Annotated in this window: 52 protein-coding genes and 1 pseudogene; 24 read left to right on the top strand and 29 right to left on the bottom strand. The window is 69.5% G+C overall.

All coding sequences use genetic code 11. The annotated features are described in order from the left end of the window. Positions 1-195: 195 nt before the first annotated feature. Together VIG79_RS01945 and VIG79_RS01940 are read right to left on the bottom strand one after the other, a co-directional pair. Entirely contained in the window at positions 196-726 is a 531-nt protein-coding gene (locus VIG79_RS01945) for a hypothetical protein (protein WP_331881428.1), read from the bottom strand. Further along, complete coding sequence (locus VIG79_RS01940) at positions 723-1,043, bottom strand: STAS domain-containing protein (RefSeq protein ID WP_331881425.1); 321 nt, start codon at positions 1,041-1,043, stop codon at positions 723-725. The genes VIG79_RS01945 and VIG79_RS01940 overlap by 4 nt, the downstream gene beginning before the upstream one ends. Before the next feature lie 191 nt (positions 1,044-1,234). Between VIG79_RS01940 and VIG79_RS01935 the strand changes: the two genes are divergently transcribed. From VIG79_RS01935 to VIG79_RS01925, 3 genes are read left to right on the top strand one after another with little or no spacing between them, the layout of a single operon-like run. Next, complete coding sequence (locus tag VIG79_RS01935; protein WP_331881422.1) at positions 1,235-1,951, top strand: response regulator transcription factor; 717 nt, start codon at positions 1,235-1,237, stop codon at positions 1,949-1,951. Further along, positions 1,948-3,375, top strand: coding sequence for a HAMP domain-containing sensor histidine kinase (locus tag VIG79_RS01930; protein WP_331881420.1), 1,428 nt, complete (start codon positions 1,948-1,950; stop codon positions 3,373-3,375). Before VIG79_RS01935 ends, VIG79_RS01930 begins: the two co-directional genes overlap by 4 nt. 40 nt (positions 3,376-3,415) lie before the next feature. Next, the gene (locus VIG79_RS01925; RefSeq protein ID WP_331881418.1) at positions 3,416-4,114 is read left to right on the top strand and encodes a GerMN domain-containing protein; all 699 of its coding nucleotides are present in this window, start codon (positions 3,416-3,418) and stop codon (positions 4,112-4,114) included. A 39-nt stretch (positions 4,115-4,153) separates the two neighbouring features. Here the strand turns inward: VIG79_RS01925 and VIG79_RS01920 are convergent, their stop codons facing one another. After that, positions 4,154-6,538: a lysylphosphatidylglycerol synthase transmembrane domain-containing protein gene (locus VIG79_RS01920; protein ID WP_331881415.1), complete on the bottom strand. Its 2,385-nt coding sequence runs from the start codon at positions 6,536-6,538 to the stop codon at positions 4,154-4,156. Here VIG79_RS01920 and VIG79_RS01915 point away from each other — a divergent pair. Continuing rightward, the gene (locus tag VIG79_RS01915) at positions 6,513-7,526 is read left to right on the top strand and encodes a DUF1206 domain-containing protein (RefSeq protein ID WP_331881413.1); all 1,014 of its coding nucleotides are present in this window, start codon (positions 6,513-6,515) and stop codon (positions 7,524-7,526) included. The genes VIG79_RS01920 and VIG79_RS01915 overlap by 26 nt on opposite strands. A gap of 9 nt (positions 7,527-7,535) precedes the next feature. On the opposite strand, the gene VIG79_RS01910 is transcribed toward VIG79_RS01915, so the two are convergent. From VIG79_RS01910 to VIG79_RS01895, 4 genes are all read right to left on the bottom strand, one after another. Beyond that, positions 7,536-8,222, bottom strand: coding sequence for a phosphatase PAP2 family protein (locus VIG79_RS01910; protein WP_331881411.1), 687 nt, complete (start codon positions 8,220-8,222; stop codon positions 7,536-7,538). After that, positions 8,222-8,944, bottom strand: a complete 723-nt coding sequence (locus tag VIG79_RS01905; RefSeq protein ID WP_331881409.1) for a phosphatase PAP2 family protein — start codon at positions 8,942-8,944, stop codon at positions 8,222-8,224. The genes VIG79_RS01910 and VIG79_RS01905 overlap by 1 nt, the downstream gene beginning before the upstream one ends. A gap of 67 nt (positions 8,945-9,011) precedes the next feature. After that, complete coding sequence (locus VIG79_RS01900; protein ID WP_331881407.1) at positions 9,012-9,980, bottom strand: diacylglycerol/lipid kinase family protein; 969 nt, start codon at positions 9,978-9,980, stop codon at positions 9,012-9,014. Between the two features lie 73 nt (positions 9,981-10,053). Then, positions 10,054-11,433: an aspartate aminotransferase family protein gene (locus tag VIG79_RS01895; protein ID WP_331881405.1), complete on the bottom strand. Its 1,380-nt coding sequence runs from the start codon at positions 11,431-11,433 to the stop codon at positions 10,054-10,056. Between the two features lie 59 nt (positions 11,434-11,492). On the opposite strand from VIG79_RS01895, the gene VIG79_RS01890 reads away from it, so the two are divergent. Further along, positions 11,493-13,733: a heavy metal translocating P-type ATPase gene (locus VIG79_RS01890; RefSeq protein ID WP_331881403.1), complete on the top strand. Its 2,241-nt coding sequence runs from the start codon at positions 11,493-11,495 to the stop codon at positions 13,731-13,733. A gap of 152 nt (positions 13,734-13,885) precedes the next feature. Here the strand turns inward: VIG79_RS01890 and VIG79_RS01885 are convergent, their stop codons facing one another. Then, positions 13,886-14,755 carry a LysR substrate-binding domain-containing protein gene (locus VIG79_RS01885; protein ID WP_331881401.1) on the bottom strand — a complete coding sequence of 290 codons (870 nt, stop codon included), beginning with the start codon at positions 14,753-14,755 and terminating at the stop codon, positions 13,886-13,888. A gap of 136 nt (positions 14,756-14,891) precedes the next feature. On the opposite strand from VIG79_RS01885, the gene VIG79_RS01880 reads away from it, so the two are divergent. Further along, a complete protein-coding gene (locus tag VIG79_RS01880; RefSeq protein ID WP_331881398.1) occupies positions 14,892-16,226 on the top strand; it encodes an MFS transporter in 1,335 nt (444 codons plus the stop codon). Between the two features lie 7 nt (positions 16,227-16,233). Here VIG79_RS01880 and VIG79_RS01875 read toward each other — a convergent pair whose 3' ends face one another. Beyond that, positions 16,234-16,629, bottom strand: coding sequence for a VOC family protein (locus VIG79_RS01875; protein WP_331881396.1), 396 nt, complete (start codon positions 16,627-16,629; stop codon positions 16,234-16,236). Positions 16,630-16,726: 97 nt separating this feature from the next. After that, complete coding sequence (locus VIG79_RS01870; RefSeq protein WP_331881395.1) at positions 16,727-17,767, bottom strand: class I SAM-dependent methyltransferase; 1,041 nt, start codon at positions 17,765-17,767, stop codon at positions 16,727-16,729. On the opposite strand from VIG79_RS01870, the gene VIG79_RS01865 reads away from it, so the two are divergent. Further along, on the top strand, positions 17,766-18,989 hold the full coding sequence (locus VIG79_RS01865) for an acyl-CoA dehydrogenase family protein (protein ID WP_331881393.1): 1,224 nt from the start codon (positions 17,766-17,768) through the stop codon (positions 18,987-18,989). The two genes, VIG79_RS01870 and VIG79_RS01865, sit on opposite strands and share 2 nt — an antisense overlap. A 243-nt stretch (positions 18,990-19,232) precedes the next feature. On the opposite strand, the gene VIG79_RS01860 is transcribed toward VIG79_RS01865, so the two are convergent. Together VIG79_RS01860 and VIG79_RS01855 are read right to left on the bottom strand one after the other, a co-directional pair. Further along, positions 19,233-20,303: a serine hydrolase domain-containing protein gene (locus tag VIG79_RS01860; protein ID WP_331881392.1), complete on the bottom strand. Its 1,071-nt coding sequence runs from the start codon at positions 20,301-20,303 to the stop codon at positions 19,233-19,235. 37 nt (positions 20,304-20,340) lie between these two features. Further along, positions 20,341-21,423 carry an alcohol dehydrogenase catalytic domain-containing protein gene (locus tag VIG79_RS01855; protein ID WP_331881391.1) on the bottom strand — a complete coding sequence of 361 codons (1,083 nt, stop codon included), beginning with the start codon at positions 21,421-21,423 and terminating at the stop codon, positions 20,341-20,343. Here VIG79_RS01855 and VIG79_RS01850 point away from each other — a divergent pair. Together VIG79_RS01850 and VIG79_RS01845 are read left to right on the top strand one after the other, a co-directional pair. Then, the gene (locus tag VIG79_RS01850) at positions 21,413-22,606 is read left to right on the top strand and encodes an anhydro-N-acetylmuramic acid kinase (protein ID WP_331881389.1); all 1,194 of its coding nucleotides are present in this window, start codon (positions 21,413-21,415) and stop codon (positions 22,604-22,606) included. The genes VIG79_RS01855 and VIG79_RS01850 overlap by 11 nt on opposite strands. A gap of 112 nt (positions 22,607-22,718) precedes the next feature. Beyond that, positions 22,719-23,156 (top strand): OsmC family peroxiredoxin, encoded by a 438-nt coding sequence (locus VIG79_RS01845; RefSeq protein ID WP_331881388.1) that lies wholly within the window; start codon positions 22,719-22,721, stop codon positions 23,154-23,156. 8 nt (positions 23,157-23,164) lie between these two features. Here the strand turns inward: VIG79_RS01845 and VIG79_RS01840 are convergent, their stop codons facing one another. From VIG79_RS01840 to VIG79_RS01830, 3 genes are read right to left on the bottom strand one after another with little or no spacing between them, the layout of a single operon-like run. Next, entirely contained in the window at positions 23,165-25,849 is a 2,685-nt protein-coding gene (locus VIG79_RS01840; protein WP_331881386.1) for an ATP-binding protein, read from the bottom strand. A 32-nt stretch (positions 25,850-25,881) separates the two neighbouring features. Next, on the bottom strand, positions 25,882-26,928 hold the full coding sequence (locus VIG79_RS01835) for an effector-associated domain EAD1-containing protein (RefSeq protein ID WP_331881384.1): 1,047 nt from the start codon (positions 26,926-26,928) through the stop codon (positions 25,882-25,884). Between the two features lies 1 nt (position 26,929). Beyond that, positions 26,930-27,973, bottom strand: a complete 1,044-nt coding sequence (locus VIG79_RS01830) for a trypsin-like peptidase domain-containing protein (RefSeq protein ID WP_331881382.1) — start codon at positions 27,971-27,973, stop codon at positions 26,930-26,932. A 285-nt stretch (positions 27,974-28,258) separates the two neighbouring features. Here VIG79_RS01830 and zwf point away from each other — a divergent pair, with 285 nt between their 5' ends. Next, positions 28,259-29,683 (top strand): glucose-6-phosphate dehydrogenase, encoded by a 1,425-nt coding sequence (gene zwf, locus VIG79_RS01825; RefSeq protein ID WP_331881380.1) that lies wholly within the window; start codon positions 28,259-28,261, stop codon positions 29,681-29,683. A 3-nt stretch (positions 29,684-29,686) separates the two neighbouring features. On the opposite strand, the gene VIG79_RS01820 is transcribed toward zwf, so the two are convergent. Beyond that, on the bottom strand, positions 29,687-30,226 hold the full coding sequence (locus VIG79_RS01820; protein ID WP_331881378.1) for a DUF2599 domain-containing protein: 540 nt from the start codon (positions 30,224-30,226) through the stop codon (positions 29,687-29,689). Between the two features lie 139 nt (positions 30,227-30,365). Here VIG79_RS01820 and helR point away from each other — a divergent pair, with 139 nt between their 5' ends. Then, on the top strand, positions 30,366-32,516 hold the full coding sequence (gene helR, locus VIG79_RS01815) for an RNA polymerase recycling motor ATPase HelR (protein ID WP_331881376.1): 2,151 nt from the start codon (positions 30,366-30,368) through the stop codon (positions 32,514-32,516). A gap of 42 nt (positions 32,517-32,558) precedes the next feature. Here helR and VIG79_RS01810 read toward each other — a convergent pair whose 3' ends face one another. The 7 genes from VIG79_RS01810 to VIG79_RS01780 all read right to left on the bottom strand — a co-directional run bounded on the left by VIG79_RS01810 (position 32,559) and on the right by VIG79_RS01780 (position 36,949). Then, positions 32,559-33,410 (bottom strand): aldo/keto reductase, encoded by an 852-nt coding sequence (locus VIG79_RS01810; RefSeq protein WP_331881373.1) that lies wholly within the window; start codon positions 33,408-33,410, stop codon positions 32,559-32,561. A gap of 90 nt (positions 33,411-33,500) precedes the next feature. Then, on the bottom strand, positions 33,501-33,746 hold the full coding sequence (locus VIG79_RS01805) for a hypothetical protein (RefSeq protein WP_331881370.1): 246 nt from the start codon (positions 33,744-33,746) through the stop codon (positions 33,501-33,503). After that, positions 33,704-33,943: a hypothetical protein gene (locus VIG79_RS01800; protein ID WP_331881367.1), complete on the bottom strand. Its 240-nt coding sequence runs from the start codon at positions 33,941-33,943 to the stop codon at positions 33,704-33,706. The genes VIG79_RS01805 and VIG79_RS01800 overlap by 43 nt, the downstream gene beginning before the upstream one ends. 154 nt (positions 33,944-34,097) lie before the next feature. Next, positions 34,098-34,400: a hypothetical protein gene (locus tag VIG79_RS01795; protein ID WP_331881364.1), complete on the bottom strand. Its 303-nt coding sequence runs from the start codon at positions 34,398-34,400 to the stop codon at positions 34,098-34,100. Between the two features lie 109 nt (positions 34,401-34,509). Continuing rightward, positions 34,510-35,364: an amidohydrolase family protein gene (locus VIG79_RS01790; RefSeq protein ID WP_331881361.1), complete on the bottom strand. Its 855-nt coding sequence runs from the start codon at positions 35,362-35,364 to the stop codon at positions 34,510-34,512. Position 35,365: 1 nt separating this feature from the next. After that, positions 35,366-36,109 (bottom strand): GntR family transcriptional regulator, encoded by a 744-nt coding sequence (locus VIG79_RS01785; protein WP_331881358.1) that lies wholly within the window; start codon positions 36,107-36,109, stop codon positions 35,366-35,368. 81 nt (positions 36,110-36,190) lie between these two features. Next, positions 36,191-36,949 (bottom strand): SDR family NAD(P)-dependent oxidoreductase, encoded by a 759-nt coding sequence (locus VIG79_RS01780; protein WP_331881356.1) that lies wholly within the window; start codon positions 36,947-36,949, stop codon positions 36,191-36,193. Between the two features lie 113 nt (positions 36,950-37,062). Here VIG79_RS01780 and VIG79_RS01775 point away from each other — a divergent pair, with 113 nt between their 5' ends. From VIG79_RS01775 to VIG79_RS01740, 9 genes and pseudogenes are all read left to right on the top strand, one after another. Next, a complete protein-coding gene (locus VIG79_RS01775; protein WP_331881354.1) occupies positions 37,063-38,169 on the top strand; it encodes an ABC transporter permease in 1,107 nt (368 codons plus the stop codon). Then, entirely contained in the window at positions 38,166-38,948 is a 783-nt protein-coding gene (locus VIG79_RS01770) for an ATP-binding cassette domain-containing protein (RefSeq protein ID WP_331881352.1), read from the top strand. Before VIG79_RS01775 ends, VIG79_RS01770 begins: the two co-directional genes overlap by 4 nt. Positions 38,949-39,059: 111 nt before the next feature. Then, entirely contained in the window at positions 39,060-39,995 is a 936-nt protein-coding gene (locus VIG79_RS01765; RefSeq protein ID WP_331881350.1) for a sugar ABC transporter substrate-binding protein, read from the top strand. 111 nt (positions 39,996-40,106) lie between these two features. Next, positions 40,107-41,138 (top strand): alcohol dehydrogenase catalytic domain-containing protein, encoded by a 1,032-nt coding sequence (locus tag VIG79_RS01760; protein ID WP_331881348.1) that lies wholly within the window; start codon positions 40,107-40,109, stop codon positions 41,136-41,138. Then, complete coding sequence (locus VIG79_RS01755) at positions 41,138-41,464, top strand: UxaA family hydrolase (protein ID WP_331881345.1); 327 nt, start codon at positions 41,138-41,140, stop codon at positions 41,462-41,464. The genes VIG79_RS01760 and VIG79_RS01755 overlap by 1 nt, the downstream gene beginning before the upstream one ends. Continuing rightward, positions 41,433-42,635, top strand: coding sequence for a UxaA family hydrolase (locus tag VIG79_RS01750; RefSeq protein ID WP_331881342.1), 1,203 nt, complete (start codon positions 41,433-41,435; stop codon positions 42,633-42,635). The genes VIG79_RS01755 and VIG79_RS01750 overlap by 32 nt, the downstream gene beginning before the upstream one ends. Further along, on the top strand, positions 42,632-44,071 hold the full coding sequence (locus VIG79_RS01745; protein ID WP_331881340.1) for a mannitol dehydrogenase family protein: 1,440 nt from the start codon (positions 42,632-42,634) through the stop codon (positions 44,069-44,071). The genes VIG79_RS01750 and VIG79_RS01745 overlap by 4 nt, the downstream gene beginning before the upstream one ends. After that, a pseudogene (locus VIG79_RS19700) lies at positions 44,068-44,262 on the top strand (2-dehydro-3-deoxyphosphogluconate aldolase); the annotation flags it as partial. The gene VIG79_RS01745 and the pseudogene VIG79_RS19700, both read left to right, overlap by 4 nt. A 31-nt stretch (positions 44,263-44,293) precedes the next feature. After that, entirely contained in the window at positions 44,294-44,926 is a 633-nt protein-coding gene (locus VIG79_RS01740; RefSeq protein WP_414672563.1) for a PfkB family carbohydrate kinase, read from the top strand. Positions 44,927-45,074: 148 nt separating this feature from the next. Here the strand turns inward: VIG79_RS01740 and VIG79_RS01735 are convergent, their stop codons facing one another. The 4 genes from VIG79_RS01735 to VIG79_RS01720 all read right to left on the bottom strand — a co-directional run bounded on the left by VIG79_RS01735 (position 45,075) and on the right by VIG79_RS01720 (position 49,972). Continuing rightward, the gene (locus tag VIG79_RS01735; RefSeq protein WP_331881336.1) at positions 45,075-45,962 is read right to left on the bottom strand and encodes an ABC transporter permease; all 888 of its coding nucleotides are present in this window, start codon (positions 45,960-45,962) and stop codon (positions 45,075-45,077) included. Between the two features lie 170 nt (positions 45,963-46,132). Next, positions 46,133-47,185 (bottom strand): ABC transporter permease, encoded by a 1,053-nt coding sequence (locus tag VIG79_RS01730; RefSeq protein WP_331881334.1) that lies wholly within the window; start codon positions 47,183-47,185, stop codon positions 46,133-46,135. Next, on the bottom strand, positions 47,182-48,744 hold the full coding sequence (locus VIG79_RS01725) for a sugar ABC transporter ATP-binding protein (protein ID WP_331881332.1): 1,563 nt from the start codon (positions 48,742-48,744) through the stop codon (positions 47,182-47,184). The genes VIG79_RS01730 and VIG79_RS01725 overlap by 4 nt, the downstream gene beginning before the upstream one ends. Before the next feature lie 46 nt (positions 48,745-48,790). Then, entirely contained in the window at positions 48,791-49,972 is a 1,182-nt protein-coding gene (locus tag VIG79_RS01720; RefSeq protein WP_331881329.1) for a substrate-binding domain-containing protein, read from the bottom strand. A 385-nt stretch (positions 49,973-50,357) separates the two neighbouring features. On the opposite strand from VIG79_RS01720, the gene araA reads away from it, so the two are divergent. Together araA and VIG79_RS01710 are read left to right on the top strand one after the other, a co-directional pair. Next, positions 50,358-51,863 carry an L-arabinose isomerase gene (araA, locus tag VIG79_RS01715; RefSeq protein ID WP_331881326.1) on the top strand — a complete coding sequence of 502 codons (1,506 nt, stop codon included), beginning with the start codon at positions 50,358-50,360 and terminating at the stop codon, positions 51,861-51,863. A 13-nt stretch (positions 51,864-51,876) separates the two neighbouring features. Further along, positions 51,877-52,929, top strand: a complete 1,053-nt coding sequence (locus VIG79_RS01710; protein WP_331881323.1) for an aldose epimerase family protein — start codon at positions 51,877-51,879, stop codon at positions 52,927-52,929. Positions 52,930-52,940: 11 nt separating this feature from the next. Here the strand turns inward: VIG79_RS01710 and VIG79_RS01705 are convergent, their stop codons facing one another. Further along, positions 52,941-53,936 (bottom strand): LacI family DNA-binding transcriptional regulator, encoded by a 996-nt coding sequence (locus VIG79_RS01705; RefSeq protein WP_331881320.1) that lies wholly within the window; start codon positions 53,934-53,936, stop codon positions 52,941-52,943. Between the two features lie 548 nt (positions 53,937-54,484). Here VIG79_RS01705 and VIG79_RS01700 point away from each other — a divergent pair. Next, on the top strand, positions 54,485-55,234 hold the full coding sequence (locus VIG79_RS01700) for an L-ribulose-5-phosphate 4-epimerase (RefSeq protein WP_331881318.1): 750 nt from the start codon (positions 54,485-54,487) through the stop codon (positions 55,232-55,234). After that, a complete protein-coding gene (locus VIG79_RS01695) occupies positions 55,231-56,865 on the top strand; it encodes a xylulokinase (RefSeq protein WP_331881316.1) in 1,635 nt (544 codons plus the stop codon). The genes VIG79_RS01700 and VIG79_RS01695 overlap by 4 nt, the downstream gene beginning before the upstream one ends. Positions 56,866-56,975: 110 nt before the next feature. On the opposite strand, the gene VIG79_RS01690 is transcribed toward VIG79_RS01695, so the two are convergent. Further along, on the bottom strand, positions 56,976-57,331 hold a 356-nt coding region (locus VIG79_RS01690), incomplete at its 5' end, for an integrase core domain-containing protein (protein WP_331881314.1).

Raw genomic sequence — 57,331 nt, 5'->3', positions numbered from 1 at the left:
CGCAGGTTCGGCACGCCACGCGCAGGTTGCACCCTGCGCGCGACGTCAGCAACCTGCGCGCCGATCAACGCGACGGCGACACATGGTCCGTGCGCGGCACAGCGACGACCGGATGCGTGGAACGCCGCCCACGCCGCTGTGGGCGGTCACTCCACGCATCCGGCCGAGTCGAGCGGGGTAGTCCGCCTTCCGCGGTCACCCGAGCCGGGTGACCACCGCTCCCCCCGCCTCGGGGACGTCGCGGAACAACCCTTCGAGCAGGTCGTCCGCCTCGGCCGCGAGCAGTCGTGCGGGCTCCTCGTGGAGGAGTCGAACCATGCGCTCCGGCGCCGCCTCGTAGGCCGACGACGAGAGCACCAGCAACCGGTCACCCGGGGCCATCACGCATACCCCCGGGGTCCCCGGCGTCTCGGGAACCATGAGCACTCGGGCGCGCGACACCAGCAGCGCCGGGGGTGCCCACGCGGCCCGGACCTGGATCGCGCCGTCCGCGTGCCCCCACACCTGGCAGGACGACGACGGTCCCGCCACCGGCAGGTCGAAGGCCACCGGCGAACCGGCGGTCGACATCGCCCCGTCGGCCACGACGACGCATACCCGCTTCGCGCCGGGCACGACACGGGCCGCGCGGGCCGCCCCCTCGTGCAGGGCGATGTCGAAGCCGGCTCCGAGGACGTGGCGGGGTGCGGGGTAGGGGGAGATACGGACAGGAATCGTCGCCGTCATGACTCTCGACTCTCGATCTCGAAGACGGAGGCCAGCCCGGTACGCGTGAGCACCTCGAGGGTGCGCTCCGTGGGGTCCGCGAGGACCACCCGGACGCGACGGGACTGGCAGCTGCGCTTGACCCACAACAGGGTCGCCACGCAGGTGGAGGACAACCGGGCGACTCCCGAGACGTCGATGACGAGGGTGTTCGTCCCGCCGCCGAGCAGGGTGGGTAGATGCCAGCGCAGGTCGTTCAGACCCTGCGCCATGCGGTCGTCGCTCAACGCGACGCACACCCGCTGGTCAGCCCGGCTGAGGAGGCTGAGACCGGTCATCGGTAGGCGCCTCCTCTCGTTCCTGAACCCCCGGGTCGTGGTGGATCCGGGCAGTCCACCAACACTGCCCCGTGGACGGTGATGAACTGGTCATGGTTTGTTTGCAGTCTCGTGAAGACCTGTCGGCCACGTCGCACACGCCTCGCGGAACGCACAGAACACCCTTAGATCCCGCTGGCAGAATTGGCCCTGTGTCACTCAAGCTCTTGGTCCTCGAGGACGACGACGGCATCCGTACCGCCCTGAGCCTCGCCATGGAGGACGAGGGCTACGAGGTGACCGAGGCGCCCAGCGCCGAGGTCGCGCTGCAGCTCGTCCAGGGCAACCCACCGGACCTCATGCTGGTGGACCTCATGCTCGGGGGGATGGACGGCTTCTCGTTCATCCGCGAGGTCCGGCCGACCAGCCAGGCGCCGATCATCGTGCTCAGCGCGAAGACCGACACCCACGACATCGTCGCGGCGCTCGAGGCGGGTGCCGACGACTACGTGACCAAGCCGTTCCAGGTCAAGGAGATCGGCGCCCGGCTGCGCGCCCTGCGCCGTCGGGCCGGCGTCACCGTCAACCCTGGGGGTGCGTCGCCGGCCGAGCAGACGACCCTCGTCCTCGACTCCGACGGCGGCCCACTCGTGCTCGACGTCAACGCCGGCGTGGTCCGTCGCGGCGCCGACGAGGTGCACCTCACGCTCACCGAGTTCCGGCTCCTCTGCGAGCTGGCGTCGCCGGCCGGCCGGGTGCTGAGCCGGCGCGCCCTGCTCGAACGCGTCTGGGACCGCGGCTACTTCGGGGACGAACGCATCGTCGACGTCCACGTCCGCCGCCTGCGGACCAAGATCGAGTCGAACCCCAACGCCCCCCAGCTCGTCGTCACGGTCCGCGGCCAGGGGTACCGGCTGGACATCAGATGAGCGGTCCCTGGTCGAGGTGGGGCCTGCGCGGGACGGTCACCGCCTCGTTCGCGCTGGGCGCCCTCATCGTCTGCGCACTGCTGTCCGTCGGGACCTACCTCACCGCGCGCCACTACCTCATGGACCAGCGCCAAGCCACCGCGCTGCGGCAGTCGTATGCCGACGCCTCCTTCGTCGTCGACGGCCTCCTCGCGCGTGACGCCCGCATCCCCGAGGTGCTCAGCAACGTCAACGCTCCCGCCGACTCCGAGCTCCTCGTCCACAAGGACGACCGTTGGTACTCCTCCGCGCTCGCCCGGGGTCCACAGACCATCCCCACCGATGTCCGCGACGGCGTGGTCGGCGGCGCGGTGACGTTCGCGTGGACCACCGCCGACGACCAGCCCGCCCTCGTCGTCGGAATTCCCCTCCCGGCCGCCGACGCGGAGTTCTACGAGATCGTCTCGAGTGCCGAGCTGCGCGCCACGCTGACCACGCTCGCCGTGGTGCTCGCCGCCTTCGCGATCCTGGCCGCCATGGCGGGTGCCGCCCTCGGCCGGGTGGCCTCGCGGCGGCTGATGGCCCCTCTCGACGACGTCGCGACCGCCGCGGCGCGCATCGGCGCCGGCGGCCTGCAGACCCGGCTGCCCCCGACCGAGGACCCCGACCTCGCCACCATCGTCGGCTCGTTCAACAGCATGGTAGAAGCTCTCGACGAGCGGATCCAGCGCGACGCTCGGTTCGCGGCCGACCTGGGCCACGAGCTGCGCTCCCCGCTCACCGCTCTCGTCGCCAGCGTCCAGGTCATCGAGGGCCGCCGGGACGAGATGCCGCCACGCACCCAGCGCGCGCTCGACCTCGTCTCGATCGAGCTGGACCGGTTCCAGCAGACCCTCGAGGACCTCCTCGAGCTCGGCCGTCTCGACGCCGGTGTCCGCACCCAGGTCCTCACCCAGGTCGACGCCGCCGAGCTGGTCCGCGTCTCCCTCGAGCAGAGCCACCGCGACCCGTCGATGCTCCACGTCACCGGTACGGACCGAGGGCCGGCGGGACACTTCACCGTCCGCGTCGACAAGCAGCAGCTCGGCCGGGCCCTGGTCAACCTCTACGACAACGCCGACCGGCACGCCGGCGGGGTCCGGGCGGTCACCGTCCGGCGGATCCGAGACCGAGTTCGCATCGACGTCGACGACCGCGGGGACGGCGTGCCCGAGGGCGACCGGGACCGGATCTTCGAGCGGTTCGTCCGCGCCGGGTCTCGCGGTTCGCTGCCGGGAAGCGGGCTCGGCCTCAGCATCGTCGCCGAGACCGCGAGCAGCCTGGGCGGCCGGGTCTGGTGCGAGGACGCACCGGGCGGTGGCGCCCGGTTCAGCATGGAGGTGCCCATCGCACCGCGCCAGGCTCCTAGCCCGACACCGGTTGCCGACCACGTGGGGGCGTGGTGACATGAGAGTCGTCCGTAGGCGAGTGCGCCCGGCTGCGCCGGTGGCGCGTCCCCGACCTCGGCGGTTCTCGGTCACGGCGCTGCTCACGGTGCTGGTCGCTGCCGCCGCCCTGCTGGGGGCCTGTGGGCTGCCCCGCGGCAGCACACCGGTGCAGATCCCGCCGGACGATGTCCCCTACGGCCTCCTCGCGACCCCCACGACAGGGCCCACGCCGACGGCGCCGCCCGGCGTGCTGATGGTACCCGGGACGATCTACCTCGCCGACGCCCAGCAGAAGCTCGTCCCGGTGGGTGTCCAGGTGCCGGCGGCGTCGGCCGCCCCGCTGCTGCAGGGCCTGCTGAACCGGCTCGCGGTGGGCCCGAGTGACCGGGAACGAGCCCGGGGCCTCATCACCGACCTCGGCCCGGCGTCGACCATCGTCGTGCGCAGCATCTCCTCCGGCACCGCCAGCATCGATCTCCAGTCCATCAGCCAGGACCCGAGTGCCAGCAAGCTGCCGGTGGCCGTGGGGCAGATCGTCCTGACCGCCACGAGCGTCGTCGGTGTGGACCGCGTCGTGTTCGTCCGCGGAGGCACCGTCCTCCCCGTTCCGGGCCCCGACGGCAGCACGACCGCGGATGCCCTCGTCGCGTCCGACTACGTCGGCATGGTGGCCCCCGGCCAGCCACCCGTCGACCGCACCGTGCCGCTGCCCCCGCTGCCGACACCCGCGACCACGACGACGACCACGGAGCCCTGACGCGGGTTCTCCCGCCCCACCGCCTCGCCGCCCGCGGCGCTACAGGGCGTGGATCTTCTGCAACCGGTTGAGCGAGAACCAGCCGAACGGGATCGGCAGCCAGTACGTGGCGAGCCGGTAGAGCAGCACGGACGAGACTGCGGTCCCGCTGTCCACACCGATCGCGATGAGCCCCGCGGACATCGCCGCCTCGATGCCACCGAGTCCACCGGGGGTCGGGACCGCGGACCCGATGATCGCGCCGGCGAAGTAGACGACGGCGATGGCCGGGATGGAGGTCTCGACCCCGAACGCCCGGGTGGCACACACCAGTGCGGCGACGAAGCTCGCGTCGAGGAGCAGCGCGCCGCCGATCAGCTGGGCCAGCTTGCCCGGCCTCTGGAACACCGCCAGGACCTGAGGGATGGCGGCCTTGATCGGGGGGAGGATCCGGGTGGTGAGGAACCGGCGCACGCGCGGTACGGCCAACAGCCCGAGCAGCAGGATGACGACGATCGGGATCGCCACGACGAGGATCGGCGGCGGGCTGAACGACGCTCGCGGTCCCGTGCCGGCGAGGACGCCCGAGATGAGCAGCAGAATGATGTACGAGCAGAACTGGGCCACCTGGGCGAGGCCCACCCCGGCTCCCGCAACGGCCGGCGGCAGGCCGGACGTCTGCAGGTAGCGGGTGTTCAGGGCGATGTTGCCGACGGCGGCGGGAGCGACGAGGCCGGTGAAGGCGACCGCGAGCTGGGTCATGTAGGTCTTCACGAAGTTCAGATGGATCCGCACCGCGCCGTTCAGCGCGATGGAGGCGCCGGCGAAGGTCAGGATCGCGCAGACGACGCAGCCGAGCGCCCAGCGCCAGTCGGCGGTCTGGATCACCGTGGCGAAGTCGACCTGGGCGATCTGCGGCAGGACGATGTAGGCCGCCACGGCGATGCCGACGAGCATGACGACGCCGCGCAGCGTGAAGCGGCGCAGCTCGACCGGCTCGATCTTCTCGAGCGAGGGCCGCAGTGCGACGACCTCGTCGCGCAGCGTGGACAGGAGGTCCTTGTGCTGCTTGAGCGCCTCCCGGGTGGCCCGGGTCATCGCCACGCGTTGCAGCAGCGGTCCGGCACGGACGACCGCGTCCTCGCCGAGCTCGGCCACCGCCGAGTGCACCGCGCGCTCCGGGCCGATGGACAGCGCGACTGTCGTGATCAGCTGGGCGACGTCGATCCGCAGCGTGACGTCGTCGGCGGCGAGGTCACCGGCGCCCACCCAACGCAGTCCGGCCCGGCCGTCCTCGTCGATCATGACGACGTTGGGTCCGAGGTTGCGGTGCGCGACGCGGCGGCGCTGGAGGGCGCCGACCATCCGCCAGATCTCCGTGACGTCGTCGTCGTCCAGCCGGTCGCCGCGTTCCGCGAGGGACTCCCCCTTCGGCTCGACGTAGGCGATCGCCGCCGCGAACGGCCCGACCTCGCATACCGACACCGGCCGTGGAGCCGGGATCCGCGCCTGCGCGAGCACGAGCCCCATCAGGGTGCGGTGCTCGATCTCGGCGCGGAGCGTCAACGCGGGCGGCCGGGTGAACCCGTTGCGCAGCCGAAGCACCCGCAGGAACCGTCGCCCGGACGCCAGCCCGAAGGTGTCGCGGTCGATGACGTGGACGTCGACGGGGAGGGTGTCCGTGGTCCCGACGTACCGTCGGTCGCCCGAGTCGTTCGCGTCCACCAGCTCCAGCCGGGTCAGCGGTATGCCGGTGGACACCAGGGCCGTGGCCACCTCGGTCCCCGGCGGGCGGGTCGAGGTCGCCCCGAACGCATACCGGAAGGCGAGGCCGATGGCCCAGCCGAGCAGCAGTGAGCCGACGATGGCCGCCGCCGTCACCGAGCCGGACAGGAACCCCGCCACGGCGGACGCCGACAGGACGGTGATCGCCAGCGGCGAGATCCACTTCCGGCCCATGACGTCGGCCACGGTGACCAGCGCCAGGGTCGAGACGATGACGATGTCGAGAGGTGCGGAACGGCCTTCGCTGTTGGCCTTGGTGAGCGTGGCCTGGAGGAAGTCCAGGGGCCCGAAGAGGATGGCCCACACCAGGCCGATGACGAGCGATGCGCCGAAGACGGCCGCACCGAGCGCCTGGACGAGCTGCATCGGCCGCCGCCGCATGATCAGGTCGGTGCCGATGACGAAGGGGAGCAGCACGACGCCGATCGCGCCGAGCCACGTGAGCAGCGTGAGCAGGAGGCGTGGGAGGCCGCTGACCGCGTCGGCGAGGTCCTGCTCGACCGCGCCGCTCGTGCCGACGGCCGCGACCCCGAGAGACTCGCCGCCGATGAGCACGAGCAGGGCCACGACGAGGCGGAACAGGTCCGCCGGCCGGCGGACGCGGTCGGGGATGGGCGGTTCGACCACCTCGACCGTGACCGACCCCTCGGGCTCGGTCACCTCGACGTGCGTGGTCTCCGTGGTCTCCGTGGCCTCCGCCGGCTCCTCCACGTCAGACGTGTCCGCCGGACGGCTCGGCGAGTCGGTGGCCACGGGCTCCATCCTGCCCCAGAAGGCTGAGGAGGGCGGGTATGCGGGCCCGCGCACCCCAGGCACGTTCGGCTGGCATTCAGGGTTCGGTTGGGCCAAGATGCCCACCGTGGACACCGACGACGTCAAACAGGCCGCTGCGAAGGCTGGCGACCACCCGGTCCTCGAGAACGCGGCGCGACTCGGGTACGCCATCAACGGAGTCGTGCATCTGCTCATCGCCTGGCTGGCCCTGCAGGTCGCCTGGGGTGGTGGGGGCGGTTCCGCTGACCAGTCCGGTGCGATGCAGACGTTGGCCGGCAACGACATCGGCCGCGTCCTGCTGTGGGTCGCCGTCCTCGGCTTCCTCGGCCTGGGGCTCTGGCAGGTGACCGAGGTCATCGTGGGCCGCGGCGAGACGTCCGACCGCCTCAAGGCCGCCGCCAAGGCCGTCGTCTACCTGTTCCTCACGTTCAGCTTCTTCTCGTACGCGCGCAGTGGCACCGGGTCGTCCAGCAAGGACCAGAGCGTCGACTTCACCTCCGCCCTGATGGACAAGCCGCTCGGGCGGATCCTCGTCGGCGCGGTCGGTGTCGCCGTCCTCGGGGTCGGGCTCTACCACGTCTACAAGGGCTACAAGAAGAAGTTCCTCGAGGACCTCCGGGAGCACCCGGGGCGGTGGGTCGTGCGCGCCGGTCAGTTCGGCTACATCGCCCGGGGCGTCGCCTTCTCTCTGGTGGGCGTGCTGTTCCTCCTCGCTGCCCTGCGCACCCAGCCGGGTGAGGCGACCGGGCTCGACGGCGCGCTGCGTACCCTCCGGGACGCGCCGTTCGGGCAGTTCCTGCTCACCATCGTCGCGCTCGGGTTCGCCTCGTTCGCGGTCTACCTCTTCGCGCGGTCGAAGTACGCGCGCGTTTGAGCAGCGCGCTCAGGCCTTGCGGCGGCGACGCAGGTAGTTCCAAGCCAGGAACGCGCAGACGATCCCGTTGAGGAACCCGACGAGCACGTCGGTGAGGTGGTGCATGCCGCGGTAGAGCCGCGCGTACGCGACGAGCAGCGGGATCACCAGGCAGATCACCGTGAGCACGTAGCGCAGTCCCTTGTTGGGGATCCGCTGGCACATGGCGGCCAGAGTGAGGTACAGCGCGGTCGAGGCGCCGACGTGGCCGCTCGGGTAGGACGACGTCGGCGGCGCTGGGTCGAGGTGCTCGACCTGGGGCCGGTCACGACCGGTCACGGCGGTCGCGAGGACGAACACGGTGGCCTGGATGGCGATGGCGATCGCCGGGATGATGGCCACCCACCACTGCTTGGTCAGCCACCAGATCAGGGCGACCATGACGACGCAGACCCCGATGACGATCTCGGTGTTCCCGATGTGGGACCAGACCATCGTGACGGCGTCCCATGTCGCAGTCCGGCCGGCCTGCAGGGACTTGTTGATCGAGCTCTCACCCTCGAGCCCGCCGAGCGGGCCCTCGATGAGCTTGCCGATGCCGACGATCACCAGCCAGAGCGCGATCGCGGGAAGCACGGCGCGGACGACGATGTCGCGCAGGGCGCTCCCTACGGTGGGGCGGCTGTCGTCGTCGACGTATCGGGTCAGGAAGGCCATCAGCGCGGAATCTCCTCGGGTTGTTCGACCGACCCGGTATGCGCGTGCGCCCGGTGGGCGTCGGACTCCGCCTCGGCGGCGTCGACGCCCTGGGGGGTCTCCGGCAGGTCGGTGGGATGGACGGGGTTCCAGCCGCGGTAGCCGGCGTAGGACGCCAGCGCCAGACCCGAGCCCACGAGGACGCCCGCGGTGACGTCCGAGGGGAAGTGCACGCCGAGGAAGACCCGGTCGAGCGCAGTGAGGAGCACCACCGCCGCAGCGACGCTGTAGGCGATCACCTTGGCGGCGGTGGACCGCAACAGCGGCCAGATCATGATGACGATCACCGTCGCCGCCGCGGCCGAGTTGGCCGCGTGCCCGGACGGGAAGCTGTAGCCCGGCGCCGACGACACGGGGTCGGTCACGATCGGGCGGGCGCGCTGTACGACGTACTTGAGGTCGAGCGCGATGTTCCAGGCGACCATCATCGTGACGAAGCCCCAGATGGCCCGGCTCTTCAGCTTGTGCTTCCACCAGATCCAGGCGGCGACACCGGTGCCGACCAGGTAGACCCAACGCGGCTGGAGCGCCTCCTGCCACCAGACCAGGACGGTGTAGAGGCCGGGGTTCGCGCGGGTGATGTCGGTGGCCGCGGCGATGGCGTTCTTGTCGAAGGTGATGACGACGTCGACCTGCTCCCGGGCGAGGAGCGCCAGGGCCGTGACGGGGACCGCAGCGGCCACGCCGTTTCCGATCGCGGGGAGGAGGCGGCGCCAGCGGCCCGGTGCGGCGGTGGACCGGGCGGAAACCTCAGCGGACGCGGACAACCAACGCCTTCGGGAGGATGCGGGTGGAGAGGCCGTACTGCTCACCCTTCGGGTCGCCGTCGACCTGCGTCTCGACCGGGGCGCCCGTGGTCACCCGGATCGCCGGCGACGTCATCCGCACGATCTGGCGATGACCACGCCGGTGGCGGCTGGCGAGGTCGGCGGCCACTGCGCCCCAGCCGAACGCTCCCTTCGGGGCGAGGATGACGCCGTCGAGGATTCCGTCGTCGAGCTTTGCGTCGGGCATCAGCTCGACGTTGCCCTGGAGCTTGCCGCAGTTGCCGACGATGACGCTCCGCGCGTGCTGGATCTGCGGGTCGCCGCCGCCGGTCGAGAGCTCGACCATGAAGCCGCGGGTGAACATCCGGCTGATGCCGGCGAAGACGTAGGCCGGCCAACCCAGGACGCCCTTCACCTTCTCGTTCGTGTTGGCCATGACCTCGGCGTCCACGCCGATGCCGGTCATGACGAGGAAGACCTCCTCGTCGTCACGGCGTGGGTCCTCCTCCGTGGGCGGGTCGTCCCCCTTGAGGGGTTCCGCCGACTTGGAGTCCGGGAACAGCGTGACGAGCCCCACGTCGATCCGACGGTCGGTCCCGGTGAGGACGACATCAAGCGCGTCGCCGATCTTCTCGACCGGCAGGTCCAGGTTGCGGGCGAGCAGGTTGCCGGTCCCCCCGGGGAGCAGTCCCATCGGGGTGTCGGTCCCCACCAGCGCGGTCGCGACGGCCCGAACCGTCCCGTCACCGCCGAGCGGGCAGACGATGTCCACGCCCGCCTCGAGGGCTTCGTGGGCCTGTCCGACGCCAGGGTCCTCCTCGGTCGTCTCGACGAAGACCGGCTCGCCCCAGCCGTGGTCGGCGCAGACCTTGGCGATCTGCTCCTTGACGTCGGCGAGGTCGTCGAACTTGATGGGGTTGACGACGACTCCGAGACGGCGCGAGGGGTTCACGCCCGTGACCCTATCGAGGCGCGGACTTTCGCACCCGTCGAGCGGCCATCAGGGGCGCCGGGGCTGGGTGACCTCAGCCCGAGGTCGTGTGACGGTCGGCCACCTCGAGCGCACGGTCGAGGATGGCGACCCCCTGGTGAATCTCGTCAGCCGTGACGACGCAGGGCGGACAGACGTGGGTCCGGTTCATGTGGATGAACGGCCACAGCCCCGCCGCCTTGCACGCCGTGCCGAACTCGGCCATCGGCGCCGCGGCCGCGCCACTCGCGTTGAACGGCACCAGAGGCTCACGCGTCGACCGGTCGCGGATCAGCTCCAGCGCCCAGAACACCCCGAGTCCGCGGACCTCACCGACGCTCGGGTGCCGGTCGGCCAGGTCGCGCAGCGCCGGGCCGATCACCGTCTCGCCGAGCTCACGCACGTGCTCGAGGATCCCCTCCTCCCGGAAGATCCGGATCGACGCCACCGCCGCCGCACAGGCCAGCGGATGCCCGGAGTAGGTCAACCCGCCGGGGAACGCGAGGTCCTCGAACGTCGCCGCGACCGCCGGGGACAGCACGACGCCGCCCAGCGGCACGTATCCCGAGTTCACGCCCTTGGCGAAGCACACGAGGTCAGGCTGCACCCTCCATCGGTCGACCGCGAACCACTCGCCGCACCGGCCGAACCCGGCCATCACCTCGTCGGCGATGTAGAGGATCCCGAGCTCGTCGCACAACGCGCGCACCCCGGCGAGGTATCCGTCCGGCGGCACGAGGATCCCGTTGGTGCCCACCACGGTCTCGAGGATCACCGCAGCGACGGTATGCGCGCCCTCCGCGACGATCGTGTCGCGCAGGTGCTGCAGCGCGCGATCGCACTCCTCCGCCTCGGTGGTCGCATGGAACGGCGAACGGTAGAGGTTCGGACCCCAGAACCGGGCGACCCCCGGCATACCCGGTTCGGTCGCCCACCGTCGCGGCTCGCCGGTCAGCGCCGCGGCCCCCGCTGTCGACCCGTGGTAGCTGCGGTAGGCCGCGAGGATCTTGTGTCGCCCGGTGTGCACGCGGGCCATCCGGATGGCCATCTCGTTGGCTTCGGCGCCGCCGCTGGTGAAGAAGACCATGTCGAGGTCGCCGGGCGCGAGCTCGGCGATCAGCCGCGCCGCCTCGGACCGCGCGTCGTTGGCGAACGCCGGCGACACGCTGACCATCCGCCCGGCCTGCTCCTGGATGGCCGCTACGAGCCGCGGGTGCTGGTACCCGATGTTGACGTTGACCAGCTGGCTGGAGAAGTCGAGGTAGCGGCGCCCGTTCGGGTCCCAGAACCACGCGCCTTCACCGCCGGCGATCGGCATGGCGTCGATGTGCCCCTGGGCGGCCCACGAGTGGAGCACGTGCGCCATGTCGTTCTTGCGCACCGTCTCCTCGTCGGTGGGGAACGACAGCAGTCCGGCCTCGTCGAGCATCGACATGCACAGACCCTAGGGCTCCCGGCGCCACTCCGCATACCCTAGGGGGGTATAGTTTCGGTATGCCCGAAGCACCTTCCCAGGAGCGTTCTGTCGACCTCGTCATCGGGGGGATGACCTGTGCGTCGTGCGCAGCACGGGTGGAGAAGAAGCTCAACCGGCTCGACGGCGTCACCGCCACGGTGAACTACGCGACCGAGAAGGCGCACGTCGTGGCGACCGCGGCGGTGTCCGACCACGACCTCGTCAAGCGGGTCGGCGAGACCGGCTACAGCGCCCGCGTGGCGACCCGGGCCGCACCCCCGGCCACGGACGAGACCGGCTCGCTGCGCCGCCGCCTCATGGTCTCGCTGGGCCTCACGGTCCCGGTGGTCGCCATGGCGATGGTGCCGGCCCTCCAGGTCGACTACTGGCAGTGGGTCTCGTTGGTCCTGGCCACGCCCGTCGTGCTCTGGGGCGGCTGGCCGTTCCACCGCGCCGCCTGGACCAACCTGCAGCACCGCGCGACGACGATGGACACGCTCATCTCGGTCGGGACCCTGGCCGCATACGGCTGGTCGCTCTACGCGCTGCTGTTCGGGAGCGCCGGCGAGATCGGCATGCGGCACGCGTTCGAGCTCACCGTCCAGCGCGGCGAGGGATCGTCGTACGTCTACTTCGAGGCCGCAGCGGGCGTGACGACGTTCATCCTCGCCGGTCGCTACCTCGAGTCCCGTTCGAAGCGGCAGGCGGGGGCGGCGCTCCGGGCCCTGCTCGAGCTGGGCGCGAAGTCGGTCTCGGTGCTGCGACGCGGGCCCGACGGCGACGTCGAGTCGCGGACGCCCGCGGAGGCCCTCGCGGTCGGGATGCGGTTCGTGGTCCGGCCGGGCGAGAAGGTGGCCACCGACGGGGTGATCGAGTCCGGGCGCTCAGCGGTCGATGCGTCATTGGTGACCGGCGAGTCGGTTCCCGCGGAGGTCGGTCCGGGCGACCCCGTCGTCGGCTCGACGGTCAACACCAGCGGACGGCTGGTGGTGCGCGCGACCCGGGTCGGCGCCGACACCCAGCTGGCTCAGATGGCCCGTCTCGTCGAGGACGCCCAGAACGGCAAGGCCGACGTCCAACGTCTCGCCGACCGGGTGTCCGGGGTGTTCGTGCCCGTCGTCCTCGTTCTCGCACTGGCCGTGCTCGCGGTGTGGGTGCTGCTGGGCTACGGCCTGGCTGCCGGGCTCACCGCCGCGGTCGCCGTCCTCATCATCGCCTGCCCCTGCGCTCTCGGCCTGGCCACGCCCACGGCGCTGATGGTCGGCACCGGTCGGGGCGCCCAGCTCGGTATCCTCATCCGCGGCCCGGAGGTGCTCGAACAGACGCGCACCGTCGACACGATCCTGCTCGACAAGACCGGCACCGTCACGACCGGGATGATGGCGGTCGTCGAGGTCGTCGCGGCCGCCGGAGAGTCCGCCGAGGAGGTCCTGCGCGTCGCCGGGGCGCTCGAGAACGGCTCCGAGCACCCGATCGCTCGAGCTGTTTCCGCCGAGGCGCTTCGTCGCTGTGGGTCGCTCGCGACCGTCGATGACTTCGGCAACGACCAGGGGCTGGGCGTGCACGGCGTCGTCGAGGGTCGGGCCGTGCTCGTCGGTCGACCGGAACTCCTGGCCGACTGGTCCGTCGAGCTCTCGGACGACCTGGCCGATGCTCTGGACCGCCTGCGCCAGCACGGTTCCACCGTCGTCGCCGTGGCGTGGGACGGCCGCGCCCGAGGCCTGGTCGCCGTGGCCGACAGCGTTCGGGAGACCTCGGCGGCGGCCGTCGAGCGGCTCCGAGCGCTCGGCCTGCGACCGGTGCTCCTCACCGGCGACCACCTCTCGGTGGCTCGCACCGTGGCGAAGCAGGTCGGTCTGGACGTCGAGCGCGGCGAGGTGGTCACCGACGTCCTGCCGCAGGAGAAGGTCGCCGTCGTGCGCCGCCTCCAGGAGGAGGGACGCGTCGTGGCGATGGTGGGCGACGGGGTGAACGACGCCGCCGCTCTCGCCACCGCCGACCTCGGCATCGCCATGGGGGCCGGGAGCGACGTCGCGATCCTCGCGAGCGACCTCACTCTCGTTCGCAACGACCTGCTCGTGGCGGCGGCCGCGATCCGGCTGTCCCGGCGGACGCTGGCCGTCATCAAGGGCAACCTGTTCTGGGCTTTCGCCTACAACGTCGCCGCGATCCCGCTCGCCGCTCTCGGCCTGCTCAACCCGATGCTGGCCGGGGCGGCCATGGCCCTGTCCTCGCTGTTCGTCGTCACCAACAGCCTGCGGCTGCGGTCCTTCCGCTGAGGCCCTCCGATGCTCTCGCCGCCTCCCCGCCGATATCTCCGCACGTGATGCCGTGTTTCTCGACATGTCGGACATCGACCGTCGAAGGTCATTACGTGCGGAGCTGTGGACAGGTCATCCCGTGCGGAGGTGCCGGCGCAGCGGGGCGTGGGTCAGCCGGCGGCGACGGTGGGCGCGGCTCCGGCCCGGATCGCTGACGTCAGCGCCGCGGCGGGAGCGGCCGGCGCCTGCGGGTTGGTGAGCAGCACGAGGTCGAGGTTCGGCAGCTTGGGCAGCCTGCTCGCGGCCGGGACCTCGACGAGGTCACCCGGCGTCAGGGTCTTGGCCATGACCGCGATCCCCAGGCCCGCCCGAACCGCCGCGAGCACACCGTTCACCCCTCGTACCGTGCACGTGATCCGGCTCGGTCGGCCGGCGTCCTGGAGGGCCTGGGTCGCCACGGAACGGCTCAGGCTGGGCGCCTGGTAGACGACGAGTGGCACCGGTTCGTCCACCTCGACGCGGGTGCCCTCGGCCGCCACCCAGACCAGCCGGTCGCGCCGGACCAGCTGGCCGATGGACAGGGTCGGGGTGTCGGGGCTCTTCTTGACGAACGCCACGTCGAGGTGACCGGACTCGATACGGCGGAGGAGCAGCTCGTTCTGGAGGACGGTCAGCTCGATGTCGACGCGCGGGTTGAGCTGCCGGAACGTCCGCAGGATCCGGGGCAACGCCGTGAGGGCGAGGTCGTCGGTCACCCCGAACCGCAGCCGCCCCTCGACCTGCGACCCGTTGAAGTGGCTCTCCGCGCGTCGGTGCGCCGCGAGGATCTCCACCGCGTAGCCCGCGAGCGCCTCGCCGTCGGCGGTGAGCGCCACGGTCCGGGTGTCGCGGACGAACAGCTGCCGCCCGACCGCGTCCTCCAGCCGGCGCACGTGCTGGCTGACGGTCGACTGACGCAGGTCGAGCGACGCCGCTGCCCGGGTGAAGCTCAGCGACTGGGCGACGGCCAGGAAGGTCCGCAGCAGGTCCGGTTCGTACATCAGGGCCTCCTCAAAATGTGACTCATCATGAGACATGATCAGACTAATAGTTTGATCAAGTTGGATGATGAGCGGTCGGCAGTCGAGACTGGACGGGACACGACGCATACCTGACGAGAACCGAAACCAGGACGACTTGACCGCGCAGGCCCCGACCCCAGTCCACGACACCGATGAAACCCCCGCCCCTCAGGACCGACAGCCTCCGACCCGAACCTTCGCCGCCCTGGGCAACCGCAACTTCCGGTTGTTCCTGGCCGGCCTCTTCGTCAGCGGCACGGGGGCCTGGGTCCAGCGCATCGCCCAGGACTGGCTGGTCCTGACCCTGACCGACAGCCCGGCGGCCGTCGGTCTCACGACGGCCTTCCAGTTCCTGCCGACGCTGCTCTTCGGACTCCACGCGGGGGTGCTCGCCGACCGCTTCGACAAGCGTCGCATCCTCCAGGTCACCCAGGCCAGCATGGCCATGATGGCCGCCCTGCTCGCGGTCCTGACCCTCACCGGAGCGGTGCAGACCTGGCACGTCTACGTCTTGGCTGCGGCCCTCGGCGTGGCCGCGGCCCTCGACAACCCGGTGCGGCAGTCGTTCGTCACCGAGATCGTCGGGGTGACCCATGTGCGCAGCGCGATCAGCATGGTGTCGTCCACGTTCCAGCTGGGGGCGATGCTCGGACCCGTACTGAGCGGCGTCCTCGTCGGCGTCGTGGGGCCCGGCTGGGCGTTCGCGATCAACGCCGTCACCTACCTGGGCCCGCTCGCCGCGCTGGCCATGATGCGACTTCCGGCCCGCGCACCGAAGGACGGTCCGAGCGCCTCGACGTCCGGGCTGCGGGACGGCCTGCGGTATGCGCTGTCGCACCCGACGGTGCTCTGGCCGACGGTGATGGTCGGCACCTTCGGGTTCTTCACCGTCAGCCTGCCGGTCACGCTCGCCGCGTTCGCCAAGAACGACTTCCACTCCGGGGCCATGGGCGCCGGAGTCCTCAACGGTGCGGCCGCCGCCGGCGCCCTGGGCGGCGCGCTGCTGACGGCACGTCGGCGCAGCCCGCTGCGGCTACGGACGCTCCTGACCGCGGCGGCCCTCCTGGCGATGGCCCATGTCGTCGCGTCGTTCGGCTCGACGCAGGTCTCGCTGACCGTGCTGATCGTCCTGGTGGGCGCCGCGAACCTTGCCCTGATCACCTCGGCGCAGTCGATGGTGCAGCTGACCGTCCCGGAACACCTGCGCGGCCGGGTCGTCGCGATCTACCTGCTCGCGTTCATGGGCAGCGGCGCGATCGGCGGCCCGGTCGTGGGCTACATCGACGAACATCTCGGGGCGCGCTTCGGCCTGCTGCTGGCCGGGCTGGTTCCCGCCCTGGTGACCGCGCTCGTCGCGCGGCACCTCGCCCACCGCGCGTCGGTGCGGATCGGGCTGACCCGGACGACCGTGCAGTTCACCCGCCCCGCGCTCGTGGCCCGCGACCGGTAGCCCAGGCTCAGCCTTCGGGGTAGCCCGAGTCGAGGCAGAGGATGTTGCCCTCGCTGTCCTTGAACCACGCCGCCTGGCCCATGGCGCCCAAGCTGGCGACGCCCTCGTCCCACTCGACGCCTGGCATGTCGTAGGTCTCGAACGCGACGCCCTTCGCCTGCAGCGCCCGCGTCTCGGCGACGACGTCGTCGACATGGAGCTGGGCGATGGTGTGGCCGGCCTGGCCGGCGAACTCGGTCTGGTAGACGCTGAACATCGTCCCGCCGTCGGTGCGGTAGATGAGCATTGCGCCTTCGGGGACCTCCATGGCCGGGGTCAGACCGAGGGTGTCGGCGTAGAAGGCCCGAGCCCGGTCGAGGTCGGCGGCCGGGATGTTGGCGGTGACGGATGCGCTGTTGAGCATGGTGATGACCTCCTGAGGTCGGATCGTCGCTGGACCGCCCCCGCGGTTCCACTGTCCCACCGGGCCCGGTCGCGCACCGCCGATTCCCAGGGAGAACTCAGGGCCGGGTGCCGATCACCACGACGACGCCGGAGTCCGGTGCACGGCTGACGACAACGTCGACGAACCCGGAATCCGCGACCTCCTGCACCAGCGCCTCGGGCGACCGGTCGGGTACGCCCCAGAGTCCGTGGACCGCGCGGGCCAACGAGAGGCTCTGCGTGGACGAGCCGTGCGGGTCCGACTCGGCGACCGAGGGGTCCCCCAGCAGCGGCGCCAGGAGCATGCCGCCCGGCCGGAGAGCCTGGTATGCGGTCGCCAGGGTTCCCGCGCGGCTCGCCGCGGGGAAGAAGAACTGGCTCCAGAACGCCACGTCGAAGGGGCCGTCGAGCCGGACCGTGACGGCGTCGGCGCAGAGCACCTCGAACCGGTCCGCCACCCCCAGAGCGGCCGCGCGGCGCTCCGCCTCCGCCGCCAGGTCCGGCGCCGGCTCGACCCCCACGGCGCTGAGGGTCGGGAAGGCCTGGAGGACACAGAGGATCCGGCCGGCCACGCCGCAGCCGAGCTCGAGATGACGGTCCCCGTCGTGCAACCGGCCCCGCACGGCGTCCGGGACGCCCGCGCCGCCCCGCATCGCCGCGACGATCCCCGGCGAGAACGGGTCGGGTGACACCGCCGATGCATACGCGAGACGGTCCCCGGAGGACAGCCCGGCGAACCCCGAGCCGCCGGACAGGTCCCCCAGCGTCTGCGCGCCGACGTCGCCGAGCCGAAGGGCCGACGCCAGCGGGGCGAACGCCGCCGGACCGGTCAGGGCCGCCCACGCGGGGGTGAGCCGCACGCCCGATCCGTCGGCCTCGGCGACGTCGCCGGCGATGAGGGCTGCGCACACATCGCGCACCCGGTCCTCGCCCAGTCCGGTCGCCAGCGCCAGGTCGGCCACCGTCGTCGTGCTGTGCATCGCCCGGAGCAGCTCGGCCCCGTCGGCGCCCTCGACGAGCGCGAGGAGCATCCGGGCGTTCAGCAGCGGGTCGAGGACCTGCTCCGACGCCTCGAACCACGACAGCGGCTCCGCCGCGTCACCTGAGGTCATGTCCATGGCTCATGATGGCGTTCGCCACACCGACCGGCCCGACGAAGGAGTGCTCATGGTCGACCTCGCCCTCAGCGACGACGAGAAGGAGATCCGTTCCTGGGTCCGCACCTTCGTGACCAAGGAGCTCCTCCCCCTCGAGCCCGACGCGCTCGCCCGTGAGCGCCGGGGCGAGCGGGGCCTCCCCCTCGACGAGCTGCGGCGCCTGCAGGGCCTCGCGAAGCAGGCCGGGTTCTTCGGGATCCAGACGCCCGAGGCATACGGCGGGATGGGCCTGTCAGCCGTGATGACGGCACTGGTCGAGATCGAGCTGGGCCGCAGCTTCCTCCAGTTCGCTTTCGCGGGCGCCGCCGACAACATCCTGTACGACGCGAACGAGGCCCAGCAGGAGGCCTACCTGCGTCCGACGATTTCCGGTGAGCGGAAGTCGTGCTTCGCGATCACCGAGCCCGGCGCGGGGTCGGACGCGCGGGCGATCCGGACGAGCGCCCGACGCGAGGGTGATGAATGGGTGATCAACGGCGAGAAGACGTTCATTACCGGTGGCAACGAGGCCGACTACGTCATGGTCTTCGCCGTCACCGACAAGGCGAAGGGCGCCGACGGCGGCGTCACGTGTTTCCTCGTCGACCGCGACCGCGGGTGGACCTCCGCGCCGATCGACACCATGGGGGAATGGGGGCCTGCTTCGTTGGTGTTCAAGGACGTTCGCGTCCCGCACGACCACATCCTCGGCGAGGAGGGCAAAGGGTTCTCGCTGGCCATGAAGTGGATCGGTCGCGGCCGCTACCTGCTCCCGGCGCGGGCCCTCGGCGCGTGCGAGCGGCTGGTCGAGATGGCCATGGAGCACGCCCACAACCGGACCACCTTCGGGGAGCCGATCGCCAACCGGCAGGCTATCCAGTGGATGATCGCGGACTCGGCCACCGAGATCGAGGCGCTCCGCTGGCTGGTGCTCACGGCCGCGTGGCAGGTGGACCAGGGGATGGATTCGCGCCAGTCGCAGTCGATGGCGAAGCTCTACGGCGGCGTCAAGGCCAACGAGATCGTCGACCGGGTGCTGCAGATCCACGGCGGGATGGGCTACACCCGTGAGCTGCCGATCGAGCGGTGGTACCGCGAGCTGCGACTGCTGCGGATCTACGAGGGCACCGACGAGATCCAGCGGCGGACGATCGCGCGGAACCTGCTCAAGGGCCACGCCTCAGTCCGCGGGCACCTGGGCTGAGCAGCAGCCTCGCCCTCTCCGCCGGTCCGGGTGATAGCGGTCGGATTCCCACCGTCATCACCCGGATCCGTCGGCCCTTGACCACGCATCCCTTGCCGACCTTGACGTAGCCCGATGCTGAACCGCTCCGGCGCGCGGCCGCGCGCCTCGTCCGGGCCCATGCCGTGGCCGGTCTGGTGGTTCTGACGTGGCGTGTTCGTCGATTCACGCTGACGAGTACTTCCATTTCGGCACGTACTTCCGTCAGGCGGCGAAACCCGTCGCCCTCAAGTACGCCTGCCAGTCCGGCGCGATGTCCGGCGGCACCCGCTCGCCGGGGGCCATGACGTGCAGGCGGTTCGAGAGCAGGACCGCCACCGAGCGGGCGGCCGGGTCGACGAGGAGCCTCGCCCCCGTGAAGCCCGGATGCCCGTATGCGGGTCCGCTCGCCGCGGGCTGCCACCAGAACCCGACGGCTTGGCCGTCCGCGCCGGGCGTGAGGAACGCCTCGAGGACCGTGCGGGACCAGACCGGTGACTCGTCGAGGAGGGCAGTACCGAACCGGGTGAGGTCGTCGAGCGTCGAGAAGAGGCCGGCGTGACCGGAGATCCCGTGCATGGCGTGGAAGGCGTTCCCGTCACTGACCTCGCCCCGCACCCAGTCCCTTCGGAAGCGAGGTGGCACAGTGCGATCCATGGTCACCGGGTACGGCTCACCGTCGCGGATCATCGCCCGCTCGATGTCGTCACCGTGCCCGTAGGCCACCGCGGCCGCCGGCTCGACCGGGCCGTACCCCGTCGACGTCATCCCCAGCGGTTCCGTTACCAGCCGATGGACCGCGCCATCGAGGCGCTCTCCGGTCACGCGCTCGACGACGGCCCCGGTGATGATGAGCCCGAGGTCGGAGTAGTGACGTCCCTCCCGCACGGCGTACCGGAGGGGAAGTGACGTGGCAACGGCCACCGCCTCCTCGCGGGTCCGCGAGGCGAGGTACAGCGGCTGCCACTCGACCAGGCCGGCGGTATGCGTGAGCAGGTGTCGCAGGGTGATGTCCGGGTGCGACGACGGCAGGTACACCGACAGCGGGTCGTCGACGCGCAGCTCGCCCGCGGTGACGAGCGCCATGATCGAGGCGGTCGTGGCGACAGCCTTGGTGCAGGAGGCGATGTCGAACCGCGCTGTCTCCCACAGGGACTCGCGCGGTCCCGAACGGTTCGACGCGTCGCCGAGGACCGATCGGTGAACGACGTCACCGTCCCGGAGCACCTGCGCGGCGACACCCGCATACCGGTGCTCGTCGATGCCGCGTTGCAGGACGTCGTCGGGAGTGGTCACCCGGACGACGCTATCGACGCCGGCCAGGGACTCCGCGTCAGGCCAGGCCGGGGATCAGCGTGACCTTGGTCGACTCCGTGCCGCTCGCCACGAGGTCGAGGCCCTCCTGGAACTTGGACAACGGCAGCTGGTGGCTGCAGATCTCGTCGAGCGGGAGCCGGCCCGACTCGATGAGCCGGATGGCCGCGGGCCAGCAGTTCGGGCCCAGGTGGGCACCGCGTACGTCGAGCTCCTTGTCGTCGCTGATGATGCTCCAGTCGACGGTGACGTCCTCCTTGAACACGGAGTACTCGACGAACCGGCCGAGCTTCCGCAGCATGTTGAGGCCCTGGAGGACGGCGGGCGGGGCACCGGTGCCCTCGAGGTACACGTCGCAGCCGTAGCCGCCCGTCATCTCCTTGACCCTGGCGACCGCGTCCTCCTCGGCGATGTTGATCGCCACGGTCGCGCCGGTCTTGACGGCCAGGTCGAGCTTTCGCCGGTCCATGTCGAGCGCCACGAGAGCCTGCGGGAACTTCGCCGCGGCCCCCGCGATCATGCTCAGGCCGATCGGTCCGCAGCCCGCGACGACGACGGTGTCGGCGAAGCCGATCGTGGCCCGCTCGACCGCGTGCAGCGCGCAGGACAGCGGCTCGGCGAACGCCGCGTGCGCCGGCGGGATGTCCTTGCTGATCGTGTGGACCAGCGAGGCCGTGGACAGGACCATGAACTCCTCCATGCCGCCCGGGTTGGCGCGCTTGAAGCCGTACATGTTGTGCACCTGGCACATGTGGTAGTTCCCGGTGTCGCAGTACCGGCAGCTCCAGCACGGCACGATCTGCTCCACGACGACCCGGTCGCCGACGTCGACGCCCCAGTGCTGACGCGCCTCCTCGTCCAGCTCCACGACCCGTCCGGCGATCTCGTGACCGGGTACCGCCTCGGTCTCCGCCCAGGCGGGACGGTTGGCGTCACCCCAGAACTTCGCGGCGCCGTGGTAGCACTTGAGGTCGCTGGCACATATCCCCACCGCCTCGACCCGGACGAGGATCTCGCCCGGTCCGCGGGTGGGCACCGGGATGGTCTCCAGCCGGTAGTCCCGCGGCCCGTGGCAGACGACGGCCTGCATCGTGTCGCTCACGCGCGCCACGGTAGCCCGCTCGGCCAAGATGGGCGATATGCGCGTCATCGGCCTGATCTCTGGAACCTCCCACGACGGTGTCGACGGATGCCACGTCGAGTTCGAACAGAGCGGGACCAGGATCGAGGCGACGATCGTCGGCTCCGACGTGGTCCCGTACCCTCCCGAGCTCCGTGAGCGCATCGCTGAAGCGCTGCCGCCGAACCCCACCACCGTGGCCGAGATCTGTGCGCTCGACGTGCTCATCGGTGAGCACTTCGCCCGCGTAGCCATGGATCTCGACGCGGACGGCTGTGACCTCGTGAGCTCCCACGGGCAGACCGTCTTCCACTGGGTCGAGGACGGGCACGCTCGGGGTGGCCTGCAGCTCGGCAACCTCTCGCCGCTCGCCGAGTCGACCGGCCGCCCGGTCCTTACCGACCATCGAGCGGCCGACATCGCCGCCGGCGGCCAGGGCGCCCCGCTCGTCCCGGCCCTCGACGTGCTGCTCCTCGCCGGACGACCACGCAGTGCCGCGCTCAACCTCGGCGGCATCTCCAACATGACGGTGGTCGACCCGGAGGCCGACCCCTACGCGTACGACCTCGGGCCGGCCAACGCCCTCGTGGACGCCGCCGTGGTCCGGATGACCGGCGGCGCCGAGCGGTACGACCGGGAGGGCCGGTATGCGTCACAGGGCCGGGTCGACGAGGACCTCCTCGCCGACCTGCTCGCCGAGCCGTACTACGCCTGGCCCGCCCCGAAGTCCACGGGGAAGGAGCTCTTCCACGAGGCGTACCTCGACCCGTACCGGTCCCGGCACCCGGGCGTCGACGGGGTGGACCTGGTCGCCACGCTGACCGAGCTGAGCGCCCGCGTCGTCGGCGGCGAGCTGGCCTCCGCAGGTGTGACCGAGGTGTTCGCCTCGGGAGGTGGAACCTCGAACCCGGTTCTGATGCGTCGGATACAGGCTTCGGCCGGGACGGTTCGCGTCGGCACGATCGACGAGCTCGGCGTCCCGTCGGACGTGAAGGAGGCGTTAGCCTTCGCTCTCATCGGCTACCTCACCGCCCACGAGCTGCCCGGCAACGTGCCGTCCTGCACCGGAGCCGACGGCCCCCGGGTCCTCGGCCGGCTCGGACCGGTGACGGCTCGCATACCCGTCGGTGAGGTCCCGGCACCCACCCGGCTGGTGGTCCTCTGACCGGTCCGTCGTAGCCTCGCCGGACAGAGGGTTCCGCTCCCCCGCTCGTCTGCGACAAGGTGGGGACGAGGGGTGCCCAGATCCCGACCTGACCCAAGACCGAGGAGTCACCATGTCAGTACGTACCGCCCACACCGCCTGGACCGGAGGCCTACCGGACGGGTCGGGGACCGTCGAGCTGGTCAGCTCGAAGTCGGGCAGCTTCGACGTGTCGTGGCCGAAGCGCACCGCCGAGACCGGTGAGGCAGGCACGAGCCCGGAGGAGCTGATCGCGGCCGCGCACTCGTCCTGCTACGCGATGCAGCTCTCGGCGCTGATCGCTCGGGCGGGTGGCACCCCGAAGTCGCTCGATGTCACGGCCGACGTGTCGTTCGGGCCCGACCCGGCGGGCGGCTTCCACATCCCGGGCATCAAGATCACCGTACGCGGCGACGTCGACGGGCTCGACGACGCGGGCTTCAAGGCGGTCGCCGAGGACGCCAAGGCCTCCTGCCCCGTCAGCAAGGCGTTGACCGGTACCGAGATCACGCTGGACGCCGCGCTCGCCTGAAGCCGCGGTCAGGACGGGCCGTTCCAGCGCAGCTCGTCGGACTGGTCGACGCCGCGGTACGCGGCGTCCGCCTCGCTGCGGTAGTCACTGAGGACCGCCTCGCGCAGGCTCTCGGCATCCTTCGGGAACGCCGAGAGCACCTCGGCGACACCGAGACCGGAGTCGGCGCGGTTCTGGTTGACGACCTGTCGCCATTCGACGGTGCCGCGCGGGTCCTGGTCGAGGCGGAGCAGGTCGACGACCTGGTTGGTCCGCTCCGGGCTGTCGGCCAGCTCTGCCAGCGCGTCGGGGACCTCGCCGCTCCTGTGGGCGTCGAAGCCGACCGAGCGCAGCGCGGTGTCGAGGAGGTCACCGGCGTCGTCCCCGACCTCCGCCGCGAGGTCGCGCAGCAGTCCGGGGTACTCCTCGAGCCGTCGCGTCGTCGCCGTCCGTCCGATATCGACCGCCTCGTCGACGCGGCGGCGACGCGCGTCCGTCGTACCGATGGCATTGCGGCGTGAGACGCCCAGCCAGGAGACCAGGAGCCGCAGCCGGTCGACGCTGTTCTCGCGGCTCACCGCGGTGGCGCGGTCGAGGACTGCGAGCGACTCGAGCGGGTGTCCCGCTCGCTCGAACAGGCGGCACTGCTGCAGGCTGAGATCGGTGACGGACGCGGGGTCCAGGGCCGTGGCCGCGACCTCCGCCTCCCGCCCGGCCAGGGCGATGGCCTCGTCGAGCCGTTCCAACGCCTCCAACGCCTCGATCTCGACGAGCGGGAGGAGCGACCCACCGTCGGCGCGGCGCCGTTCGCGGAGCAGTTCCAGGGCCTCCTGTGCGCGGCCGCGGGAGAGCATTGATCCGACCGTCGGCTCCACCTTCTCGAGCCACTCGGCGTCGTCGAGGAGGCGCCGGTCGTCGTCACCGACGAACGCCCGCGGCAGACGGGACAGCAGGAGCACCCGCGACCGCTGTGGCAGCTCGTCGACGGCCGTGACCAACCGCTCCGCAGCGCGCGGGTCCCAGATCGGGTCGAGCTTGTCGCGCCCCTGGCCGAGCAGCAGCCGGTGGTAGATCTCCTCGGCCCGGGACACTGGGTCGCGGCGGCGGGTGTAGTAGTCGACGGCGGCGAGCTGGACCGACCTCGCGTCCACCGTCGTGTCGCGCAGGATCTGCGGCAGCATAACTGCGCGCACGTCTTGACGGTGTTCGAGGACGTCGGGCTCGGGACGGTCGACGAGCATCGGCTCCGCGGCGAGCCGGTTGAACAGGTCGCGCTCGTCCACCTTGCCCAGCTCGATTCCGCCGGCCTTAGCGAGAACGTCACGGATGATCTCGGGGGTGATGCGGCGCAGCACCAACCCCGGATGTGCGACGGCCCGGACCAGCGGGTCCTCGATGTGACCGAGGATCCTCAGGTAGAGCTCCGCGTCGAGCTGCTCGTTGGCCGCCTGGAGACCGAACAGCGGGTCTTCGGCGCCGGCGCCGGTCTTGGCCAGGAGGGCCGCGAGCAACCGCACCGTCAGCGGCGAGATCAGGACCGGCTCGTTGCCGGTCGGGATCCCCGTGCCGATCTCGATGTGCCGGGTGCCGAACCGACGCACCAGCGTCTGTGCGCGGTCCCGGTCGACGGCGCCTCCGGCGAGGTCGACCATCAGCGTCACCGCGTCGCGTTCCGCGAGGCCGAGCAGCTCCGTGGTCGTCGTGATGGGGGCCAGCTCCGGGACGCGTGCGCGACCGGACAGCAGGACCAGCACGTGGCTTCTTCGGCAGAGCTCGCCGACGACGTCGGCCAGGGCGTACATCGCCGACGGGCCGCGGCGCTGCGCCTGCTCGACGGTGTCCATGACGACGAGGAGCCGGCTCCCGACCACCATCCCGTCGACCGCCTGCCCGAGGAGGTCGGCCCAGTACGTGTCCGGACCAGTGGCAGTACGACCACTGCTGGCGGAGCGGAACCCGCTGGAGGCCGACTCGCTCACGACCTTCGACCGTACGGTCGAGAACTCCCCGGAGCCTGCGGCGAGCTGCACGTCGAGCTGCTCGGTGATGGCCGCCACGAGCTCCGCGGGGTACATCGGGTTGATCGCCGGGTCGTCGAAGTCGAGCAGCGCGACCAAGTCTCGGTTCGGTTCGTCGACGGCCTCGACGACCAGCCGGGCGACGAGGGCGGACTTGCCGACCCCGCCGACGCCCCAGAGCACGATGGCCTTGCCCTCCGTGTCGGAGAAGCGCTGCCTCAGCTCCTCGAGCACGTCCTCGCGTCCGACGAAGTGGTCCGAGGCCATCGACCGCGCGTCGGCGAAGAGCAGCCGGCGACGCAAGTGGTCGGCGAGGTCCTCGGGGTTCGGGACGTCGTACCGCGAACCGCTCCACCACCGCGCCACGACCGACAGTGCGGCGGTCGCCTCGTCGTCGAGCTCGGCGACGTCCCACGCGGACCAGCCCGCGTCGAGTGACCGGTCCAGCGCCTGCTGAACCGGTGAGTCGACAACGTCCTTGACGGCCGCGCGAGCCCGGACCAGGTCGGCTCGGTCCGCGGTGGCAAACAGCCGGGTCCGCACGGCGTCGTCGAGGGTCCACGCGGCCGGTCCGTCGGCCACCGGGACGAGATGGCACTCCTGGTCGAGGAAGTCGATGACGTCGCCGCTCGACGAGGCGAGGGCGAGGATGTCGTCCGGGTCGAACGTCGCGACGACCCCGGCCCGCGCCCTCATCGCATCCTGCGCCACCTTCGCCGCCGGCGCTCTCACAGCCGGATTCCCATGATGGTCAACGCTTCCGTACGCGCGCGGGCGGCGAGCTGGTCGATCTTCGGCTCGTCGGCCAGGACGGTCTGGAGGATCGCACTGATCTCCTCGGCGGCCAGGCTCTTCCCGGCGTCGTGAGCACAGGCCTCGAAGAACGTCTGCAGATCGGTTCGGGTGAGCGGGACGACGTCCTCGACGAGGACCTTCGCGGCGTACTGCGCATCGAACTGCTCGGCGTAGCCCGCGAGGACCAGCTGTACGTCGTTCAGCTGGCCCCGGCTCACGTCGGCGATGAGCTGGGACACGAAGGCCAGGGTGTCGCGCTGGAGATCCACGCGGTTCAGCCCGTCGACGAAGAGGATCGTCCTGCCGCGCTCGGTCCGGTTGTACAAGCCGGTGAAGTGGTGAACCAGCTCGATGGCCCGACGGGTCCCAGTGGTCCGCCGTCCCGTGGCGGGCGGGCGGTCCAGGGCAAATCGCGCATACAGGAGGTCGGCGAGGTCGGTGGCCGAGCGGCCGGAACCGGGCGACGAGAAGTCCACCCAGGCGAGCCGGATGTCGTCGGGAAGGACCTGCTCGAGCAGGTCGAAGCTGAACGACTTGCCGGTGCGCTCGGGGCCGCGGACGATGAGGACGGGGTAGCCCTCCTCGATGAGTCGCTGAAGCCGGTCGCGCAGGCTGACCCGGTTGATGAACGGCCGGTTCCCGGGTCGCAGGAGACGCATGGCGTAACGCTCGGCGACCGGGGTGGCGGCGAGGACCTCGTCGGACGTGTCCACCGCGTCGAGCAGCGGCCCCATCCTGGGCTTGTCGACCGCCGCCTGGTCGACCAGTCTCCGGAGGAGGTGGTTGTTGTGGAGATCCTCGGCCAAGCCTCGCCAGTAGAGCTCCATCGAGAGGCTGCCGCTGCGCAGGAAACGTCTCGGGATGCCGGCGTCGACCAGCAGCGCCTCCACGAGGATCTCGTTGGTGTACTCCTCGGCCAACAGATGCACCAGCTGCTTGCCCTGCGAGGGGTCCCACGCCGACGAGTCGATCCAGCCCATCTCAGACCCCCGGGTAGACGCCCATGTCGCGCATCTGCGCGACGACGTGGCTCATCAGCCGGCCCTGGTTGCGCATCGACGTCGACTCACCCTGCGGTGCCGGCACGGCGAAGTGGTGCAACCCCACCAGATTCCAGCTGTCGTCGAACACCGGCGAGCCGGACGAGCCCACCTCAGTGTCGGTCCAGTACTGCAAGAGCTCCGGCTCCACCGCGCGAATCAGGTTGTGCTGGAAGGCGATCTTCTTCGGCTGACCCTCGGGATGCTGGATGATGTAGACGCGGTCGTCGACCTGCGGGGCGCGCGCGCCGACCAGGCTCAGGACGGGGTATGCGTCGGGGATCTCCTGGCTCGTCTGCACGAGAGCCCAGTCGTTGGCCAGGTCGAAGGCGACCGACTCCAGGTCGCACGGCACCTGGACGATGGTCCGCATCCCGCCCGCCCCGTCGGTCTCGTAGTCGAACCACGCCTCGGCCTGCGTGGCCTTGCGGTTGTCGTCCTTGGTGTTGAAGAGGACGTGATGGTTGGTCAGCAGGTGCCGTGGACCTACCCGGAACCCCGTGCCGTTCCCGCCGCCCCGCGGAAAGGTCACCGAGAGACGGCAGACGCTCTTGGCCCGTTCGGCCCCCACGGCGAGGAACGACACGTCGACGAACGTCGGCTGGCCCGCGATGATGACCGCCTCCTGGCGGCCGTCGGCGCTGAAGTTCTTCCAGGTCGGAGCCTCCTCGGTCGCCGGCCGGTCTGCGAAGACGACCGGTTCGTCCGAGCGGAGCTCGGTCAGCACGACAGCGAGCGACCCTCGCTCGGCGATCGCCGCGTCGAGCAGCTGCGGCACCTTGCCCTGCCCGTTCGCATACCGGAGCACCTCTCGCCAGCTGAGGTCGGCGCGATCGTGGAACGCGATCTGCCACAGGGGCAGCTCGGCGTCCTCGACCACCTTCTCGATCTCGGCGCGGCGATAGATGGTGGACAGCGCGGCGAGCGCGGCGCGCACCTCGGGAGCGTTGAGCTGCAACGGGTATGTCTCGAGCACGTTGGTCACGTACCGCCCCCTCGCGTGACGCAGAGGTCCATCTCGATCGTGGGACCGCTCACGGTGACTCCTGGATCAAGTCGATGGATAGACGATATCGACGGGGCAAGTCCGCGGGACACCCTTTCCAGAGTCGCCACCGGGTACGAAGATACGCGTCGGTCACGTCGTGGGCCCCGTCTGGCCCCTGCGCAGGTCGGATGCCAAGATCGGCTCGTGGACCTCATCAACCCGCCTCAGACGATCGCCTACCCGTCGCCGTCGTCGCGCCCACGGCGAGGGAGCCTCGAACGGATGGACCCGCACGTCATCGTGCTGTTCGGCGCCACCGGCGATCTCGCCCGGCGCAAGCTGCTCCCGGGCATGGCCCACCTCGTGCTGTCCGCCCTCTCCCCGGACATCTGTGTCGTCGGGACGTCGCTCGAGGACCTCGACGACGAGTCGTTCCGGGCGTTCGCGAAGGAGGCGGTGAAGGAGTTCTCCACCCACCGGCTCAGCGAGGAGCAGTGGAACACCTTCGCTGCGCGCCTTCACTACGTGCCCTCCTCGGCCGGGCCGGACGGTCTGCGTGAGGCGGTCGAGTCCGCGGAGGCCGAGCTGGGTGGCGGCAACGTCCGCCGGATCCACTACATGAGCGTCCCGCCCGCCGCGGCACCGGTGGTCATCAAGACGCTGCGCGACGCGCAGCTGGTCGATCGTTCGCGCGTCATCATGGAGAAGCCGTTCGGCACCGACCTCGACAGCGCGATCATCCTCAACGACCAGGTCCACGAGACCTTCGACGAGAGCCAGATCTTCCGCATCGACCACTTCCTCGGCAAGGAGGCGGCGCAGAACATTCTCGCGTTCCGCTTCGCCAACGGACTGTTCGAGCCGATCTGGAAGCGGGACTTCATCGACCACGTCCAGATCGACATCCCCGAGACGCTCGGACTCGACCGGCGGGCGGCCTTCTACGAGCAGACCGGGGCCTTCAAGGACATGGTCGTGACCCACCTGCTCCAGGTGCTCGCGTTCGTGGCGATGGAGCCGCCGACCGCGCTCGAGCCGAGGGCGATCAGCGAGGAGAAGAACAAGGTCTTCCGCTCCTTGATGCCGATCCACCCGAACGACGTCGTCCGTGGGCAGTACTCGGGCTATACCCAGGAGGAGGGGGTCCCCTACGACAGCGACACCGAGACGTTCATCGCCCTGAGGTGCGGCATCGACAACTGGCGCTGGGCCGGCGTGCCGTTCTACCTGCGTACCGGCAAGAAGATGGCCGAGGGCCAGCGGATCATCTCGATCGCCTTCAAGGAGGCACCGAAGTCGATGTTCCCGTCCGACTCGGGAGTCGGCAAGCAGGGCCCCGACCACCTGACCTTCGACCTGTCCGAGGACTCCAAGGTCTCGTTGTCGTTCTACGGCAAGCGTCCCGGGCCGGGGATGAAGATGGACAAGCTGTCGATGCAGTTCGCCACGCAGGAGGGCGAGCACTACGGGGACGTGCTCGAGGCGTACGAGCGGCTCATCCTCGACACCATGCGCGGCGACCACACGCTCTTCACCACCGCTGACGGCATCGAGTCGCTGTGGGAGCGCGCCCAGCCTCTGCTCGACGACCCGCCGCCGGCCAAACCGTATGCGCCGGGCAGCTGGGGTCCGAACGCCGTGCACCAGCTCATCGCCCCGCACGCGTGGCGACTGCCCTTCGAGCGCGCCTGGCGCGCCAAGAAGTAGCGCTCAGCCCTCGGCCGACTCCGGGCCGCCCGGGTTGCACCCAGCGCTGACCATCTGCGACTCACTGACGACCGGCCGCCACGGCTCGATGTTCCACGACGGCTTGTCGGGCTGGACGAGCCGCGCGTACGTCCAGTGACAGTCGAACTGCGCGCGCATCCCCGGCTGGGCGGCGTCCGGCGCCAGCCGGACCACCTCGGACCACGCCTCGTCGTCGTCGGCCGCTCCCTGGGCCGAGCGGCCGGAGGCGGTCGGGACGATGTGCAGACTTCGGCCACCTGACCCCTTGACCCATTGCACCCGGGCGACGAACGGGGGCACCGCCGTCGGAGTGGCCGACGCGGAGGGCGCGCTCGTCGCACTCGTCGCACTCGTCGTGCTCGTCGCACTGGGCGGCGCAGCCGCGGCGGTGACCGTCGGCGTCACCGGCGCGGCGGGCTCGGGCGAGGGCCCGGAGCAGCCGGCGAGAGAGACGGTGAGCCATCCGCATACCGACACCCCAAGCGCTGCCCGCGTGAGGCGGGGCAGCCGAGGGGCGGTCATGCCCGCCATCATCACAAATGTGGAAGGGAGCCGTGCTCCCTTCCACTCTCAACGTATAGCGCACCGGGGGGCTTGCGGCAAGGCCCCCGTCGTGGCGCAGAATCGCCGGCCGAGGCCAATGCCGAGATCGGAGACATGAGTGACGAGCGTGACCATCAGCGCATTCGACCTTCCCCCCGCCCTTGCCGCCAAGGACGACCCGGCGCTGATCGGCGGCGACGAACAGCACTTCGCGACCCTCGCGGCATCGCTCGAGGAGTCCATCAACCACCTGTCCGCGCGACTCGCCGAGCAGCGGCTGGCGGCCGGTGGCGGCGGCCAGCAAGCCCTGGAGCGGGACCTCGAGATCCACCGGCTGACCGCTCGGTTGCGGGCGCTGCGCCGGTTCGGGCTGGACCTGTGCCTCGGGCGGATCGTCCGCGCGGACGGCTCCGAGCCGGTCTACGTGGGCCGCCTCGGCCTGACCGACCGCACCGGCCGACAGCTGCTCGTCGACTGGCGCTCCCCCGACGCCGAGCCCTTCTTCGGAGCCACGCACGCCAACCCGATGGGCCTGGTCAGCCGCCGACGCTACCGCTGGACGGGCGGTCGGATCGGCGACTACTGGGACGAGGTGTTCACCGCGGACGGGTTCGAGGGGCACGCGGCCGCCCTCGACGACGAGTCGGCGTTCATCGCCAGCCTCGGGAGCAGCCGGTCCGCGCAGATGCGGGACGTGCTCGGCACGATCCAGGCCGACCAGGACGCCATCATCCGCGCTGGGTCCCGCGGCGGGCTCGTCGTCGATGGTGGGCCCGGAACCGGCAAGACCGTCGTGGCCCTGCACCGGACCGCATACCTGCTGTACTCCGACCCGCGGCTCGGTCACCGCCGGGGCGGCGTGCTCGTCGTCGGCCCCCACCGCCCCTACCTGAGCTACGTCGCGGACGTGCTCCCGAGCCTCGGCGAGGAGGGCGTGCAGACCTGCACGGTTCGGGACCTCGTCCCGGAGGGCGCGACGGCCGGCGTCGAGGCGGATCCCCAGGTGGCGCTGCTCAAGTCGTCGGCGCAGATGGTGAGCGCGATCGAGCCGGCGGTCGGGCTGTACGAGGAGCCGCCGGCCCGAGGCATGGAGGTCGACACTCCTTACGGGGACCTGTGGCTCAGCGCCACCGACTGGTCCGAGGCGTTCGCCTCGGCCTCGGGCACACCGCACAACGAGGCCCGTGACGACATCCTCGAGGAGCTGGTCACGATCCTCGTCGACAAGCACGAGGACGACGAGGCTCCCCCGGAGCCGCTGCGGCGATCGCTGGCCCAGAACCCGGAGCTGCTCACCGCTCTCAACACCGCGTGGCCGCTGGTCGAGGCGACCGACCTGGTGGCCGACCTGTGGTCGGTGCCCGCATACCTGCGTCGGTGCGCGCCCTGGCTCGCGGTCGACGAGGTCCGGGCGCTGCAGCGCGAGGACCCCCAGGCGTGGACAGTCTCCGACCTGCCGCTCCTCGACGCGGCCCGGCAGCGGCTTGGGGACCCGGAGGCGTCGCGGCGCAGGCGCCGGCGCGATGCGACGCTCGCGGCCGAACGGGAGGAGATGGCGAAGGTCGTCGACCACCTCATCGAGACCGACGACTCGGAGATGCACCTCATGTCCATGCTGCGGGTCCACGATCTGCAAGGCGCCCTGGTCGACGAGTCGGGGCTGCCCGCCGCCGACCCCGACCTGCTGGCCGGTCCGTTCGCGCACATCGTCGTGGACGAGGCGCAGGAGCTGACCGACGCCGAGTGGCAGATGCTGCTGCTGCGGTGCCCCCCGCACAGCTTCACCATCGTCGGGGACCGCGCCCAGGCCCGCCACGGGTTCGCCGAGTCGTGGGAGGAACGGCTGAACCGCATCGGGCTCGACCGGGTCCGGCTGGCCTCGCTCACCATCAACTACCGGACGCCGGTCGAGGTCATGGCCGAGGCGGAGCCGGTCATCCGCACCGTGCTCCCCGACGCCAACGTGCCGACGTCGATCCGCCACAGCGGCATTCCCGTCGTCCACGGGTCCGTCGCAGACCTGCGGTCGACCCTCGACACCTGGCTGGCCGAGCACGCCACCGGCGTCGACTGCGTCATCGGCGACCCCAGCTTCGAGGCGACCTCTCGGGTCCAGGCGCTGCTGCCCGAGGAGGCGAAGGGGCTCGAGTTCGACATGGTCGTGCTCGTCGACCCGGAGGAGTTCGGCACCGGCATCGAGGGAGCGGTCGACCGCTACGTCGCGATGACCCGGGCGACGCAGCAGCTCGTCATCCTCCGGAGCGCCTGACCCGACACCGCGAGATGAGCGCCACCCAAGGCAACCGACGGGCTACGACCAGCGGAACTCCATGGCGTCGTCGTGCTGGTCCGTGTCGCGCATGGCGTCGAGAACGGCGAGGTCGGCATCGGAGATGACGAAGTCCAGCTCGGCGTTCTGCGCGATGTGTGCGGTCGTGGTCGCCTTGGGCAGCACCACGGCTCCCCGTTGCAGCAGGTAGCGGATGCAGAGCTGGGGCGCGCTGACGTCGTAACCCGCCGCGATGTCGGTGATCTCGGGATGGTTGACGATCAGTCCGTGTGCGAACGGGGAGTACGCCTCCACGATGATGTCGTTCTCGGCACAGGTCGCGACGGTCGCCGACGGGTCCAGGCCGATGAACCACTTGATCTGGTTGACCATGGGGAGGGTCTCGCAGGCCGGAAGGAGACTGTTCAGGTCGTCGGTCTCGAAGTTGGACACGCCGATGGCCTTGACGCGGCCGGTGGCCAGGAACTCCTCCATGGCCTTCCAGATCTGCTGGTTCTCCCGCCGGCAGTCCTTGCCGATCTCGTCCCACGGCCACGGGGCGTGGATGAGGTAGAGGTCGAGGTAGTCCAGCCCGATCTGGTCCATGGTGGTCTCGAACTCCTCGAGTGCCCGGTCGTAGGCCTTCGCCTCCGCCGGCAGCTTCGAGGTGATGTAGAGCTGCTCACGCGGGATTCCGGAGTCGCGAATCGCTCGTCCGACCGAGGCTTCGTTGCCGTAGGCCCGGGCCGTGTCGATGTGGCGGTAGCCGAGCCGCAACGCGTCAGCGACGGCGTCGTAGCACTCGTTACCCTCCTCGAGCAGCCAGGTCCCGAACCCGACCTGGGGGATCTGGGTTCCGTTCCGGAGGGTGTACGCCTCGGTCAGCACGCTCATCGGCGCTCCTTCTCGTGTGGGGACCTCGCCACCCTAGACAGGCACTCCCCCGGGACCCGGAACGGGGGCCTCGTCGGCCGGAGACGCCTTTCACGCTCGGGTGGTCGTGGCGTGGTCGATGTCGGTGACCTCGCTGAAGGGTTCCTCGACCGTGCGCGAGTCGGTCAGTGAGAGGGCTCCCCAGGCGGTCACGATCCCGACGACGACAGCGAGGAGGGCATACGTGATCCGCTCGCCGCGGAAGAAGGACTCGACGAGACCGTCGCTCCACGTTCCCGCCGGCAGCTGGCTCGTCACGAGCACCGCGACCAGGGTGCCGACGACGGCGGTCCCCACGCTGGTTCCACCTCCTGAGCGGTGTCGTTGAGGGCGGCGCCGATGGAGGTGCGGTTGGCGGGCATGGCGTCGACGAGGGCTACCGCACAGATGGTCATGACGGTGCCCAAGGAGATCGTCATGACAACCATGGACACCGCAATGGCCAGGTAGCCGTGCTCGACGCCCCACGCCAGCCCGCCCAGAGAAACGGCCATGAGGGCCGCTCCGAGGAGACACGCGACGCGGTGGCCGAAGCGTCGGCCCAGCCACTCCGTGAGGGTGTTGCCAGCACCCTCGTGACGATGATGGGGAGGTTGGCCACGCCGGCGCGCACCGGGGTCCATCCGAAGGCGTACTGGAAGTGCAGGATCAGCCCGAACATGACGCCGGCCATGGCGATCGAGCTACACCGCGTACCGTGCCGACCGAGAAGAGCCGCAGGTCGAGCATGGGTGACGGCGTTCGGCGCTCGTGCATGACGAACGCGACGAGGGCGAGGACGGCTCCGACGGCGGAGGCGATGGTCAGTGCCGACAGCCGGCCGTGCTCCACACCGCTGGTGAGGACGAAGCAGCCGAGCCCGATCGCGGCGATACTGAGGACCGCGCCGGGCAGGTCGAGTCGGTCGTGGGTCAGACCCTCGGGGCGGTCGGCCGGCACGCCGAGTCGCACGCCGACCCAGGCGATCAGGGCGATCGGGGCGAGGGGGCGGGCGGTGCGGATGGTCGGCCTGATCCGGGGCTGGCCACGGCTGGGTTCGTCACGCGCCTACGCGACGAGCTCAAGACACTGGTCGAAGGTGGTAAATCCGGCTGGCGGTATCACCCAGAACCGCGGCGAGCTCCGACTCCGACAGGCGGTTGAGGCATTGGCGAAGCGGGTTCCAGATGTCCTGATAGCTGTTGGCTCCCAAGAGTGCGAAGGGCCAGTCGCCGCCGTACATGAGTCGGGTTGAACCGAAGACCTCAAGGGCGTGATCCACGTACGGCTGGTAGTCCTTCGCGCCACGGCGACCTGCCCTCGCGGCGGTGTTCAACCCGGAGAGCTTCGCGACGACATTCGCGTGGGCCGCGGCTTGGTTCAGCAGACGGGCCCAGGGCTGCCACCCGCAGGACGCAATGGGAGGCTTTCCGAGGTGGTCGACGACGATGCTCAGGTCGGGTCGTTGTTCGGCCAGTTCGCCGACGTTGCGGAGGAGGTCGAGCGACTCGGCGCAGAAGTCGAACGGCAGGTCCCGTTCGATGAGGACGTCGAAGCCGCTCAATACGTCGGGCCGTAGCACCCAGTCAGGGTCGGGTTCGCGGTGGATGAGGTGGCGAACGCCGACGACGGAGGCGCCCGCCACCTGCCAGCCGTCCAGCAGCTGGATGACCCGCTTGGCGTTGTCCAGGGGTACCCAGGCGACGACCCCGGCGACGGTTGGGCTGCGCGCTGCCTCGAGGAGCATGAATGCGGTGTCGGCGAGGTTGTCCGCAGCCTGCACCAGGATGCTTGCCGTGACGCCGACCGCCGCCATCTCGTGCTGGACGTCGGCGTGGGTAAAGGCTCGGTTCAGAGGACCCAGGCCGGGCGTCAGCCACGGGTAGTCGACGACGGCCGGATCCCAGACGTGCTGATGAGCGTCGATGACCCTCACCTCAGGTCCCTGGGTCGCCTGACCCGACTCCGACCGCCTTCGCGCGGCCTGCGGCGAACACCGCGTCCAGGCGGCCGAGCGCCGTGCGCAGGTGCGCCTCCATGGCCGCGTGGGCGGTGTCGGGCTCGCCCGCGGCGATCGCCCTCGCGACGGCAACGTGTTCCGGCTTCGTCGCCGCTGCCTGTCCGGCGTGATGGTAGAGCCGGTACATGTGCAGGTGGCTACGCAGCCGCGCGAGCGTCTCACGGGCCAGGGCGTTGCCGCCGAGCTCCGCGACCATGTCGTGGAACGTCGCGTCGTAGTTCATGTCCAACCGGTTTGCGGCCGGGTCCTCACCGCCGGCACCGCGGGTGCGAGCGAAGGCACGAAGCTCACGAGCCTGGCGCGGCGTCGCGAGCCGAGCGGCGGCCGCCGCGGTGGGGGGCTCGATGAGCAGCCGGAGCTCGATCAGCTCGTGCAGCTGATCGAGGCCGATCAGTGGGGCGACGGTGTAGCCACGCTGCGGCTCCTTGATGATGAGCCCTTCGGCCTCGATGCCGGCCAGGGCTTCCCGCACCGGCGTCGGCGACACACCGAGCGTCCGGGCAAGGCTCTCGATGTTCAGGCGGGTCCCCGGCGGGAGCGAGTGGTTCATCAGCATGTCCATGACGACGTCAAAGACGTCGTCGGCCAACGGCCGTCGCTGAGCCAGTCGACGTCCCGCGTCGGTGGACCGCATCGTCTCGTCGAGCTCGTTCGGGGTCACGTTCCTCCTGGCCTGGCGGAGCACACCGCGTGATCGGTCAACCGATATTCTCTCTGGTCCTGCTGTCGGGTGTGAGCGGGGTCAGAAGAGCGAATAGCCCCCGTCCATGACCAGGACCGCGCCGGTCATGAACGACGACGCGTCACTGGCGAGAAAGACGACCGCGGGCCCGAACTCATCCACCACCGCGTAGCGACGCATCGGGGCGTCCTCGATCCACCAACGCTGCAGGTCCGGGTGGTCCACAGGCGACATGTCCGTCTTGACGTACCCGGGGGCGATGGCGTTGACGCGGACGCCGGCGGGGGCCCACTCGGCCGCCAGGCTCCGCGTCAGGTGGTGCACCGCCGCCTTGGAGGCGTTGTAGGCGGGCTGGTTCTGCGGGCGGTTGACGATCACTCCTGACATCGAGCCGATGTTGACGATCGACCCCCGGCGACGGGCCACCATCCCTCGCCCGACGATCTGCGAACAGTTCCACACCCCGTCGAGGTTCACGGCCAGCACTCGGCGCCAGTCCTCGACCGTCACGTCGAGCGCGTCGGCCTTGCTCGAGATGCCCGCGTTGTTGACCAGGACATCCACCGGACCGAGGGTGCCTTCGATCCTGGCGACGGCGTCCTCCACTGCGCCGCGGTCGGTCACGTCCGCGGCGACTGCCATCGCGGAGACGCCCTCAGACCTCAGCTCGGTCGCCACCGCCTCAGAGCCATCGAGCTGACGGGCCAGAACGGCCACCGCGGCTCCTGCCTCGGCCAGCGACCTGGCGAACTGTCGTCCAAGCCCGCGAGAACCGCCGGTGACCAGAGCGACCGTGCCCGTCAGTGGTGCCGTGTCCATGGCCCGGACCTCCACTTAGTCGAACGAAGTTTCTGATACTTGCTTTTCTATCACCTACATCCTATAGGATCAAGCCGGTTCGTCGACGTGGACAAGAACTGTGAGGTGAGAGGGTGATCGACTCCCAGCCCACCATGCCGGCGTCAGGGGTGACCAGCGAACCCGACGCCGGTGGCGCAGCGCCGGACACCCCGGCGGTCGAACGCGGTTCGACGGGTATCAAGGTGGTCCTGCTCGGCCTCAAGGCCGGACCTCTGTTCATCCTCGCCCTGCTTGTCGTCCTGCTGTGGGCGAGCACCGAGGACCACGTCTTCATGACGTACGGCAACATCGGTAACGTCCTCGAACAGTCCGCGGGAGTGTGCGTGATTGCCCTCGGGCAGCTCATGGTCATCCTGACCCGCGGTATCGACCTGTCCATCGGCTCGACCGTTTCGCTGTGCTGCGTGATCTGCACGGTTGTCTACCGTGACACCCAGTCCGCCGTCTGGTCCATCCTGCTCACCTTCGTCGCCGGGCTCGCCGTCGGGTCTGTCAACGGGCTGATCCTCGTCAAGGGGCGCCTTCCGCATCCGTTCATCGCCACGCTCGCCACGCTCAGCATTGCTGCCGGCTTGGCGCTGTACATCGCCGACGGGTCGACCATCATCGGTGCCCCCGACATCGTCGACCTCTTCGGCGGCGGCCGGATGAGCCAGATCGGTGGCGCCGGCGGAGTGGGCTGGTTCCCGTATGCCACGCTCGTCGTCCTCGCCGTGACCGGCGTCTGCTGGGTGATCCTGCGCAAGCTCCTGTGGGGACGCTGGATCTATGCGGTCGGAGGCAGCCCCGACGCCGCGGTTCGCACCGGAGTCCCCGTCAAAGGCGTCCTCATCTCCGTCTACGTGCTGAGCGGCCTCTCCGGCGCCGTCGGCGCGCTGCTCTTTGTCGGAGCCGCCGATGCCGGATCGCCATTTACCGGAGTCGGGATGGAGCTTAATGCCATCGCGGCGGTCATCATCGGCGGAGGCAGCTTCCTGGGTGGTCGGGGAACCGTTGCCAACGCGCTCACTGGTGCCCTGATCCTCGGCGTGATCCACAACGGCCTCAACCTTCTCGGCTTCGACCCCAACTGGCAGTACATCGCGACCGGCGTCGTCATCGTGCTCGCCGTCGAGCTCGACGTGATCCGTGCCCACTTCGAGGACCGCTTCCGCAGCCTCCAGGCGAGGCTCGGGTGAGCGCCGGGATGGAGGCCTCGGCGCCGGTGCTCAGCATCACCGACGCGACCAAGCTCTTCGGCGCCGTCGTCGCCCTGGACGGGGTCACCCTCGACGTCTGGGCGGGCGAGGTGCTCGCCCTCCTGGGCGACAACGGCGCTGGGAAGTCGACCCTCGTCAAGTGCATCAGCGGCGTACACCGCCTCGACCGTGGAGTGGTCAGCATCGACGGGCTGCCGGTCCAGATCACCTCACCGACCCAGGCGCGGGACCACGGCATCGAGACCGTTTACCAGGACCTCGCCCTGTTCGACAACCTCGACCCCACGGCCAACTTCTTCGCGGGCCGCGAGATCGCCCGGCCCACCTGGCTGCCGCAAGGCCTTCGCTGGCTCGACCAGAGTCGGATGCGGACTCAGGCCAGAGACCTGCTGGACCGGCTGCAGGTGCGGCTGCCGGACTTCGACGCCGACGTCGCCCTCATGTCCGGTGGGCAGCGCCAAGCCGTCGCCGTAGCGCGAGCCGTGGCCTTCTCATCAAAGCTGGTCATCCTCGACGAGCCCACCGCCGCGCTAGGACTGCGCGAGTCGGCCAAGGTCCTCGACCTCGTGCGTCGACTGAGGGCCGACGGGGTCGCCGTGATCCTCATTTCGCACAGCATGGACCACGTCATGGCGGTTGCCGACCGCGCCGTCGTCCTGCGCCGGGGACGCAAGATCGGCGAGGCCCCGGCAACCCCCGCACACGAGTCACAGCTCGTGTCCTGGATCGTCGGAGCTCAGTCCGGCGCTCCCATCTGAACGCTCAACCGGCTGCCGCGCAACGACGTTCGGCGACCAACCCACGCAAAGGAGCACGCAGTGACAACACGATGGAAGGCTCTCGGCGTTATCGCGGCCGCGGGTGTACTGGTGGCCGGTTGTTCGAGCTCGGGAGGCTCCAACAGCGCCGTCGGCGGGGGTGGCGCCACGTCATCGGCCGCGGCCGACTCCGGGCCGGTCAAGGTCACCCTCATCACCAAGGCGACCGGCGGTTTCTGGGACGCCATGATCGCGGGCGCCAAGAAGTACGCCACCGACAACCCGACGAAGGTGACGCTCACCACGTTGGCCTGCAAGACCAACGACGACACCCCGTGCCAGATCGCCCAGATTCAGGACAGCGTCACCAAGGGCAACAAGGCGATCGTCGTCTCGCCCATGGGGCCTGGCGTTATCCCCGCACTCGAGAAGGCGAGGCAAGCGGGCGTCAAGATCGTCTTTGTCGACAACACGCTGCCGGGATTCACCCCGGACGCGGTTTCGGCGACCGACAACGTCAAGGGCGGCATCGAGGCCGGTGACTACATCAAGACCCAGCTCAAGTCCGGTGACACGATCGGTCTGCTGATCGCAGTCAAGGGCGTCCCCGCACTCGACGCCCGGATCGACGGCGTCAAGAAGCAGCTGGACGGTACCGGGATCACCGTCGTCGAGGGCGGTCAGCAGACGACGTGCGACCCGAAGATCGGCGCGACGGTGACCCAGGACCTGCTGACCCGCTATCCCAACCTGACGGCGATCTACTCGGCTTGCGACTCCCCCGCCATCGGCGCGTCTACCGTCGCGAAGCAGAAGAACCGCCCACTGAAGATCTTCGGTTACGACGGTGACCCGGACATGTCGAAGCTGATCCTCGCCGGCGACACCGTGGCCACCATGGCCCAGTCACCGTTCAAGATGACGAACCTCGGCATCAAGGCAGCGGTCAGCGCCCTGGACGGGCAGGCCTACGACAAAGCCATCGACACCGGCGTCACCCTGGTCACTAAGGAGAACGCGGGCCAGTTCAAGGACGCCTGGCAGTAGGCGCATCACCTCCCGGCCGGCTCAGTCCGGCCGGGACGGCGCTTGCGCCAACGAACGACGAGCCGAGACTCGCACGGCTCGGCTCCCACTGACCTCGAGGACGATACGACGATGCGCGAAGTCCTGTTGCACCAGCCGGGCCGACTGGAGAGCCGCGAGGCGCCTGAACCCCCAGCTCCGGGCCTCGACCAGGCACTGGTCGCCGTTCGACGAGTGGGCATCTGTGGCACGGACTTCCACGCGTTCGCCGGAGAGCAGAACTTCTTCTCGTACCCGCGGGTTCTCGGCCACGAGCTCGCGGTCGAGGTGCTAGCGCTCGGTCCCACCCACGCCGATCCGAGGATATCGGTCGGCGACCGATGCGCGGTGATGCCGTACCTCACCTGCGGCCGCTGTCGTCCTTGCCGCGCTGGCCGCTCGAACTGCTGCGAGCGCGTCGACGTGCTGGGTGTGACTGTCGATGGAGGCCTCCATGAGCGGATGCTCGTCCCGATGTCCGCGCTGTATCCGCGAGCCGACCTGACGTTGGACCAGCTCGCCCTCGTGGAGACGCTGGGGATCGGGATGCACGCGGTTGAGCGGGGCCGGCCTGAGGCATCGGACTCGGTGCTCGTCATCGGAGTCGGGCCGATCGGTTTGGCCATCGCCCAGTGCCTGGCCGGCCGGGTGGACTCGATCCTCGTTGCCGACATCTCGGAGCTGCGTCTGGGCTTCGCCGAGCGGACCGCGAAGGTCGAGACTCTCCTCGCCGGACCGAACCTGCTGTCCCAGGTGATCGAGCGCAGTGGCGCGGACCTGCCGTCGCTCGTGTTCGACGCCACCGGCAGCCGCGGCTCGATGGAGCAGGCGGTAGCGATGACCGGCGCCGGGGGGCGGCTCGTCCTCGTCGGGCACACCATGGGCGTGCTCAGCCTGGACAACCCGACGTTCCACCGGCGCGAGCTCGACCTGCACGCCTCCCGTAACGCGGTCGCCGAGGACTGGGCGGCGGTGGTCGAACTGGTGGCCAACGACAGCCTGGACCCCCTTCCGTGGGTGACGCACCGCTCCACCCTCGAGACCGTATGCACCGACCTGCCGGGCTTTGCCGATGACGATCATCTTGTCAAGGCCGTGGTCCACGTCGGTCCGGAGGAGTCGTGATGGCCCAGGACGGCCGACTGCTCCGGCTGGCCGAGTGCGACAACGTCTACGTCGCGACGACTCACCTCCACGCCGGCGACGAGGTAGCCGTTGGGGAGACCGCAGTGCGGGTGGACGACGACGTCGAGCTGGGTCACAAGGTGGCCGCTGCGACGATCGAGCTCGGGCAGCCCGTGGTTCGCGGAGGGATGGCCATCGGGTTGGCCACGCGACGCATCGAGGTCGGCGACTGGGTTCACACCCACAACCTCGTCAGCAGCTACATCCGGACCTTCGACCACCGAGGAGGCGCTGATGTCCACGATCACGGGCTTCGCCAGGAGTGACGGCCGGACCGGCATCCGCAACACCGTCGCCGTCGTCTACACGGTGGAATGCGCGCACATGGTGGCCGGCAGCATCGCCGCACCCTTCGTCGACGGGGACGTGCACGTCATCGGGTTCGGTGGCTGCTACCCGAGCTCCTACGCCCACCTCATCCTCGAGCGGCTGTGCACACACCCGAACACTGCGGCGGTGCTGCTGGTCTCGCTCGGCTGTGAAGGTTTCGACCGCGACCGCCTGCAGGCCGTCGTCGCCGCGAGCGGGCGCCCGGTGGCCAGCCTGGTGATCCAGCGGGCCGGCGGCACCCGCGCCACGGTGGCCGCGGGACGCGAATGGGTCGCGGCCGCCCTGGCGACCGTCTCGACCACCCCGCGCCGAGAGATGGCCGTCAGCGACCTGGTCGTCGGGACGATCTGCGGTGGCAGCGACGGAACCAGCGGCATCACCGCCAACCCCGTCGTCGGCCGGTTCTTCGACGAGCTCGTCGAGGCCGGTGGGACCGCGATCTTCGAGGAGACCGGTGAGCTGATCGGGTGCGAAGCCCACATGGCGTCCCGCGCGGTGACTCCGCAGCTCGGCGCGCAGATCGTCGCCCGGGTCGAGAAGGCCGCCGAGTACTACACGAGGATGGGACACGGCAGCTTCTCCCCCGGTAACGCCGAGGGCGGGTTGACCACGCAGGAAGAGAAGTCGCTCGGCGCCTACGCCAAGTCCGGCACCGGACCCATCCATGGGGTCATCACGCCCGGCCAGGTTCCACCGACCCGAGGTCTGCACCTGCTCGACGTCGTCCCCGAGGGGGACCTCCGGTGGGGATTCCCCAACATCAATGACAACGCCGAGATTGCCGAGCTGATCGCCTGCGGGTCGCACCTGGTCGTGTTCACGACCGGCCGTGGCTCCGTGGTCGGCTCGGCCATCTCGCCGGTGGTCAAGGTCTGCGCGAACCCCGAGACGTATGCCCGCATGTCGGAGGACATGGACGTCAACGCCGGTCGGATCCTCGGCGGGGGAGCAACGATCGCCGAGGTCGCACAGGAGCTCATGGACGTCGTCGTAGCGACGGCGGCGGGTCAGCCCACCGCGAGCGAGGGCCTCGGACATCGTGAGTTCGTCCTGACGTACAAGTCCGCCGAGCCGGCCGGGCCCTCGTGCCTGCCGATGGCGCGATGACGGCCGGCCTGCTCGCCCCGCCTCGTTACGACGCGTCGACCATCGTCCCGACGGTCGCCCACATCGGCGTCGGCGCATTCCACCGCGCTCATCAGGCGGTGTACGCCGACGCCGTCTTGGCGACCGGCTCGGCCGCCGGAGGCATCACCGCGATGTCGCTGCACTCCTCCCAGCTGACGTCCGCGCTGCGCCGCCAGGGGTACCGCTACCTCGTGATCGAACGGGGTGAGTCCGGAGACCGTGCTCGACCGGTCACCTCGATCCGGGACGCCCTTTCGGTGCCCTCACACGGCCTCGACGCGGTCCTCGACCGGCTCACCGACCCGCGAGTGACCGTCGTGACCCTCACCGTCACCGAGAAGGGCTACTGCTGCACCGCGGCCACGGGCGACCTCGATCCCGCACGCCCCGAGGTCACCCACGACATCGCTCACCCGAGCCGGCCGACATCGCTTCCCGGTGTCCTCGTCGAGTCGCTCGCACGGCGGCGTGCGCTGGGCATCGCGGCACCGACCATCTGCTCCTGCGACAACCTGCGCGCGAACGGTCAGACCACCCGACGGGTCGTGACGGCCCTGGCCGCTCAACGCGGCGGCGGCCTGGCCGACTGGATCGAGACCACCGTCTCCTTCCCGTCGTCCATGGTCGACCGCATGGTTCCCGAGCCCACAGACGCTGTCCGCCAGGAGGCGTACGACCTGACCGGGCGTGCAGACGACTGTGCGGTCGTCACCGAACCCTTCTCGGCATGGGTACTCGAGGACCACTTCCCCTCCGGTCGGCCACCATGGGAACGCGTGGGCGTCGAGCTCGTCGACGAGGTCCTCCCGTTCGAGCGCGCGAAGGTCCGCATCCTCAACGGAGCTCATTCGGCGCTGGCGTACCTGGGTCTGCTCGCCGGGCACTCCGAGATCGACCGGGCCTACGGCGACCCCCGGCTCCGCGAGTTCGTGAGCGAGATGCTCGTCCACGAGGTGATTCCAACGCTCACCCCACCGCCCGGTGTTGACCTGGCGGCGTACGCGCGGGTGACCCTCTCCCGGTTCGGGAACTTCCGGCTCGGCTACACCACGCGAAAGGTCGCTGGTGACGGCGCGGAGAAGCTGCCGGGCCGGATCCTGGCCAGCGTCACCGATCGGCTCGCAGTTGGCGCCCCCGTTCAGCGGCTGGGTCTGGTGGTCGCCGCATTCGCGACCTGTGCTCTCGGGCCCCGCGCCAAGGAGCTCGGCGTCGTCGACCCCACCCTTGACCGCCTGCTGCCAGAACCCCGTCGGCCGGTCGGGGCTGCGGCGGCGGTCGAGGCGCTGTTGTCCGTGCAGGCCATCTTCGGACCGGACATGCGGCACCACGTCTCTTTCCGAGACGAGGTCCACCGGTACGCCGCCGACCTGTGGAAGGGCGACGTCACCGCAGCGATTCGCAGGAGCGAGCGATGACCACGTGGGAGGAGAAGCTGGCGCAGCTTCGGATCGTCCCCGTCGCGGTCATCGAGCGACCGGAGGACGCCCGGCCGGTCGCCCAGGCACTCAAGGCGGGCGGGCTGCCCGGCCTCGAGGTGACGTTCCGCACCGCCGCCGCAGCCAAGGCGTTGGCCTGCCTCGCCGAGGACCACGACCTCCTCCTTGGCGCAGGAACGGTACTGCGAACCAGCCAGGTCGATGAGGCGGTCGACGCCGGCGCGCGGTTCAGAGAGCGCCACGCGGGCGGCCAAGGACCACGGGACGGTCGTGTCCTACGACCTGAACTACCGAGCCAGCCTGTGGGACGCCTACGGCGGCCAGGCGCGCGCCCAGACCGTCAACGCCACCCTCGCTCCCTACGTCGACGTCATGTTCGGCAACGAGGAAGACTTCACACAAGCCCTCGGCTTCGACGTGCCCGAACCGCCCAGCCACAACGGGGCCAGCGCATCCCTTAATCCCGAAACGTTCGAGCTCAGGATCTCCGACGTCATCGAGCGATACCCCAACCTGTCCGTCGTCGCCACCACGCTGCGAACGGTCCGCAGTGCCGGGACGAACGACTGGGGGGCGATCGCCTGGTCCGACGGACGATTCCACCACGCGGCCGTACGTCCCGGACTCGACATCCTCGACCGAGTAGGAGGGGGCGACAGCTTCGCCGCCGGCCTGGCCTACGGCCTCCTCACCGGGCAACCACCAGACACCGCCGTCGAGTACGGCGCAGCCCACGGCGCGCTGGCGATGACCACCCCAGGCGACACGTCGATGGCCAGCCTCGACGACGTCCATCGGCTGGCCCACGGAGGCAACGCCCGAGTACGCCGCTGAACGCCGCCGAAACGGCTGAATCCGCCAACGGCCTCGCCCGCATGACTGTCTCGTCGCTCGCGCTTGCCCTCTCGTGCCGACTGAGAACGAACCCTGAGGCCGTCTGATCATCGCCGTGAGCGGCTTCTCCGGGGCTGTGGTCTCTTGGCTAAGCGCCAGGAGAATGCGCTCGTCGGCTGACGGCAGCTTGGAGGATCACGACGATGAGAAGGAACGCGCCGGAGACGACCTGTTGGACGTAGGAGTTGAGGTTGGCGCCTTGGACGATGAGGTTCTGGATGACGAAAAGCAACATCACGCCGGCGAATGTACCCACCATGGATCCGACTCCGCCGGCGAGCAGGGTCCCGCCGATGACCACGGCGGCGATCGCCGACAGCTCGTAGGAGTCGCCGATGCGGGCTTCCTGGCCGCCGCCGGAGAGAGCGGTGGTGAGGATGCCGGCCACGCCGGCGCAGGCGCCGCTGATGGCGTACACGATGGTCGTCGAGCGCCGCACGGGCAGCCCCATGAGCTCGGCGGCGGGCGTGTTCCCGCCGATGGCTTGGATCCCCTGACCGAAGGCGGTGCGGTTCAGTACCCACCATGCAACGGCGAAGATGACGAGCGCGAACCACACCGGGTTCCCAATACCCAGCAGCGATCCGGTGCCGAAGGTCTCGAACACCTTGAAGCCAGGCACTTTCGGCACCTCGTTGCCCTCATCTGTGATGAGGAAAACCAAACCCCGAATGCCCGTGAGCCCAGCGAGGGTGACGATGAACGCCGGCAGCCGGAGCCAAGCGATCACCAGCCCTTGGACCAGACCGGCGAGGGTGGCGGCGCCGAGCGCCGCGACGATGGCAGCGACCGAGCCGTACTGCGAGAACATCGCGCTGAGTATGACGGCCAGCGCATAGGTGGATCCGACGGACAGGTCGATGCCGCCGCTGATGATGACGAACGTCATGCCGGCGGAGATGATCGCGATGAACGAGGCGGCCAGCGCGACGTTGCGGAAGTTGTCGGCCGAGCCGAAGGTCGGCACGGTGAGCACGCCGAGGACGATGACGACGACGAGACCGACGACGGCGGCGTTTCGGGAGAGCAGAGATGTGACCTTCTGCCGGCTGGCGACAGCTGCGGTGCGGCCGCCACGGTCGGGGGCGACGGCGACGACCTGCTGAGGGTCGGTGTCTAACGCGTCTTCTCGGCGCGAGCCCGGGGTCATCGGGTTTTCCCGGACAGGCGCTGGCTGTAGACCGCGGCGATGATGATGATGGCCTCGACGATGCGGGCACCGGAGTCGGGCACGTTGTGGGAGACGAGGGTGGTCTCGAGAAGCTGGATGAAGATGGCGCCGGCCACGGTGCCGAGGATGCGGACCTGTCCACCGCTGAGCGCCGTGCCGCCCACCACGACGGCGGTGATGGCGCTGAGCTCGATGAGCAGACCGATGTAGGAGGGGTCGCTCGCTCGCAGACGCGCGGTGGCGATGACTCCGGCGATCGCAGCGAGGGTGCCGGAGATGGCGTAGACGGTGATCAGCGTGCGGCGGACGGGCAGGCCGGCGAGTCCACTGGCCCGGCGGTTTCCACCGATGGCGAGCACTCGGTAGCCGAAGCCGGTGCGGCGGACGACGACGGCGATGATGCCAGCGAGCAGCACGGCGACCCACATGATGTACGGGATGCCGAAGAGGCTGCCCTGGCGGACGGTTTGGAAGAACGGGACGAACAGCTCGATGAGCGCGCCACCGGTGATGACGAGGGCGATGCCACGGCCGGCCACGAGCATCCCGAGGGTCGCGACGATGGGCTGGACTTCGGCGACGGCGACAACCACCCCGTTGAAGACGCCGACCAGCAGGCCCACCAGGACCGCCGCCACGATGGCGATGGCGATGGGCTGGCCGAAGCCGTTGCCCCCCGTCACGACGAACCTGGCCAGGACCGCGCTGGCGATGGCCATGGTGGCGCCGACGGAGAGGTCGACTCCCCCCGTGCCGATGACCAGAGCCATCCCGAGCGAGACGATGATGACCGGCGGAAGCTGGGCGAACAACAGCTGGATGGTGGCAACGGTGAGGAAGTTGTTGGTGGCCACGGCGTTGTAGAGCAACAGCAGCAGCAGGGCGCTGTAGACGCCACGCTGGCTCAGCCAGGCGGTCCAAGAGTCGCCGACGTGCAACGTCTGCTTCAGGCCGCGTTGACCTTCAGGTGGTGGGCCGGTGGCCCCCGGGTCGGCGGCGGGAGCGCCTGGGGCCTCGGTGGCACTCATGAGGCTGCCTGGTTCTCGACGTCGGCGGCGTCCTCAGCGGCGGCGTCGGCGATCATGTCCATGATGGTGTCCTCGGTGATGTCGGTGCCAAACAGGGACCCCAGTTGGGCCCCGTCGCGGAGCACGATGACGGTGTCGGAGCCTTCGACCACCTCCTCCAGCTCGGAGGAGATCAACACGACGGCCATCCCCTTCTCCGCCAGCTCGGCGATGAGGCCCTGCACCTCCGCCTTGGCGCCGACATCGATACCGCGAGTCGGTTCGTCGAGGAGCAGGACGCGCGGGTTGAGGCAGAGCAGCCGGGCGAGGAGCACCTTCTGCTGGTTACCTCCGGACAGCTCGGCGACGGGCTGGCCCGGCCCATAGGCCTTGATCTGTAGGCGGTCGAGGAACACCTCGACGATGTCGTCGAGCTTGCTGCGCGAGACGAATCCCCCGGTGGTCAGCTGCGGCAGGGCTGCCAGTCCGATGTTGTCGCGGATGGACAGCTCCGGGATGATCCCTTCGGCCTTGCGGTCCTCGGGCAGAAACGCGACCCCTTTGCGGATTCGTGAGGCGGGCGTCTGGTGCCGCAGCGGCTGTCCGTCGACCTTGATGTCGCCCGCGTCCAGGGGCATGGCTCCGAACAACGCTTTAGCGGTTTCACTGCGTCCCGAGCCCAGAAGACCAGCCAGGCCAACGACCTCGCCGGGGCGGACGACGACGGACACGTCATCCAGGACGAGTCGACGGCTCATGTGGGTCGCGGTGAGGATCGGATCGACATCGGCGACGGCTGGCCGACCGGCGAGCCGGGTCAGATGGCCATCCACCTCGGCCAGCTCGCGACCGAGCATCCGGGAAATCAGCTCACGACGGTTGGTCTGTTCGGTCAGCCCGGTCCAGACCAACCGCCCGTCCCGCAGGACGGTGATGGTGTCGCAGGCACGGAACACCTCGTCGAGCTTGTGGGAGACGTAGACGACGGCGTGTCCCTCGGTCTTGAGCAGGTCGACGACCGACAGCAGCCGTTCGACCTCCCTGGGTTCGAGGGAGGAGGTGGGTTCGTCCATGACGACGACGCTGGAGTCGGTGGAGACGGCGCGGGCGATGGCGACCATCTGCTGGATGCCGAGTCCGAGCTCGCCCAGCGGCCGCCGGACGTCCGCAACAATGCCCAGACGCTGCAGACCCGTGTGGGCCTCCCGGTTCATGCGTCTCAGGTCGAGCGAGCCGAACCGGGTCGGTTCGCGGCCCAGGAAGAAGTTCCTGGCCACCGACAGCTGCGGCGCCAGGTGCACTTCCTGGTAGATCGTCGCGATGCCGGCCAGTTGCGCCGCCCGGGGCGAGGAGAAGGAGACCTCTTCGCCCCGGTAGACGACCTGACCGGCGTCCGGCTGGTACACGCCGGTCATCAGCTTGATGAGCGTCGACTTGCCGGCCCCGTTTTCCCCGACGAGCGCGTGGACCGACCCGGCGTGCAGGTTCATCGAGACGTCAGCGAGGGCTCTGACCCCGGCAAAGCTCTTGGTCAGTGACCGCACCGCGAGAACGGGGCCGTCCTTGGTCGTCGTCGTCACAACCACTCCTCGAGAGTCGGGGGCCGGCGTTGTGAGAAGGACTGGATCAGTACGCGGTACCGGACGAGAGAGCCTCGGCGGCGTTGCTCTTGTCGTACTGGTTGTCCGTGGTGATCGTCACGGCCGGGGCACCGGCACCGTTGACGTAGGCCTCGAGCGCGGCCTGCGCGGAGGGACCGTATGCGGGGTTGGACTCGATGACGGCGTCGAAGTTACCGTCGACGATGGCCTGCACGGCGCCCTTGGTCCCGTCGATAGAGACGATGTGCACCTTGTCGATGCCGGACTTGCCGGCATCATCGAGCGCCGCCAGCGCGCCGAGACCCATCTCGTCGTTCTCGGCGTAGATCGCGTTGACCTCCGGGTGGGAGCGCAGCAGGGTCTCGGTGACGCTCTTACCCTTCTCGCGGGTGAAGTCCCCGGTCTGCTGGAAGATCACCTCGACGCCGGTGGCGTTCTTGGCCTTGAGCTGGTCGAGGAAGCCGGCGGTGCGGTCGTCGGTGACATTGACGCCGGACGCGCCGAGGAGGATGGCCAGCTTCGCGGTGCCGCCGGTGGCCTTGATCATGGCGTCCGCAGCGCGGCGGCCCTGCTGGACAAAGTCCGAGCCGAGCTGCGGTCCGACGCTCTGACAACCGGTCACGCCGGTGATGTTGCGGTCGACCGGGACCATCGCCACCTTCTTCTCCTTGGCGTAGGCGATCGCGTCGCCGAGGCCGGTGGAGTTGATGGGCGAGAAGATGATCGCCTTGGCGCCCTTGTCGATCATCCCCTTGATGTCGCTGTTCTCCTGCTGCACGTTGGACTGGGCGTTCGTCGTCAACAGCTTCCATCCGTTCTTGGCCGCAGTGTCCACCTGGGACTTCGTCGACGCGATCCGGAAGGGGTTCGCCTCCTTCTCGGACTGCGCCCACCCGATGGTGTCGGACTTGAAGTCGATCTTCGCGATGCCCAGGTCGGAGGCCTTGCAGACCGGGCCGTACTGCCCCTCGACGCCGGCTGGCTTGGTGGTGGTGAGCAGCTCGGTTCCGCCGGCCGCCTTGATCGCAGCGGGGACCCCGCCGGCGGCATCGCCCACCGTCTGTGAAGCGGACGGCGCACTCGACGAGGACGAGGCGGCCGAGGTGGCGGCGCCTCCGCCGGTCGTGGTGCCGGTGCTACAGCCAGCCAGGACGGCCACGGCCGCGGCCGCGGAGATGGAGACGACGGTCGTTCGACGAACGGTCATGACTGCGGTTTCCCTTGCCTCGGTGTCAGTGGCCTCGGCAAGGCGCCGATGCCAGGTAGTGCGGGGGCTCGCATCCATAGTCCAAGGATGTGGTTAGCGATAACATGGACCAACAGAATCGGTTTGTCAAGGATTTGACACCCACCCGTGACCCCGGTTGTAGCCGGGCGCGAGGAGAGGCGCAGTAAGCCAGTGGCGGCCACGCTTCCGACGGGAAAACCCGGCGGCTGCAGTGGGATCGGCGACCGGATGGCTTCGCGGGAACGTGACCGCCTCGCCAGCCGGACCGGTGAGGACCGCGTTGGTACCCAATGTCTGTTTACGCTAACATCACGTCACTCGCGGCGGTGCTGCCGCCGAGGGCTCGACGAGGAAGGTACGGACCATGAGCGATGCCGCCCACCACGAGGTGTGGTTCCTGACCGGGAGCCAAGGGCTGTATGGGCCGGAGACGCTGGACCAGGTTGCGCTCCAGTCCCAAGAGGTTGCGTCATTAGTGGCTGCGAGTGCCCAGATGCCGGTGGTAGTGGTGTGGAAGCCTGTCCTGACCGACGCCAGCGGGATTCGAGGGGTGATGATGGCCGCCAACGACGACCCGGCCTGCGTCGGGGTGATCGCGTGGATGCACACGTTCTCGCCGGCGAAGATGTGGATCTCCGGCCTGGACTGCCTCCGGAAGCCGCTGCTGCATCTGCACACGCAGGCTCACCGGTCGATCCCGTGGTCGAGCATCGACATGGACTTCATGAACCTCAACCAGGCCGCCCACGGCGACCGCGAGTTCGGTTATATCCAGACCCGCCTCGGGATCCCCCGGGTCACCGTCGCCGGTCATGTCTCGGATGTCGAGACCGTGGCCAGGATCGCGAAGTGGGCTCGGGCCGCGTTGGGCGTGGCGGCGATGCGGTCGCTGCGGCTAGCCCGGTTCGGGGACAACATGCGCAACGTTGCCGTCACCGAGGGCGACAAGGTCGAGGCCGAACTTCACTTCGGGGTCTCGGTGAACACGTACAGCGTCAACGACCTCGTGATGGTCGTGCGCGAGGTGAGCGACGCACAGGTCGACGAGCTCGTCCAGGAGTACGACGACCGGTACGACGTCGCTGTGGAGCTGCGCGCCGGAGGTGACCGCCGCGCCAGCCTGCGTGAAGGCGCCCGTATCGAATCCGGACTCCGAACCTTCCTCACTGACGGCGAATTCGGCGCTTTCACCACCAACTTCGAGGACCTCGGCGGCCTACGGCAGCTGCCCGGCCTGGCCGTCCAGCGGTTGATGGCCGACGGGTACGGCTTCGGCGGCGAAGGCGACTGGAAGACATCGATTCTCGTGCACACCCTCAAAGCCGCTGCCCTCGGGCTGCCCGGCGGGACGTCCTTCATGGAGGACTACACGTACCACTTCGGGCCGGGCCCGCAACGGATCCTCGGTTCGCACATGCTCGAGGTGTGCCCATCGATTGCGGACGCCACACCGACGCTCGAGATCCACCCGCTGGGCATCGGCGACCGGGACGACCCGGTGCGGCTGAAGTTCTCCGCCGCGGCCGGCCCGGGCATCGTCGTTGGCATCTGTGACCTCGGTGACCGGTTCCGGCTGGTGGGCAACGAGATCACGGTGGTGCCCCCCGACGAGGAGTTGACAGCACTTCCGGTCGCCAGCGCCGTGTGGGAACCCGAGCCGAACCTGTCCACCTCCGCTGAGTGCTGGCTGGCCGCTGGCGGCCCACACCACACGGTGCTCTCATCGGCCCTGACCGCCGACGTCGTCACTCACATCGCCGACATGACCAACACCGAGCTCGCGTTCATCGACGCCGACACCACCCCCCGACGCTTTGGTCAGGAGCTGCGGTGGAACAACGCCTACCAACGTCTAGCTGCCGGGCTGTGACTGGGCGCGCTCGATGAGCGTTGGTACTGCCCGAGTCGGGCGGATGACGGACGGCACCCCCGTTTACGCGCACACGCTGAAGGCCGCAGCCGCCGGCCCTCAGCTCCGAGTCTCGGAGCTAGGGGCTAGCGTGAACTCGCTGGTGACGAGGGACCGTCACGGAGCGGCCCAGGAGCTCGTCCTGGCTCATGCAACCCTCGGCGCCCGGCTGGCTTCCACCGCCTATCTCGGCTCAACCGTCGGACGGTACGCGAACCGGATCGCCGCCGGTTCCTTCCGGTTGGACCATCGAGAGCATGTCGTGGCGACCAACGAAGGCCGTAACGCTCTGCACGGCGGACGGGACGGCTTCGATCGCCGCTTGTGGCAGACGGTGTCCACCACTGACTGCGCTGTGCGCCTGGCCATGGTCAGCCCGGACGGGGACCAAGGTTTCCCAGGCGCTCTGACTGTGCAGGTCACCTTCGAGGTCCGCGACGACTCGGTCAGTATTCTGTACGAGGCGAGGACAACGGCGCCGACGGTCGTCAACCTGACGAACCACTCGTACTTCAACCTCGACGGACACCTGAGCAACGGCATCGACGACCATCTGCTGACCGTTCACGCTGACACGTACACGCCGGTTGACGCCCAGCTGATCCCGCTGGGGCACGTGCAGTCCGTCGCGGGAACACCCTTCGACCTCAACGCCGGCACGCGCATTGGGGACGTGACTCGAAACCCCCACCCGCAGCTGCTGCTGACCCACGGCCTCGACCACCACTTCGACGTCCGAGGTGACGGTCTTCGCCGTCATGCAACGCTGTTCAGCCCTCGCTCCGGGCTGACGCTCACGGTCAGCAGCGACCAGCCCGGGCTCCAGGTCTACAGCGGCAACTTTCTGGACGGATCGGTTACCGGTCCCCACGGGCGAACCTACCGCCAAGGCGCCGGGATAGCCCTGGAGACCCAGCACGCGCCCAATTCTCCCAACCGGCCGCAACTTCCGTCCACGGTGCTACGACCTGGCGAGATCTTCAGGTCCATCACGATCTGGGATCTGGGCCTGCAGCTCGCAGGGTAACGGCGGATCCATCACGCTGGGGTCGGCCTAGCGGAGCTAGCACGAACGACGAGCTCAGGAACGATATTCGCGACCAAGTCGCGAGGAACGTCCTCCCCCGCAAGCATCGAAGCCAGCAGCTCCACTCCGCGCCGCCCCAGCTCGTCGAAGTCCTGCCGCACCGTTGTCAGCGCCGGCGAGAAGAAGCCTGATTCCGGAATGTCATCAAAGCCGACCACACTGATGGGATGTGGTGCGGTCATGCCTCGCTCGAACATGGCGTGCATAAAGCCCAACGCCATCTGGTCATTGCCCGCGAACACGGCCGTGGCTTCCGCCGTGCCGTCGAGAATGGACTGCGCTGCGGCGTACCCCGACGCCGCCGACCAGTCACCACGCAGCAGCCGCGGAGCCGGCGCGCCGCGTTCGGACAACGCCTCGCGCCACCCCTCCACCCGTTCCCGCCCCTCGAACCAGTCGTCGGGACCGGCGATGTGCCAGACGGTCTCATGCCCGAGGTCCAGCAGATGCTCTGTTGCCATTCTCCCGCCGCTGCGCTGATGCACCCGGACCAGGGGCGCGACCCCCGGGTGGCCGGCCTCGACCGAGACCAGCGGAACCGACCCCGCCAGCTGCTCGAGCGCGTTGGCCGAGGCGATCTGCGGCGTGATCGTGATGACACCGTCGGCGGAACGTTGGGTCAGTGAATCCAGGGCGTCGGCCATCGCCTGTCGAGTGGGGTTGGACAGTGTGACGATGCTGACCCCGTAGCCGCGCTTCCGGGCCGCCCGCTCGATTCCCAGCAGCGCCGAACCCGGCCCGTACAACACGGTGTCAAAGGTGATCACGCCGATTGTCCCGGACCGGCCACTGACCAGTCCGCGAGCCATCATGTTGGGCTGGTAGCTCAGTCGCGACAACGCCGCCTCGACCCGGGTCCGTGTCGAGGCCGCGACATTCTGACTGCCGTTAAGCACCCGCGACACCGTCATCACCGACACCCCGGCCAGACGCGCGACATCGGTCATCGTGGCCGGTCGGGCGTTCAAGGTGCTGCGCTCATAGTGGTCTCAGATCGACATGGTTGAGAACGTGAACACGCGTGCTTTGGCCGCCTGTGTTTCCGCATTGTGCCATCTTGGAGCGGCTGCACCAAACCTCCTCGCGAACCGATGGACACACATTGTTCCCGACCACAGGGTCGAGTGAGATCTGACGGCGCCGCCGTCTGGGACAGGGCGAGACTCGTGGCTTCGCGGGTCGCTCAAGTACAGAGTTTCCTCGGTTGATCAGCCTGAGCCTCCACTCAATCACGCTGTCAGACATAGGCTTCAGCGATCTGACAGGTGGGGGGCTACGAACGTCGACCCAACCACGCCGGCCACGGCCCGGGGATCTGGTTGGGTGGAAGTTGGCCACGCGGGTGCGCGCCTGGAGATCTGTGCTGAGCACTCGGGTCCCTCAGCCGGAGGCATCTCCGGCGCCCGGTTGGCGCGGTGGCTCGCTGGACTGCCTCCATGATTGCTGATAGCGTTAACATTGACCGACAGAGGCACTCATGACGCGTGGAGGACCAGTGACGACCCCTCTCACCGATGCCGTCCGTGCGACGGTAGCCGAGTTGCGGCGCGACGTGGCCGACCTGCACGCAGAGCTGACACGCTATGAGCTGGTGGTGTGGACCGCCGGCAACGTCTCGGCCCGGGTGCCGGAAGCGGACCTGTTGGTCATCAAGCCGTCCGGGGTGTCATACGACGACCTGAGCCCGGACTCGATCGTGGTGACCGACCTGCACGGCGTGCTAGTAGACGGGGAGCGGGCGCCGTCCTCCGATACGGCAGCGCACGCCTACGTCTACCGGCACCTGCCCGACGTCGGCGGGGTCGTGCACACGCACTCCACCTACGCCACCGCCTGGGCCGCCCGTTTCGAGCCCATCCCCTGCGTCCTGACGATGATCGCCGACGAGTTCGGCGGTGACATTCCGGTCGGCCCGTTCGCTGTCATCGGGGACGACTCGATCGGACGCGGCATCGTCGACACCCTTCGGACCAGCCGATCCCCGGCGGTGTTGATGGCTGGCCACGGCCCGTTCACCATCGGCGCCACCGCCCGGGCGGCGGTCAAGGCGGCCGTCATGCTCGAAGAGGTCGCGCGTACCGTGCACATCGCGCGACAGCTCGGGCAGCCGGCTCGCCTGGCGCAGCAGGACATCGACGCCTTGTACGACCGCTACCAGAACGTCTACGGCCAGCCCCCTGCTGGCGAGCCCACCCTGGACGAACGAGCCGACACCAACGGCTCGCTACCGGGAGGGCGGTCATGACCGCGCACGACTCGCCTGATCGCGACGAGGTCGCCCACAGCATCCGGTCCGGACACACCGCCCTAGGAATCGAGCTCGGCTCGACCCGAATCAAGGCTGCACTCATCGGACCCACCCATCGGCCCATCGCCACAGGCGCCCACGCATGGAGCAACCAGTTCATCGACGGACTGTGGACCTACGACCTGACCAGTGTGGTCGCGGGCCTGCAGAGCTGTTACGCCCAGCTCGCCGACAACGTTCATCAGGATTACGGCGTCGAGCTCAACACGGTCGGCTCACTCGGGGTCTCCGCCATGATGCACGGCTACCTCGCGTTCGATGACGACGGCGAACTGCTCGCGCCGTTTCGGACCTGGCGCAACACCAACACCGACGCCGCCAGCCGGGACCTCAGCGACCTGTTCGACCAGAACATCCCGCACCGTTGGAGCATTGCCCACCTCTACCAGGCAGTCCTCGACCACGAGGAACATCTTCCGCGCCTGGGACACCTGACCACACTGGCCGGCTACGTGCACAACCGGCTGACCGGCGAGAATGTCCTCGGCGTGGGCGACGCCAGCGGGATGTTCCCGATCGACGTCCAGACCGGCACCTACGACACGACCCTGGTCGCCAGGTTCGACGAGCTGATTGCCGACCGAGGCTACCCGTGGACGCTAGCGGAGGTCCTACCCGCCGTTCTCCCAGCCGGCGTGGCCGCTGGACAGCTCACCACCGGCGGAGCGCTTCTACTCGACCCCACGGCCCAGCTCCAGACCGGCGTATCACTATGCCCGCCGGAGGGCGACGCAGGAACCGGAATGGTGGCCACCAACAGCATCACCCCCGGGACCGGGAACGTCAGCGCCGGCACCAGCATCTTCGCCATGGTGGTCCTCGACCGAGAGCTGCGCGCCCGCCACCCCGAGATCGACCTCGTCACCACCCCAGAGGGAAACCCGGTCGGCATGGTGCACTGCAACAACGGCACCAGCGAGCTCGACGCCTGGGTCTCGCTCTTCGGCGAAGTCACCACCGCGTTCGGTGCCACCCAGAACACCGACCGGCTCTTCGAGCAGCTCTACCGAATCGGACTGTCCGGCGAACCCGATGCCGGCGGTTTGGTGGCCTACAACTTCGTCTCCGGGGAGCCAGTGGTCGGCGTCGAGCACGGGCTGCCGCTGCTGCTGCGGCAGCCAGGAAGCCGATTCACTCTGGCAAACCTGGTCCGCGCGCAGCTGAACGCGACACTCGGTGCGCTACGGATGGGCATGGACGTCCTCACCACCGAAGGCATCAGACCCCACCGGCTGTATGCGCACGGCGGATTCTTCACCACCAGAGATGTCGGGCAGCGAATGTTGGCGGCCGCCCTGGACACTCCAGTCGCGGTCACTGACACCGCAAGCGAAGGCGGCGCGTGGGGCATGGCTCTCCTGGCCGCGTACCGCGCAGAGCGCTCCGACGGCCTGACGCTATCCCGGTACCTCAGCGAGAACATCTTCGACGACGACTCCTTCGAAACGCTCGTCGCCGACCCGAGTGAGGTGGCCGGATTTGCCGCGTACATGAGCAGCTACCGCACTGGTCTGCCCATCGAGCGACAAGCCGCCGAACTCCTGACGGCGCCCCCCGGGTCGATCTAGCGCACCAAGTCAACAATGTTCACCCCACCCCGCCCGGTGGGAACCGCTCCAGCGACCTGGGTCGAATCAGTGCCGCTGAACCCGCCTGGATCTTGCGGAGGGCTGGTTGGTTACGCGACGTCCGGGGCGGGGGCCGCGGTGGTTGCTTGACGGTAGTCGTTCTCGGCTTCGAGGGGTGTCCGGTAGCCGATTGAGGAGTGCAGCCGGTTGGCGTTGTACCAGGCGACCCAGCGAGCGGTTTGCCGCTCGACCTCTGACCGGGACGTCCAGGTCCTGGGCCGGGGGTGGATCACCTCGGTCTTGTACAACCCGATCGTCGACTCCATGAGCGCGTTGTCGAGTGCGTCGCCTACGGTACCGATGGAGCCGGCGATCGCGGCGTCAGCGAGCTCTTGGCTGAACGCCAGCGACGTGTATTGACTGCCGGCGTTCGAATGGTGGATCAATCCGGTTGCCGTGAAACGTG

The organism is Lapillicoccus sp. (genome assembly GCF_036559105.1).
Classification (GTDB): Bacteria; Actinomycetota; Actinomycetes; order Actinomycetales; family Dermatophilaceae; genus Lapillicoccus.
Note: the sequence above shows the minus strand (reverse complement) of the source record. Positions and strands in the feature narration are given on the sequence as shown.

What these genes read in the sequence shown, in the direction of transcription:
- VIG79_RS01895 (WP_331881405.1), bottom strand. Translation starts at nt 11,433, where the DNA reads ATGTCGATGCTCGACGAGGCCGGACTGCTGTCGTTCCCCACCGACGAG.
- VIG79_RS01820 (WP_331881378.1), bottom strand. Translation starts at nt 30,226, where the DNA reads ATGACCGCCCCTCGGCTGCCCCGCCTCACGCGGGCAGCGCTTGGGGTG.
- VIG79_RS01835 (WP_331881384.1), bottom strand. Translation starts at nt 26,928, where the DNA reads ATGGGCTGGATCGACTCGTCGGCGTGGGACCCCTCGCAGGGCAAGCAG.
- VIG79_RS01695 (WP_331881316.1), top strand. Translation starts at nt 55,231, where the DNA reads ATGACCGCGCACGACTCGCCTGATCGCGACGAGGTCGCCCACAGCATC.
- VIG79_RS01885 (WP_331881401.1), bottom strand. Translation starts at nt 14,755, where the DNA reads ATGTACGAACCGGACCTGCTGCGGACCTTCCTGGCCGTCGCCCAGTCG.
- zwf (WP_331881380.1), top strand. Translation starts at nt 28,259, where the DNA reads ATGGACCCGCACGTCATCGTGCTGTTCGGCGCCACCGGCGATCTCGCC.
- VIG79_RS01930 (WP_331881420.1), top strand. Translation starts at nt 1,948, where the DNA reads ATGAGCGGTCCCTGGTCGAGGTGGGGCCTGCGCGGGACGGTCACCGCC.
- VIG79_RS01740 (WP_414672563.1), top strand. Translation starts at nt 44,294, where the DNA reads ATGAGGCGGTCGACGCCGGCGCGCGGTTCAGAGAGCGCCACGCGGGCG.
- VIG79_RS01750 (WP_331881342.1), top strand. Translation starts at nt 41,433, where the DNA reads ATGTCCACGATCACGGGCTTCGCCAGGAGTGACGGCCGGACCGGCATC.
- VIG79_RS01890 (WP_331881403.1), top strand. Translation starts at nt 11,493, where the DNA reads ATGCCCGAAGCACCTTCCCAGGAGCGTTCTGTCGACCTCGTCATCGGG.
- VIG79_RS01760 (WP_331881348.1), top strand. Translation starts at nt 40,107, where the DNA reads ATGCGCGAAGTCCTGTTGCACCAGCCGGGCCGACTGGAGAGCCGCGAG.
- VIG79_RS01945 (WP_331881428.1), bottom strand. Translation starts at nt 726, where the DNA reads ATGACGGCGACGATTCCTGTCCGTATCTCCCCCTACCCCGCACCCCGC.
- VIG79_RS01840 (WP_331881386.1), bottom strand. Translation starts at nt 25,849, where the DNA reads ATGAGGGCGCGGGCCGGGGTCGTCGCGACGTTCGACCCGGACGACATC.
- VIG79_RS01810 (WP_331881373.1), bottom strand. Translation starts at nt 33,410, where the DNA reads ATGAGCGTGCTGACCGAGGCGTACACCCTCCGGAACGGAACCCAGATC.
- VIG79_RS01940 (WP_331881425.1), bottom strand. Translation starts at nt 1,043, where the DNA reads ATGACCGGTCTCAGCCTCCTCAGCCGGGCTGACCAGCGGGTGTGCGTC.
- VIG79_RS01745 (WP_331881340.1), top strand. Translation starts at nt 42,632, where the DNA reads ATGACGGCCGGCCTGCTCGCCCCGCCTCGTTACGACGCGTCGACCATC.
- VIG79_RS01800 (WP_331881367.1), bottom strand. Translation starts at nt 33,943, where the DNA reads ATGGCCGTTTCTCTGGGCGGGCTGGCGTGGGGCGTCGAGCACGGCTAC.
- VIG79_RS01875 (WP_331881396.1), bottom strand. Translation starts at nt 16,629, where the DNA reads ATGCTCAACAGCGCATCCGTCACCGCCAACATCCCGGCCGCCGACCTC.
- VIG79_RS01755 (WP_331881345.1), top strand. Translation starts at nt 41,138, where the DNA reads ATGGCCCAGGACGGCCGACTGCTCCGGCTGGCCGAGTGCGACAACGTC.
- VIG79_RS01710 (WP_331881323.1), top strand. Translation starts at nt 51,877, where the DNA reads ATGAGCGTTGGTACTGCCCGAGTCGGGCGGATGACGGACGGCACCCCC.
- VIG79_RS01910 (WP_331881411.1), bottom strand. Translation starts at nt 8,222, where the DNA reads ATGGCCTTCCTGACCCGATACGTCGACGACGACAGCCGCCCCACCGTA.
- VIG79_RS01730 (WP_331881334.1), bottom strand. Translation starts at nt 47,185, where the DNA reads ATGAGTGCCACCGAGGCCCCAGGCGCTCCCGCCGCCGACCCGGGGGCC.
- VIG79_RS01865 (WP_331881393.1), top strand. Translation starts at nt 17,766, where the DNA reads ATGGCTCATGATGGCGTTCGCCACACCGACCGGCCCGACGAAGGAGTG.
- VIG79_RS01780 (WP_331881356.1), bottom strand. Translation starts at nt 36,949, where the DNA reads ATGGACACGGCACCACTGACGGGCACGGTCGCTCTGGTCACCGGCGGT.
- VIG79_RS01870 (WP_331881395.1), bottom strand. Translation starts at nt 17,767, where the DNA reads ATGGACATGACCTCAGGTGACGCGGCGGAGCCGCTGTCGTGGTTCGAG.
- araA (WP_331881326.1), top strand. Translation starts at nt 50,358, where the DNA reads ATGAGCGATGCCGCCCACCACGAGGTGTGGTTCCTGACCGGGAGCCAA.
- VIG79_RS01845 (WP_331881388.1), top strand. Translation starts at nt 22,719, where the DNA reads ATGTCAGTACGTACCGCCCACACCGCCTGGACCGGAGGCCTACCGGAC.
- VIG79_RS01705 (WP_331881320.1), bottom strand. Translation starts at nt 53,936, where the DNA reads ATGACCGATGTCGCGCGTCTGGCCGGGGTGTCGGTGATGACGGTGTCG.
- VIG79_RS01720 (WP_331881329.1), bottom strand. Translation starts at nt 49,972, where the DNA reads ATGACCGTTCGTCGAACGACCGTCGTCTCCATCTCCGCGGCCGCGGCC.